This window comes from Arthrobacter sp. FW306-1B-G06A (assembly GCF_058781765.1).
This window is the reverse complement of the sequence record NZ_JBYSXB010000029.1, coordinates 1-55523: the sequence shown is the minus strand read 5'-3', so window position 1 is coordinate 55523 and position 55523 is coordinate 1. Positions and strand designations below refer to the sequence as shown.

Here is a 55523-nt window from a genome sequence, read left to right as displayed (position 1 = left end):
ACCTTCCATGAGGGCATTGGCCGCCAATCCTGCCCGGATGACCAGCTGGCTGGGGCAGTAGAGCAGCCGCCCGGCGTCGGGATCGTTCCGGTCTCCGGAAGGAACCCGTGTGATGCGGACCAGATCGGTGCTCCCGGTGGGGAAGGGGTCCCCGCCCTTGCGGGTGACCCGTCCGAGGGAAGCGAGCAGCTCGGCATTTTCGACGGCGGCCCGCGAGCCGCTGCGGGTACCGCTCGCCACGAGCTGCTGCCGCTGGTCTTCGGGGAACGCTTCGAGCGGTTCGTAGACGCGCAACGCTGAAGAGAAGGGCAGTCCTGCCTGGCTCCCGTATAGCTTTCCGCTCATCGCGGGCCCGCCTCCTCCGTCATTGTTGCTACTCAGTCCGTAAGCTCCACGATCACGGGAGCGTGGTCCGAGGCGCCCTTGCCCTTGCGTTCCTCGCGGTCGATCGACGCCCCGGTGACGCGGGCGGCCAGCGCGGGGGAGGCCATGACGAAGTCGATGCGCATGCCCTCCTTCTTGGGGAACCGCAGCTGTGTGTAGTCCCAGTAGGTGTAGACGCCGGGACCTGGTGTGTAGGCGCGGGCGACGTCGGTGAAACCGGCCGTTTCGAACGCCCGGAAGGCCTCGCGCTCGGGTTCGCTGACGTGGGTGAGTGCGTTCGCCCTGAAGTAATCGATGTCCCAGACATCCTCGTCAAGCGGCGCGATGTTCCAGTCGCCCATGAGCGCCACCTGGGTCTCGGGGTTCTCCGTGATCCAGCCGGCGGCGTGGCCCTTCAGGGTGTCCAGCCACTTGAGCTTGTACGGCATGTGTTCGTCGTCCAGGGAACGGCCGTTCGGAACGTACAGGCTCCACACCCGTACGCCGCCACACGTTGCGGCAATCGCACGGGCTTCCTGGACAGGATCCTTGCCGGCTTTTCCGAAGGCGGGCTGGTCAACAAAGGTGCGTTCGACGTCGTCGAGCCCTACGCGCGAGGCGATCGCAACGCCGTTCCATTGGCTCAGGCCGAAGTGGGCAACCTCGTAGCCCATGCGCTCGAAGAGCTCCCACGGGAAGTTGTCGTCCTTGCACTTGGTTTCCTGCATGGCGAGGACGTCGCAGTCACTGCGCTGCAGCCAGGCCTCGACGCGGTCGGCACGTGCGCGGAGCGAATTTACATTCCAGGTAGCTATCTTCACAGCCACTAACTTACCGAACTTGGGACCTTGCGCATCCCCTCGCAGCAGATTGCTGCCGCAAGCCTAATGGGCGAGCATTACCGAAGAGGAGGCGCGCCTGCGGAGCTTGATGCCGGAGGCGATCAACAAAACGCCGCTGACCGCGGAGTATGTCGCGAGGAGTGCCACTACGCCCAGGAATCCCGCGCCCGGATTGACCAGCACAAAGAGCCCAAACAAAGTTGTGACCAACGCCGTCAACATCCAAATCCACCAAGCCCTGACCGTCGTCCTGGTGTCCATGGCAAGGATGATCTGCGAAACCCCGAGGACCAAGGCCCATGCTCCTATGAGGACGCCTAGTGCCGCGGCGGTAATTCCCGGCCACGAAACGGCAACGATGCCGGTCGCGACCGAGATGAAGCCGCCGATCAGGCTCCAGCGGGAGTGGCGTGCGGGATCGTAGAAGTAGTGGGCCATATTGGTGAGCCCGTCGGTCATGGCGTACACGCCAAACACGTAGACGAGGGCAAACACCGTGGCGACCGGCAGGGAAGCGACCAGGAAGGCCAAGAGAAGGGCCAAAGCTCCCCGGAAGATCAGCGCCGTTCCTGAATGCTGAAACAACTTGCGTCCTGCGGTGTCGGACATAGGGTCAGTTTAGACCCGGCGCGGTAGCTGGGGAATGGGCCGGCACGCGTGAGGCCACCCCTTTCGTTATCGGCGGGTGTAGTGGGCGATGATCACGCCCTTGGTGGTGGTGACGGAGCCGGTGAGCTCGAACTCGGTCAGCGGGGCTGGACCTTCGAACAGCCGCGTCCCGGTACCCAGGGTGAGCGGGTGGATCAGCAGCGTGAAGTTGTCGATGAGGCCTTCGGCGTGCAGGGAGCGGACCAGCGACGCGCTGCCGATGATCGTCAGATCGTTGCCCGGCTCGGCCTTGAGCATGGCCACCGTCTCTGCGGCCTCGCCGGACAGCAGGATGGAGTTCTGCCAGGCGTCGGCGTTCTCCAGCGTCCTTGACACAACGTACTTCGATGCCGCGTTCATGTACACGGTGAACGGGTTGTCGTCGGCGCGGGTGCCCCAGGCGGTGATGAAATCGGTCCAGGTCCGGTGTCCGAACAGCATGTCCGCGGTTTTCGCCATGCCCTTGCCCATCTCACGGCCCATGACCTCGTCGTTGTACCTGCCGCCCCACCCACCGTGGGTGAAGCCACCGCGGGTGTCCTCGTCCGGACGGCCCAGGCCCTGGATGACTCCGTCGAGGGTGATGGACAACGTGGCATTTATCTGGCGCATGACATGCTCCCTTGCTCCTGCGGACCGCTCTCTGCGGCCCGGTCACCCCCTATACGAATGGCGACCGGCCAAATCGACACCGGCACCCGCATTTTTTCTTAACGCATCCCCTCGCGGCGGATGGCCACCGCAATCGCCGCGGCCCGCGTCTCGACGCCGAGCTTGGCGTAGATGTGCGCCAAATGCGTCTTGACCGTGGCCTCGGAGATGAATAGCCGTTTGCCGAGCTCGCGGTTGCTGAGGCCTTGAATGAGGAGGCTGAGCAGTTCGGCTTCGCGCGGGGTGAGGACCTCGTCCGGGTTTCGCAATTGCTGGAACAGCTTGCTGGCCACAGGCGCGCTCATGACGCTCTTGCCTTGGGCCGCGCCCCGGACCGCTGCGAAGATCTCCTCCGGCGCGGCGTCCTTGAGCACGTAGCCCATGGCACCTGCATCCACGGCCCTCACGATGTCGGCATCGGAATCATAGGTGGTGAACACCAATACCGCTTGCTGCTTGCTCGCTTGGAGCAATCGCTTGATCGCCTCGATTCCGTCCATGCCCTCGCCCATGGCGAGGTCCATCATGACGACGTCGGCCGGGTGTTGTTGCGTAATGACGAGGGCTTCCTCGCCCGATGCGGCTTCGGCGACGACGGTGATGTCCGGCTGGGTGCCGAGCAACGCCTTGAGTCCGCTGCGGACCACCAAATGGTCATCGACGAGCAGGACCGAAATGGGGTTCATGGGGCGTCTTTCTTGATGGGCGACTGGTGTGCTTGATCCGGTTCTGTAACCGGCAGCGGTAGTTGCGCGGCTACGACGGTTCCCTCTCCGGGGGAGCTCTCCACCGAAAATACCCCGCCGAGTTGTTCCACCCGTTGGCGCATGGCACGCAGGCCATAGCCGCCCTTTTCCGACGGCGGAGGTACCGCAACGGGATCAAAGCCGCGGCCGTCGTCGAACACGTCCAGGGTGACGGCCCCGGGCAGGAATCCAAGCGTCAAACTGGCCTGTTGAGAGTGGGCGTGGAGCTTGATGTTGGCCGCCGCGCTTTGCGTCACGCGCATCAGGGCGTGGCGAACTTCGGCCGGTACCGGGCGGGGATCCCCGGTGACGTGGACGATCACGGAGTCGAGGTATTGGCGGGCGGCCTGTTCGAGGGCCTGGGGCAGCGGTCCGCTCTCCAGGCCAGGGGCGGAAAGTTCGTGGACCAGGCTGCGGGTGTCGGCCAGGTTCTGCCGCAGGAGGGTCCCGGCCTTCTGCACTTCCGCTTTCGCGCCCTCTTCAGGCCACGAGCGCTGCGCGGCTTCGAGCAGGAGCAGGCTGCTGGCAAGGCCTTGAGTGACGGTGTCGTGGATTTCCCTCGAGACACGTTCGCGCTCCGCGGCGATCCCGGCCGCGCGTTCGCTCGCGGCCAGGCGTTCCTGCGCTTGGGACACGTCGGCGTGGAGTTGGCGTTGCAGCGCGGCGTCGTCCTCAATGCGGTCGTAGATCAACGTGAGCAGAACCGCTGCGGCGATGGGCCCGAGCAGCATGGCTACGTCGGTGTCGCCGCTGAGGCGGAACAGCCCGATGGCCGTGGCACTTGCCGTCAAACCCGCGGCCAGATAGGCGATCCAACCGCTGAAGGCCGCGCGGGACAGGAAAAACAAAGCGAAGGAGCACCAAGCGAAACTCGGTGCGGCAATGACCAGTACGGCCCAGGCGAGCACGAGCGCCACCATCCACAACAGCCACGGTTGGCGCCGCTTGGCCAGCACCGCCACCACTGCATAGAGAACGCAGACCGCGGCAGCCAGGGCAACAGTCCAGAGATTGTCGGCCGGGCTGTGCCGCAGGACGTAGCGCACGCCGGATGCCACCATGAGCACGGCGAAGCTGAGGTGGACCACTGCATCGATCGGGCCCCGGGTGGGGCGGAAGGCAGCGGGACGGGAGGCCATCCTGTTCGGAGATTCCGGCATTCTTCCCATGCTAGGCGCGTTCAGGTCGCTGGTCTCTCCGCCTTTTGGCTGATACCGGGACCGGAAGGGATGAGGCCGGGCACGACGAGCGCCGGATGTGGTGAGGGAGCCCTGCGGGAAGCATGGAACTGTACCCGTTGCCGACCTCCCGGAGGACCACCATGAAGAAGTCCAACAAGACCTTTGCCGCCGCTGCCGTTGGAGCCTTGCTCCTGACCGGAGGGGCAACCGCCGTCGCGAACGCCGTGACGCCCGCCGCGGCCAAAACCGCGACGGCCGCCGTTGACGTCAGTCCCTCCGCGGAAAACGTGGTCCCCCAGAACCGCATCACCGTCGGTGCATCCAGCCAGGCAGTCAACGCCGCTTTGGCGAAGTGCCAGGCCGACAAGCTTCCTTTCGTCACGGTTGCGCTCGTGGACCGCTTCGGGACAGTCCAAGCCTTGCTCCGCGGCGACAATGCGGCCGAACACACCATCGAGGCCGCCAAGCAGAAGGCCTACACCGCAGCCGCCTTCGGTGCGCCCACCAGCGAACTCGCCAAGCGAATCAACGGCAACGGACCGTCGATCGCCGACCTCCCGGGCACACTCTTCCTGCCCGGCGGAGTGCCGCTCAAGGTGAACGGCGTGTCCGTGGCGGGGATCGGCGTCGGCGGTGCGCCGGACGGCGCCCTGGACGAAGCCTGCGCGGCAGCTGGTGCGGCGGTGCTAGCGGCGAAGTAGGGCCGCGCCTGCACCTCCGGGTGCCCAACTGACTCGCAGTTGTTGTCGTTATGCGGGCTGAAAACGACAACAACTGCGAGTCAGTTGGGGTGGCCGCCCCGTGAAATACCGAGGCTAGACTGCTTCTAGGACGCTCACGTAGTTCGCGATGCCTACGCCGCCCATGTTCTGTACGGCGCCGCGGCGGGCGTTGGGCAGTTGCATCGCGCCCGCGGTTCCCGTGAGCTGCATGGCCGCGATGACGTGCTGCGATACCCCGGTGGCGCCCACGGGGTGGCCCTTGGCCTTGAGCCCGCCGGACACATTGATGGGCAGCTTGCCGTCCTTGTAGACCCAGCCTTCCTGCACCGCGCGGGAACCCTCGCCGCGCGGCGTCAGTCCCATGGCCTCGTACATGATCAGTTCGGCGATCGTGAAGCAATCGTGCACTTCGGCGAAGTCCAGCCCGTCGATCCCGACGCCGGCCATCCCCAGCGCGCGCTCCCAGGACACCCGCGTGGCCGCGAACTCCGTAGGGTCGCGGCGTTCTGCCGGGAAGAAGCCGTTTGCGTGCCCGAAGCCCGCCAGCCGCACGGGTTCAGTAGCAGCGCCCGACGCCGGGCCGAGGGAGAGCACGACGGCGGCGGCGCCGTCGGACACGGGGGAGCAGTCGGTGCGGCGGAGCGGTTCGGCCACCATGGGATTCTTCTCGGAAACCGTCCGGCAGAACTCCTCGCCGAAGTCCCGGTGCATCTGCGCGTAGGGGTTGTCCATGCCGTTGTGGTGGTTCTTGGCGGCGATGGAACCAAGAACGTCGCCGAGATCCGCTCCGCCCAGGCCCGCTCCGTAGCGCTTCTCGTAGTGCTTGGCTACCTCGGCGAACAGTCCCGTGAAGCCGGTGGTGGAGGCCTTGCCTGCCATCTCGTAGGACGCGCCAAGGAGTGCGGCTCCCACCACGTCGGCCCCGGCGTCGGTCATCTTTTCGGCACCGATCACCAGGACGTTGCGGGCCGTCCCGGCAAGCACGGATTTCACGCCCTGTTGGAATGCGGCGGAACCGGAGGCGCAGGCATTTTCGGTCCTGGTTGCGGGCACGTTGGCGAGGTCCTCGGACAGCTGCAGGGCCAAGGAGGACGTGAAGCCCAGGGGCTGCATGCCCGAGTTGAATTGGCCGAGGTAGATCTCATCGATGTCCCGCGGCTCAAGGCCCGAGTTCCGGATGGCCTCCGCGGACACCTGAACGATCAGGGACTCCAGCGTCTCGTCCGTGAGTTTGCCGAACTTGCTGTGTCCCCAGCCGGTGAGGAGGACGTCTTTGCCGAACTGGTGTTGCAGGCTCATGCTGTGGCTCCTTCGAGGGCGGCTTCTTCCAAGGAGACCGTGAACGCGGCCCCCGTCTTGCTTCGGATCTCTTCGACGGTGACCCCGGGCGCGAGGCGGGTCAGCGTCAGCTGCCGCCCGTCGTCGTCGTTCTTGAACAAATCGAACACCGCGAGGTCACTGACAATGCGGTCCACCACCTGGAGGCCCGTCAACGGCAGGGTGCATTCCCGGACGATCTTGGCGCTCCCGTCCTTGGCGTTGTGCTCGGTGAGGACCACGACGCGCGGTGTCCCGGCCACCAGGTCCATGGCGCCGCCCATGCCCTTGACCATCTTTCCCGGAATGGTCCAGTTGGCGAGGTCGCCGTTGCCCGAAACCTGCATGGCGCCGAGGATGGCAACCTTGACGTGTCCGCCGCGGATCATGCCGAACGACGTCGCGGAGTCGAAGATGCTGCCGCCGGGCAGGACTGTGACGGTCTGCTTACCGGCGTTGATGAGGTCAGCGTCTTCCTCGCCTTCGTAGGGGAAAGGCCCCATCCCGAGGAGGCCGTTCTCGCTCTGCAGCACGACCCGTACGCCGTCGGGCAGGTTGTTGGCTACGAGGGTGGGAATGCCGATGCCGAGGTTGACGTAATCGCCGTCGTTGAGTTCCTGGGCCGCAATGGCGGCCATCTCGTCGCGGGTCCATGCCATGGTGGTACTCCTTCGCTTGGTGGTGTTCAGACGGCCAGGGCTTCAGTGCGGGGCCGGACGGTACGCTGTTCAATGTCCTTGGCCCGGCCGCTCGCCTGGACCAGCCGCTGGACGTAGACGCCGGGTGTCACGACGTGGTTCGGGTCCAATTCGCCGGGCTGCACGATCACTTCGGCCTCCGCGATGGTCACGATTCCCGCCGTCGCCACCACCGGGTTGAAGTTCCGGGCCGTGTAGCGGTAGATCAGGTTGCCGTCCGTGTCCGCGGTATGGGCGTGGACCAGCGCGACGTCGGCGACGATCCCGCGCTCGCGGACGTACGTGACGCCGTCGAACTCTTCGAGCGGTTTGCCCTCGGCAACCAGGGTTCCGACGCCGGTCCGCGTGTAGAAAGCCGGGATGCCTGCCCCGCCGGCGCGGAGGCGTTCGGCGAGCGTGCCCTGCGGAGCGAACTCGACCTCAAGCTGGCCGGAAAGGTACTGCTCGGCGAAGAGCTTGTTCTCTCCCACGTACGAGGCGATGACCTTGCGGACCTGGCCGGCTTCGATGAGGACGCCGAGGCCCTTGCCGTCAATGCCCATGTTGTTGGAAACCACCGTCAGCTCCTTGACGCCCGAGTCGCGGACGGCGTCGATCAGGTCGGCGGGGATGCCGCTGAGGCCGAAGCCCCCGACGGCGATCGTCTGGCCGTCGCGGAGGACGTCCTGTAGTGCAACGGCGGCGCTGGGGTGGATTTTGGCCATGGCGTTGTCCTCGTCTTTGAGTTGGGTCGCTCAGCAGCTATCCACTTTGTGGACACTGGGCTGAGTTGGCGGTCTGAAAAGGAGCATAGGGCGGCTCTGCGCGGAGGGTCAACGGCGTTCCTTGGCCAGCAAGGCTGAACTTGCACAGTGTGGACGCTACTCTTTGAAGTGTCCACATTGTGGAGGAAATCTTTGGAGAGGGGTAGCGTTGCCAACTCAGCATCCGCAAACCAAGCCGGTCCAGGGCGCCCAAGTGGTAGGCCGGGTCGCTGCGCTCCTCCGGCTCGTGGGACGCAAGCCGGAGGGCATGTCCATCGCTGGCCTGGTCCGCGAGTCGGGCTTGACCCGCCCCACGGTGCACCGCTTGCTCGCGTCCCTCGCCGCTGAAGGCCTGCTGGACCACGATCAGCGGACCGGTAACTGGATCTTGGGGCCGGAGATCTTCCTCCTGGGCTCGGTGGCGGCGGCCCGGTTCCCGGTTGAGGACCTGGCGCGGCCCAGCCTCCGCCGCCTCGCCGAGGAGAGCGGCGAAAGCGCCTTCTATTCGATCCGTCGTGGCCACGAAACCGTGTGCGTGCTTCGCGAGGAAGGCAGCTTCCCGGTGCGGTCGTTCGTTTTGCACGAAGGCGTCAGGTTCCCGCTCGGCGTCGCGTCGGCGGGCACAGCGATCATGGCCTTCCTGGCGGACGAGGAGCAGGAAACGATCTTGTCCGGCTGGGAACGGCACGCCGGGGACTTCGCCGCTGGCCACACCGAGAGCGTGGTGCGCCGGAACCTTGAGCAGACCCGGATGGCCGGGTACTCGGTGAATCCCGGTTTGGTGCTGGAGGGCAGTTGGGGGATGGCCGCCGCCGTCTTCGACCAGCTGGGCCGGCCAATCGGCGCTTTGTCCCTCACAGGGATCGAACCGCGGTTCCGTCCTGAACGCCAGGAATTCCTCGGCAAGTTGCTCATGGAAGAAGCCCACCGCATGAGCTCCGCTTAACCCCTTTCAAATTAAGTTTTGAAACTCACCCATCCCTGTGGCCCGCACCTCCGAATAGCTGGCATAAGGACTTAGCCCGCAAGGGTGAAGTGCTTTCACGCCGGAATCAACCGGCACCGAATGTCAGTCCGTTTGAAGGAGAAATGTCATGCTTGCTACAAAGCGCACGTCTTTTGCGATCGCCGGCCTCGCCGCTTCCGCCCTGCTGGGCCTCACTGCATGTGGCGGCTCCGCTACCACGGCTTCACCCTCATCGGCGGCTCCGAGCCCGTCGTCCACCATGGCAGCGACCCCCTCAGCGTCGGCAAGTGCCGCGATGGACCCGAGCAAAGACCTGGTTGGCCCGGGCTGTGCAGCTTACGCCTCCCAGGTTCCCAGCGGTGCAGGTTCCGTTGCCGGCATGGCGCTCGACCCCGTAGCCGTGGCCGCTTCCAACAACCCGTTGCTCAAGACCCTCACGGCCGCTGTGTCCGGCAAGCTGAACCCCAAGGTCAACCTGGTGGACACGCTTAATGGCAGCCAGTTCACTGTCTTCGCTCCCGTGGACAGCGCTTTCGCCAAGATCCCCGCCGCCACCATCGACGGCCTCAAGACCGACGACGCTACACTGAGCAAGATCCTCACCTACCACGTCATCCCCGGCCAGCTGACCCCGGACCAGATCGTGGGAACCCACAAGACGGTTGAGGGCGACTCCGTGACCGTTACGGGAACCAAGGACGCACTCAAGGTTGACGGAGGTTCCGCCGTGATCTGCGGCGGCGTCCACACTGCCAACGCCACGGTGTACCTGGTTGACTCCGTCCTGATGCCTAAGTAAATCTCAACACAGATCATGCCCCTTAGGATTCGTCCTAGGGGGCATGGCCTTTGCGCGAAATCCGAGGGGAAATAGTGAAGCCGTCGATCGTGTGGTTCCGGGACGACCTCCGGGCCACGGACAACCCGGCGCTGCGGGCGGCAGCCGAGGACGGCGCCGCCGTCGCGCTCTATGTACTCGACGAGGAATCGCCGGGCATCAGGCCGCTTGGCGGAGCCTCCCGATGGTGGCTGCATCATTCCCTGCTTGCCCTTCGCGAAGACCTCGCCGCCCTGGGCGTGCCGCTCTTGCTGCGCCGCGGACGGGCGGCGGAGATCGTCCGGGAGACCGCGACGGCGATGGGTTCCGGATCGCTGTACTGGAACCGCCGTTACGGCGAGGCAGAGCGAACGCTCGACGCCGGCATCAAGGCCTGGGCGCGCGAGTCCGGAATGCACTCGGAGAGTTTCCAGGCATCGTTGCTGCATGAACCGTGGGCCGTCACCACGAAGCAAGGGGGGCCGTTCAAGGTCTTCACGCCCTTTTGGCGGGCTGTGTCCGGCTTGGATTTCCGTGAACCGCTGGAGGCTCCGGAACCCGGCCGCGGATTCTCCGGCCAGCTCCCCGAATCCGAGGAATTGGACTCTTGGGGATTGTTGCCGCGGAACCCCGACTGGTCTGCCGGACTGGCCGAAAGCTGGCAGCCGGGTTCGGCCCAGGCGCATGAGCTACTTGATGACTTCCTGGAGCACGGGCTGGCGGACTATTCGGTGAACCGGGATCGGCCGGACCTGCCGGGCAGCAGCCGGTTGTCGCCCTTCTTGCGGTGGGGACAGCTCAGCCCGTTCGAGGTGTGGCATGCCCAGCAGGGCCGGCGCCGGGAACCGGGCGACGGTGCGGCCGTTTTCGCCTCGGAACTCGGTTGGCGTGAATTCTGCTGGCACCAATACTTCCATCATCCGGACCTGGCAACGGCCAATTTGCGGCCCGGTTTCGACCACTACCCGTGGGCTTGGCCGGTTGGTCAGGGTGCAGGCCCGCTTGGGGAAGTCACGGAGGCCGCCGACCTCCTTCGCGCATGGCAGGAGGGCCGCACCGGGTTCCCCATGGTGGACGCCGGCCAGCGGCAATTGTGGCACACGGGATGGATGCATAACCGGGTCCGCATGGTTTCCGCCAGCCTCCTGGTGAAGAACCTGGGCATCCATTGGCAAGTGGGCGAGCAATGGTTCTGGGACACCTTGGTGGATGCCGATCCTGCGTCCAATCCTGCGAACTGGCAGTGGGTAGCCGGTTCCGGCGCGGACGCCTCGCCTTTCTTCAGGATCTTCAATCCGGAGACCCAGGCAGCGAAATTCGATCCCGATGGCAGATACGTTGGCCAGTGGATCCCTGAGCTGTCCACGGCGGACTATCCGGAGCCGGTGGTGGACCTTAAGGCCTCGCGGCGGGAGGCCCTGGATGCCTACGGCTCGCTTCCTCGTTGAGCCAGGCCACCTGGGCACGAGCTGACGTCCTCTAGAAATTAGTAGGAAGTCCGAGTATATTCGGGATCAAAGACGTCCGGGAGCGCAGTTGGACTTGCGCTTTCGAGGCCGATGGCGGGCATTCCCCCTATGCAAAGGAGCATTCCATGGTGCGCGAACTTTCCCACTACATTGACGGCCAGAGGGTCGATGGCACCTCCACGCGCTTTGGCGATGTCTACAATCCTTGTACCGGCGAGGTCCAGGCTCGGCTTCCCCTGGCAAGTGCTGATGAGGTCAGGAACGCCATTGCGAGCGCGGAGAAAGGCCAGCTCGAATGGGGCGCCATGAACCCGCAGCGCCGCGGCCGGATCCTGCTGAAGTTCGTGGACTTGGTCAACGAGCACATGGACGAACTCGCCACGCTCCTTTCGTCCGAGCACGGCAAGACCTTCCCCGACGCCAAGGGTGATATCCAGCGCGGCATCGAGGTGGTGGAGTTCGCCGCCGGGGCACCGCACCTGCTCAAGGGCGAATTTTCGGACAACGCCGGCACCGGCATCGACGTCCACTCGCTGCGCCAGCCGCTCGGCGTCGTCGCGGGCATCACGCCTTTCAACTTCCCGGCCATGATTCCGCTCTGGAAGTCCGGCCCCGCGCTGGCGGCCGGCAACGCCTTCATCCTCAAGCCTTCGGAGCGCGACCCTTCGGTGCCGCTGCGCCTGGCGGAACTTTTCACCGAGGCGGGGTTGCCGGACGGCGTCTTCAACGTCATCAACGGCGACAAGGAAGCCGTGGATACCCTCCTCGAGGATCCGCGGGTGAAGGCTATCGGCTTCGTTGGATCCACGCCGATTGCCCAGTACATTTACGCCACGGCAGCGGCCCACGGTAAGCGCGCCCAGTGTTTCGGCGGCGCCAAGAACCACATGGTGATCATGCCCGACGCCGATCTTGACATGGCAGCGGATGCCCTCATCGGTGCCGGCTTCGGTTCCGCCGGCGAGCGTTGTATGGCGATTTCGGTGGCCGTGCCGGTTGGCCAGGAGACGGCGGACCAGCTCGTCTCGAAGCTGCAGGACCGCATCAAGGGCCTGAAGGTGGGCCCCAGCCTGGCTGCGGATTCGGACTTCGGACCTGTCGTGGCCGCCTCGGCGAAACACCGTATCGAGGGGTACATCCAGGCCGGCGTCGACCAGGGTGCCACGCTCGTCACCGATGGGCGCGACCTGAAGGTGGACGGCTACGCCGGAGGTTTCTGGGTGGGCCCCACCCTCTTCGACAACGTCACGAAGGACATGTCCATCTACAAGGAGGAGATCTTCGGCCCGGTCCTGAGCGTCCTCCGCGCAGCTGACTACGAAGAAGCGCTGCGGCTCTGCTCCGAGCATGAGTTCGGCAACGGCGTCGCGATCTTCACCCGCGACGGCGACGCTGCCCGCGACTTCGCGAGCCGCGTCGAAGTGGGCATGGTGGGCATCAACGTTCCCATTCCCGTCCCGATTGCGTACTACACGTTCGGCGGATGGAAGGCCTCGGGCTTCGGCGACCTCAACCAGCACGGCGCGGACGCGTTCCGCTTCTACACCAAGACCAAGACGGTCACCACCCGTTGGCCCTCCGGCATCCGCCAGGGCGCCAGCTTCGTGATGCCGGCCGGCAGCTGATGGCCGAGGTCCTGTTCGAGAAGCGCGGCCACCTCGGCGTCATCACCCTGAACCGGCCACAGGCCGTCAACGCCCTCACCGCCGGCATGGTGCACGCCATGCTGGAGCAGCTCACCGCGTGGGCGGAGGACGACGCCGTCAAGACCGTTCTGGTGCACGGCGCCGGGGACCGCGGACTATGCGCGGGTGGGGACATCGTGGCGATCTACGACGACATCCTGCGCCGCGGAGACCGGACCGCGGATTTCTGGGCTGCGGAATACCGCTTGAACTCACTCATTGCCCGGTACCCGAAGCCCTACGTGGCCTTCATGGATGGACTGGTCCTCGGCGGCGGGGTCGGGATATCGGCCCATGGCTCAGCCCGTGTGGTCACAGAGAGGACCCGCACGGGCATGCCGGAAACCACCATTGGTTTTGTGCCCGACGTCGGCGGGACCCTTCTGCTCTCCCGCTCGCCGGGGGAGTCCGGTACCCACGCCGCCCTCACGGGTGCCCATTTAAGCGGAGCTGACGCCTTGTTCCTGGGGCTCGCGGACCACTTCGTCCCGTCCGAAAGCCTGCCCGCGCTCGCGGAAGCGCTGGAAAGCTCGACGGCGGAGGCCGCCGTCGGGCGCTTCGCGCAGGAACCGCCGGCCTCGGCGTTGTCCGGCCAGCGCAAGTGGATCGACGACGCCTACGCTTCGGATGACGCCGAGGAAATCGTCGCGAGGCTGCGCAACGCCAGCGGGGAAGCCGCTTCAGCCGCCGAGACGATCGGGGCAAAGTCGCCTACAGCCGTGAAGGTCACCCTGGAATCGCTGCGGCGGGTCAAGGGGCTCTCCCTCGACGAGGCCTTGGAGCAGGAATACCGCGTTGGCGTGCGGTGCCTGGCCGGGCCTGATTTTCGCGAGGGGATCCGTGCCCAGGTGGTGGACAAGGACCGCAACCCGCAGTGGAAGCCGGCTTCCCTGGCGGAGGTGTCGCCGGCCGCCGTCGAGGGCTTCTTCGCGCCGCTCGGCGATCGTGAACTCAAACTTCATTCAAAGGAGTCCGACCATGTCTGACGCAGTTTCCGGCACCATCGCTTTCCTCGGCCTTGGCCACATGGGCGGCCCGATGGCCGTGAACCTTGTCAAAGCAGGGCATCACGTCGTCGCGTACGATCCCGTGCCGGCAGCACTCGAGGCGGCGCGTGAACACGGTATTGCCACGGTGGATTCCGCCCCGGAAGCGGTCGCGGGGGCCTCCGTTGTCCTGACCATGTTGCCCAGCGGCAAGCACGTCCTGGACGCCTACCGGGGAGTGGACGGAGCACCGGGCCTGCTCTCGGTAGCTGCGCCGGACACGCTGTTCCTCGACTGCTCCACGATCAACGTAGACGAGGCACGCGAGGCAGCAGCCATTGCGCTGGAGGCTGGCCACCGCTCCGTGGACGCGCCGGTTTCCGGAGGCGTGGTGGGTGCCGAAGCCGGGACCCTGACCTTCATGGTGGGGGCACTGCCCGAGGACTTCGAAACGGTGAAGCCGATCCTGGAGCTCATGGGCCGGAGGATCGTGCACTGCGGCGACCACGGAGCCGGGCAGGCCGCCAAAGTCTGCAACAACATGATCCTGGGCGTTTCCATGATTGCCGTCAGCGAGGCGTTCGTGCTGGGCGAGAAGCTGGGCCTCACTCACCAGGCGTTGTTCGACGTCGCCTCCAACGCCTCGGGGCAGTGCTGGGCACTGACCACTAACTGCCCGGTTCCCGGACCGGTTCCCACGAGCCCGGCCAACCGCGACTACCAGCCCGGATTCGCCGGAGCGCTCATGGCCAAGGACCTGCGGCTCGCGGTCAACGCGCTTGAGAGCACCGGAGTGGACGGGCAAATGGGACACCTCGCCTCGAGGATTTACGACGCTTTCGCCGCCGAAGGCGGAGCCGGGCGCGACTTCTCCGGCATCATCACGGACATCCGGGACAAGTCCGCCAAGTAGCCTTGGCGGGTAGGTCATTTCCGGGGGCCCACAACGTGGGCAACCGACACAACTGAGCAACCGACAAAAGGGGCACGGCTTGGCGCAGCAGTACGAAAACATCCTGGTGGAACTCCGTGGACGGGTAGGCCTGGTGACCCTGAACCGGCCGAAGGCGCTCAACGCGTTGAACCAGGCCACCATGAATGAGATCGTGGCCGCCGTGTCGGACATGGATGCGGATCCCGGGGTGGGCGCCGTGGTGATCACCGGTTCCGAGAAGGCCTTCGCGGCCGGCGCCGACATCAAGGAGATGGCCTCCAAGGGGTACATGGAAATGTACGCCGCCGACTGGTTCCGCGCCTGGGAAAACCTCACGCGCCTGCGCATTCCCGTGATTGCCGCGGTGTCCGGTTTCGCCCTCGGCGGGGGCTGCGAACTTGCCATGATGTGCGATTTCATCATTGCCGGGGACAACGCCAAGTTCGGCCAGCCGGAAATCAACCTCGGCGTCATTCCGGGCATGGGCGGCTCGCAACGGTTGACCCATGCCGTGGGCAAGGCCAAAGCGATGGACATGATCCTCACCGGGCGGTTCATGGACGCCAATGAAGCCGAGCGGGCGGGACTCGTTTCCCGCGTCGTGCCCGCCGCATCCGTGGTGGAGGAGGCCCTGGAGGCCGCCAAAGTGATCGCGTCCAAGTCCAAACCGGTTGCCATGGTGGCCAAGGAAGCCGTCAACGCAGCCTTCGAAACCGGCCTCTCCCAGGGTGTCCTGTTCGAGCGCAGGATCTTCCACTCATTGTTTGCCACCGAGGACCAAAAAGAAGGCATGGCGGCGTTCACCGAGAAGCGCCAGCCGGAGTTCAAGCACCGCTAGGCCCGAGCTCGACCGGGTATTCGAGCGCGTGGCCGTATTGGGACCACCCGCCCGTGAAGAGCCGCCCTTGTCCGAGGCCGGCGTGCTCCAGGGCTAAAAGATTGTGGCAGGCCGTCACCCCGGACCCGCAATAGCTGATCACGTTCTCGGCCGATGTGATGCCCGCCGTGGCGAAGATGCGCAGCAACTCGGCCTTGCTGCGCAGTTTCCCGGCGGGGTCCAGGTTCTCCCTGCACGGGACGTTCCGCGCGCCGGGCACATGCCCGGGCCTTGGATCGATGGGGTCCTGCCTGCCCTCGAATCGGTCGCGGTTGCGTGCGTCCACGGCGAGGTTTGATTCGATCGAGAGCTCGTGGATCTCCGCCAGGCGGTTCCTGGGCCACGGTTGTGCGGTGAAATCACCTCCGGGCCTCGAAGGATGTTCGGTTTCCAAGGGCCCTTCATAGCTCGCCAACCCGCCATCCAGAATGGCGGAGCTGTGGCCTGTGGCGCGCAGCATCCAAACCAAGCGTGCGGCGATGACTCCGCCGGCGTCGTCGTAAGCCACCACGATGTCGTCGTCGCTGATTCCCACTTCCCGCATCCCAAGGGCAAAATCTTCCGGCGGGGGGAGCGGGTTTCTTCCCTTGAGAGGCGATCCCTCAGCCGAGAGCCATCGATCCAGGTCGACAAAAACGGCACTGGGGATGTGCCCGCCGTCGTACGCCGCCCGGCCCGAGCGCCCGTCGAGGTACCAGCGCACATCGGCCAGTACCACGCGGCGACCGTTTTGAGATAACCATTCGACGTCGACAAAGGGTTCCACGGCTGAGCTCATGGCCACAATGCTACGTGCGAGTCTCATTATTTGATATGTGTATCTCGCAATGTGGTCAAGAGGTGGTGGGCCTACGCCGGTGGGGTTCAGTCCGTGAAGTCGCCCGCCGCCTTGCGGAAGTCTCCCAGTACGCGGATCAGGTGCTCGACGTCTTCGTCCCCGAAACCGGACTGGCCGAACACCTCGTTGTTGAGCGCCGTCGTCGCGCGCTTCGCGAGGGTGCGGCCCTCCGCGGTGAGTTCGATCAGCGTGGTGCGCCCGTCAGTGGGGTGCGGGGAGCGGACCACGAGGGCTGCCTTTTCCAGACGGTCGACGGCGTTGGTCACCGAGGTCGGATGCACCTGGAGCAATGCGCTGGCCTTGTTCATGGGCAACGCGCCGCTGCGGGCGAAACTCAGTAGCGCCAGGAGTTCGTAGCGCGCGAAGGTCAGGCCATACGGTTTCAAGACCCCCTCGATCCGCGCCAACAGGATCTGCTGCGTGCGCATGATCGCGGTGATGGCCGCCATGGGCGCGGCGACGTCGCCCCAGCCGTGGCGTTCCCAGTTTCGCTGGGCGTCGGCGATGGGGTCGCGGGGGAGTGGGCTGCCCACGGTACCTCCTGACATTGCTTGGCTGCCTATTCTTTCAGACTCGGGAACTCGTCCTCGGTGTACTCCACACCCAGGCCGGCCGGCAGCGGACCATCGCCATGGCGGGCCACCTCCGTGCCCCGAAGTTCGACGCGCCTGATCTTGCCGGAAATCGTCTTGGGCAGTTCGCCGAATTCGAGCCGCCGGATGCGCTTGAATGGCGCCAAATGCTGCCGGCAGTATCTGAGGATGTCCTCCGCCACAGCCGGGCCGGGCTCGTAGCCGGCGGCGAGCACCACGAACGCTTTGGGCACCGAAAGCTTCACCGGATCCGGAGAGGGCACGACGGCGGCCTCCGCCACCGCGGGGTGTTCGATCAGGACGCTTTCGAGTTCGAAAGGGGACAAGCGGTAGTCCGATGACTTGAAGACATCGTCCCCGCGGCCCACGTAGGTAATGACGCCGTTCCCGTCCCGGCTGGCCATGTCGCCCGTGTGGTAATAACCGTCGCGGAAAGCCTCGGCCGTCTTTTCCGGGTCGCCGAAGTAGGACTTCATGAGCCCCACGGGGCGGGGGTCCAGGCGCAAGCACAGCTCGCCGTCGTCGGCCTCTTCGCCAGTGGCAGGGTCAACGAGCACGACGTCGTAGCCCGGCAGCGGCCGTCCCATGGAGCCTGTCTTGACCGGCTGCCCCGGAGTGTTCGCGACCTGGACTGTTGACTCTGTCTGGCCGAAGCCGTCGCGGATGGTTTGGCCCCAGGCCCTCTCCACCTGCCCGATCACCTCGGCGTTGAGCGGTTCGCCCGCTGAAACCACCTTGGTGGGCGGGGTTTTGAGCAGGGTCAGGTCGGCCTGGATGAGCATGCGCCATACTGTGGGCGGGGCGCAGAAACTCGTGACTCCTTCGCGGCCCATCTGTTCCATGAGGGCCTTGGCATCGAAGCGGTCGTAGTTGTAGACGAAGACGCAGGCCTCGGCGATCCAGGGCGTGAAAACGTTGGACCACGCGTGCTTGGCCCAACCGGGGGACGCCACGTTGAGGTGGACGTCTCCAGGCTCCAGGCCGATCCAATACATCGTCGAGAGGTGCCCGACCGGATACGAGGTGTGGGTGTGCTCCACCAGCTTCGCCCGCGACGTAGTGCCCGAGGTGAAGTAGAGGAGCATGGTTTCGTCGGCGACGGTGGGGGCGTCCGGGACGAACGTCGTCTCTGCGGAACCCGATTCGACATACTGAAGGGCACCGGGGGTCTGGCCGTCGCCCACTTCAATCAGGGTGTAATCGCCCGGGACCTCGGCAAACTTGGCGATATTGGCGCTTCCGACTGCGGCCCAGCGGGCGCCGCCGCGTTCCACGCGATCCGCGATGTCGCGTGGGCCCATGAGCGTGGTGGTGGGGATCAGGACCACACCGAGTTTGATCCCGGCGAGCACGAGTTCCCACAGTTCCACCTGGTTGCCGAGCATGATGATCATGCGGTCTCCCCGACGGACGCCCTTGGTTCGGAGCCAGTTGGCGAGCTGCGAGGACCGTGCGGAGAGCTCGGCGAAGCTGCGGCGGGTGGAGCTACCGTCCTGCTCGACGATGACGAGCGCAGGGTTGTTGGCCGTGCCGGGATTGGCTGCGATCTGGTCGAACCAGTCGAGCGCGAAGTTGAACTCACTGAAGCGGGGCCACTGGAATTCGCTGTGTGCGCGGGAGTAGTCGGTGCGCAGCTCAAGGAGCCGGTCGCGGGCTGCACGGAAGTCGTCGGTGACTGTCATTGTCTGCCTTTCGCCCTGCGTGGAATGGGTAAACGCGGACCGGGAAGGGGCTGCCCGTGTGATCCGCCTCACCTGCAATATACTAGGACATCCAAGGGTTTGGAAGAGGCAGCCGTGCGGTGCTGCGTCCCGTCACGCAGGGCAGGCTTTTGTGGAATGACGACGGCGGCGCCCCCCGCTACGGCGCGGCAGATCGCCGTCGTGCGCTGCAAAAAGTCGCTCGGCGTGACGGCGGCGCGCCGGTTCAGGCGATTGCTATTTCCACCACGTGTCGAAAATCGTGACCGGAACGGTGCGCTTGTGCCGCGTGCGCAGGTACTTCTGTTCGATGGTCTCCGCGACCTCGTCGGAGACGTCCCGGCCTTCGAGGTAGTCGTCGATCTGGTCGTACTTGATGCCGAGCTCGTCCTCGTCGGTGCGGCCGGGTGTGCCGTCCAGGAGGTCGGCCGTGGGGACCTTGTCCCAAATGCGGGACGGGGCGCCCAGCGCGGCGAGGAGTGCACGGTTCTGCCGTTTGTTGAGGCCGAAGAGCGGCAGGATGTCCGCGCCGCCGTCGCCGAACTTGGTGAAGAACCCCGTGACGGATTCGGCTCCATGGTCCGTGCCGATCACCAGGTAGTTGTGCTCGCCGGCGAGGGCGTACTGGGCGGTCATGCGGGCCCGGGCCTTCGTGTTTCCCTTGTGGAAATCCGAGATGCGCGCGCCCGTGGTCTTTTCGAACTCATCCTCGAAACCGTCCACTGCGCGCGAGATGTTGAATGTCCATTCGGTCTTGGCCTGGATGAAGTCGAGCGCGGCCTGGGCGTCGTCCTCATCGTGCTGGGTGCCGTAAGGGAGTCGGACGGCCACGAAGTTCGCCTCGACGCCCTCGGCCTCAAGCTCTTGGACGGCCAGCTGGGCAAGCCTGCCGGCAAGGGAAGAGTCGAGTCCGCCGGAAATGCCCAGGACAAAGCCCTTGGTGTGTGTGGCCTTGAGGTATTCCTTCAGGAACGTGACGCGTTTGCGGACCTCCTCGGCAGGGTCGATCCGGGGCTGGACGCCCATTTCCGCAATGATCGTGGCCTGGAGTGTGCGCATGTCCCCAACACTAGTAACCAGTACTTGAAACACTCAACTGTGTCACCTCAAGTGTCACGCCAATCGAGGAACGCTCGCTCAGATATGGGCGCCAATCGACGAACGCTCGCTCAGATGATGTGAGCGAGGGTCGCGCCAAAACGCACTATAAGTGAGCGAGCGTCCTGGGAGGGGCTGCGCCGTCGTGTGTCCGGGCTGTTTGTCACCACCCCCGAGCTACTTCGACGATCGCTCGCTCAGATATGGGCGCTAATCGAGGAACGCTCGCTCATGATGTGAGCGAGGGTCGCGCCAAAACGCACTATAAGTGAGCGAGCGTCGGTGGGGATTACGACGGCGCGGTGCCCGTCGACGCCCGGACCGTGAGGTGCGTGGGCATGACCGCCAGGCGCCGGCTGGTGCCGCCGTATTGGGGATTGAGCCTGGACAACAGCATGGAGACGGCCACTCGCCCGGCCTGTTCAATGGGCGACGCCATGGTGGTCAGGGGAGGGTTGCAGAAATCGGCTCCGAAGATGTCGTCGCAGCCCACAATGCTCATGTCATCGGGCACCCGAATACCGCGTTCGCGCAGGCGCTGCAGCATTCCGATGGCCAGCAGGTCGTTGAAGACAATGCACGCAGTGGCCCCAGTGTGCACTGCGGCGTCCGCTGCGGCCGCTCCGGAGGTGGTCTTGGGCGCGAACGGCCCCACGCTGAACGTGGTCAGCTTCCGCTCGGTGGTTTCGTCCTGGAATGCCTGCCACCGCTTGGCATTGGACCAGGACGTGGCCGGGCCTCCAACGAAGCAAATACGTGTGTGCCCCAGCGAGACCAGATGTTCCAGCGCCTGGATGATGGCTGACGGCGTATCGATCACCACGGTGGGTGCGATAGCCGGAGCCCGGTTGATGGTGACCAAAGGCTGCTGTGCCGCCGCCTCGGCCAGCTGCGCATCCGTCAGGCGGGACGCGGCAAGAATGAATCCGTCTGCCGAGCGGCGCATTTTCTGCAGGGCATCTGCTTCCATCTCCGCTGATTCCTCGGTGTCTACGAGCAATTGCGTGTAGCCGGCGGCCTTCAACTGGTGCTGCGTCCCACGGATGATGTCGAAGTAGAACGGATTGGTGATGTCCGGAACCAGGACGGCAACTGTCTGGGTGCGTCCGGAGCTGAGCCCGCGGGCCTGGGAGCTTGGAATGTAATTCAGTTGCGCGGCCGCTTCTTCGATCCGCTCGCGCGTTACCCGGTTCACTCGGCCGGGATTGCTCAGGGCCCTCGAGACTGTTGATGTTGCCACTCCCGCAAGCTCCGCCACATCGCGGATAGTGGGCTGCCTGCCTGGTGACTGGAGCTGGAGTTCTGCCATCGCCTAGGTGTTCCTCATCTGCCGCAGCCGCTCTTCAACGAGTGACTTGTCCCACAATTGCAGCACCGATGACAATTTTTGGCAATCGCTTGTCATCGCTGTTGCGCTTCCCTAGACTCGGAGAAATCACCCGATGTGACGCGCACCACGCCAATGAGGCCATCGGGTCTCCAGGGAGGAAAACAATGAAGTTTGCATCGTCCGCCAAATTTGCCGCTGTTGTCGTAACAGCCGCCCTAGCTCTGACCGCCTGTGGAGGCGGAAGCACCAGCTCCGGGGGGAGCGTCGGGCCCGTCGACGGGAAGGGCAAGAAGCTGAGCGTCCTGACAGGCGTCAACAACCAGTACTCTGCCCAGCAAAAGCAGTGGTTCACCGACATTGCGGCCAAGTTCAAGGCCCAGACCGGTGCCGATGTCGAATTCGAAACGTTCGCGTCGGCCAACGACGAACTGACCCGCATCCAGACCTCCGTCGTCTCCGGACAGGGACCCGACGTCTACAGCCTTGGCACCACCTTCACGCCCACCGCGTACGCAACCAAGGCCTTCGTGACGTTGTCCGACGACGACTGGAAGAAGGTAGGCGGGAAGGACAAGTTCAACCAGGCCGCCCTCGGAATTTCCGGCCCGGACGCCCAGCACCAAGCGGGCATTCCCTTTGTCAGCCGGCCGTTCGTGATGGCCTACAACAAGGACATCCTGAAAGCAGCCGGAATCGACAAGCCCGCCACTAGCTGGGACGAGCTCGCAACCCAGGCCAAGAAGATGACCGACGCGTCCACCGGCACCTTCGGCCTGGCCACCGGGTACAAGGACAACTTCGACCCCTGGAAGTTCATCTGGGCCATGTCCGTCCAGGCAGGAAACCCGCTCGTGGACGGCAAGACGCTCAAGCTTGACGACCCGGCCGTCAAGAAGGCCTATGAAACCTACTTCGGTTGGCTTACTAAGGACAAGATCGTCGATCCGGCTTCCATCGGGTGGAGCAACAGCAACGCCGTTGCCGCCTTTGCCTCAGGCAAGGCCGGATACCTCATGATGACGACGTCGAGTTCCCTCCCGACGCTCGACAAGTCGGCTGTCGCGGGCAAGTACGCCTACACGGCCATGCCGACGACGGCCCCGGGCCAGTCCTCTCCGCAGGGCGACGGTGCGAATGCGGCCAGCATCCTGTCCGGTGACAACGTGGTTGTTGCCGACTACTCGAAGCAGAAGGACCTTGCCTTCGCTTACATCAACCTGATCACGTCCAAGGACGAGCAGTTGAACTACCAGAAGATCTTCGGAGACCTGCCGGCCAACGCCGAAGCCCTGAAGGCCCTGAGCAACCCCGCGCTCCAACCGGTTGCCGATACCGCGGCGAAGTCCAAGGCCACGCCGTTCACCGGAGCCTGGGGCGACATCCAGCTCGCTCTCCTCAACGTCGTGGTCCAGTCGATCCCTGATCTCTCCAAGGGTTCCGTGGACGACTCGAGCCTCCAGACGCGCCTCAAGGACGCACAAACCAAGGGCCAGGCCTCACTCGACCGGGCATCGAAGTAAGTAGGAACTGACATGTCCACCGATTCATTGACTGCGGGCAAGTCCACGCGCCGCAAGTCGTCCCGCGCTGCCAAGCCGGACCCGCAGTCACCGAATGACACTTCCCGGCGTCGCAAGGGGCTGAGCGAACGCAACCGCCCCTTGTGGATGCTGATTCCAGGCGGCCTGCTGATGACAATCATCATCGTGGTGCCGCTCCTGCTCGGAATCTTCATGTCGGGGCTGGATCTGGACCAGTATTCGCTGCGCAAGTGGGTCAGCGCTCCGTTCATCGGAGTCCAGAACTTCGTCGAAGCGCTGACCGCATCGCCTTTGCTGCACGCCATCTGGCTCAGCGTCAGCTACTCCTTGCTCGCCATGGTGGTCACTATCCCGCTCGGCATCGCCGGGGCAGTCGCCACCCAGAACGCGTTCAAGGGCCGGGCAGTGATCCGTTCCATCTTCCTGATCCCCTACGTCCTCCCTTCCTTCGTGGTGGCGACGGTGTGGCGGACCATGTTCCAGCCGGGCAGCGTCATCGACTCCATGCTGCATTCGGTGGGCATCGACCCCGGACTGTGGCTCAACGGTCCCCAGTCGTATTGGACGCTCATCCTCGTCCAGATCTGGGCGTCTTGGCCGTTTGTCTACCTGCTGGCTTTGTCAGGGCTCCAGTCCGTGGACCATGAGGTCCACGAGGCCTCGGCCCTTGACGGCGCCCTGTGGTGGAACAAGCTCCGCTACGTGGTGTTCCCTTACCTGAAGGGTCCGCTCTCCTTGGCATTCCTGATCGGCATGCTGCACCACATCAACAACTTCACCTTGCCGTTCGTCCTGTTCGGGGTACCTGCTCCGTCCGATGTGGAACTGCTCCCGATCCTCACCTACGTCACCAGCTTCCAGAGCTTCCGGTTCGGGCTCAGCGCGGCCATGGCGTTCATCTCGCTGATCCTGATCGCGATTCCCTTGTTCGTCTATCTGCGTGCCGTCAAACTCGACGACGCCGAAACACCCGGAGGCAAAAAGTGAGCACCGCAACTACCGCCGTCGGACGCAAATCGAAGGAGGACTTCCGTCCGGGCTCCAAGCGCCAGCATGAAGTCACCCGGCTCATGCCAGGGCCGATGCTCGCCATCATCCTGACTCTGTTGTGTGCCCTGGTGCTGATTCCGGTGGCGTACATCTTCCTCGCGTCCGTGAACTCGGACATCGGCGTGGCCAGGGGCGAGTTCTTCCCGTCCAGTTTCTCCTTTGAGAACTACTCGACCATCTGGACGAGCGTTGGACTGGCCACCGGCTTGGCCAACAGCGTGCTTGTGGCCGGTTCCACCGCCGTTGTCTCCGCGCTCATGTCGATCGCCACCGCCTACGTCCTGGTCCGCTACCAGTTCCGCGGCCGCTTGACGATCCTTCGCGGGCTGCTGGGACTCCAGTCGGTTCCCGGCACCCTCATGGTCCTTCCGGTCTTCGTCCTGTTCTCTTCGTCCGCCACCTATCTGGGCATCCAGGTCATCGGCACGCAGTGGGGCTTGTTCATCACCTATTTGACGTTCGCGATGCCGTTCTCCACCTGGGTGATGGTCACCTATCTGCGCGGCCTGCCGCGCGAACTCGAAGAAGCGGCAAGGATCGACGGTGCCAGCAACCTGGGCGTGCTGGTGCGGATCATCCTCCCGCTGAGCTGGCCCGGCGTCGTCGTTTCCGGCATTTTCGCCTTCCTGCTCGGCTGGAACGACGTCCTGTTCGCCTCAGTCATGACGCGGCCCGAAAGCCAGACGGCCGCCGTCGCGCTCCAGGTCTTCGGTGCCTCGCAGGAAGGCGGCGCGATTCCCTTCTACGGCCAGATGATGGCAGCTTCCCTTGTGTGTGCTGCCCCGGTGGTCATCCTGTACCTGATTTTCCAGCGTTACCTAGTGGGCGGCCTGACCGCCGGAGGAGTCAAGTAACTATGAGCACGCCAGCTGTTGAATGGGAGCTCTCGGGCTTCGGCGACGAGATCGACGACGACCCCAAGATCCAGATTGCCGTGATGCAGGCATTGGGAGCCAAGCACATTGAGGTCCGCAGCGCCTGGGGCACCAACATCGTGGATCTGGATGACGCACAGCTTCGTGAATTGAAGTCCTTGCTGGATGCCGCGGACATGAAGGTTTCCGCGATCGCCTCGCCGATCGGGAAAGTGGACGTTTCCCTCCCCGTCGAGCACGAGGTGGAAAGGCTCCGCCGGGCAGTCAACGCGGCACAGGTCCTGGAATCCCGCTACATCCGGATCTTCTCCTTCTACTACGGCGAGGACGTGGCGGTGGAGAGCATCCGGGAGGCGGTCATCGAACGCATGCGTGCCCTTGCGGACGTGGCGGAAGAGTCCGGCGTCGTTCTTCTGCACGAGAACGAGAAGGACATCTACGGAGACATCCCCGAACGGGTCCTGGACATCATCGAAACCGTGGCCTCTCCCGCGCTCAAGGTGGCTTGGGACGCGGCGAATTTCGTCCAGGTAGGCGTCAAGCCTTTCGAGGACGGCTACGCCAAGCTCCGCCCACACCTTGAGTACCTGCAGGTGAAGGATGCCTTGTTCTCGAACGCCCACGTGGTCCCGGCGGGCGAGGGCGACGGCGATGTGCTCCGCACTGTCGAGGCCTTGAAGGCCGACGGCTACACGGGTTTCGCGAGCCTCGAGCCGCACTTGGCCGGCGCCCACGGACTGGGCGGTTTCTCCGGCCCGACGGCGTTCGGGATCGCAGCGAGGGCATTCGCGAAAGTCCTCAATGAAGCAGGAGTGGAGACGAAGTGAGCGAGGCCTCAAACGCTTCCGGCGCGGAGATCCGGGCCGCAATCGTAGGGTGCGGCGTGATCGGCCGCACCCACTCGGCCGCGGTCCGCGAATTCCCGGAGATCGTCATCACGGCCCTTGTGGATGTGGTTTCCGAGGCTTCCGAGGCGCTCGCCACCAAGATCGAAGCCCAGGGCGACCCGAGGCCGGCAGTCTTCCTGACGCTCGCCGAGGCGCTCGCCGCTGTACCCGTGGACCTGGTCATCGTCTCGACGCCCAGCGGGCTGCATATCCAGCAAGCGCTGGAAGCGCTCGACGCCGGCAAGCACGTGGTGATCGAAAAGCCCCTTGACGTTGACTTGGTCAAGGCGGACGAGATCCTGGCCGCGGCCAAGGCCGCCGAGGCCAAGGGCTTGGTGGCCACGGTGATCAGCCAGCACCGCTTCGATCCGGCCAGCCGGGTGGTGGACGAGGCCCGCCGAGCCGGACGCTTCGGTACGCTGACCTCGGCCGTCGCCTCGGTCAGCTGGTGGCGGAGCCAGGGCTACTACGATTCGGGCGCGTGGCGCGGAACCTGGGCCATGGACGGCGGAGGCGCCATCATGAACCAGGGCGTGCACACCGTGGACCTGCTCTTGTGGTTCCTCGGCCGGCCCCTTGAGATCAGCGCCAAGACCGCCCTTCTCGCCCACGAAGGTGTTGAAGTGGAGGACACCGCCGTAGCTACCGTCACCTTCGAGTCCGGGGCCCTTGCCGTGCTGCACGCGACGACGGCGGCGTACCCTGGCTTGACGGTCCGCCTCCAGGTGATGGGCAGCAAGGGTTCCGCAGTGATCGACAACGACGACCTCGCGTACTTCCACGCATCAGACGCCGCCGATCCTTCGGAGAGCAGTGCGATGGGCATCCTCGGCGGCGGGAACCAGGCCGCCGTCGAGCTCGCCAAATACCCTGACGACACCGTCGAAGCACTGGATCCCACGGTGTACCCGGCTGGACATGTCCGGCAGTACCGCGACATCGTCGCGGCGATCCGGGAAGGACGCCCCGCGGGCGTTACCGTCCGGGACGCCGTGACCGCCTTGGCCACGGTGCGCGCTCTGTATGTCTCGGCAACCCTGGGCCAGCCGGTGCTGATCGACGATGTCATAGCGGGCAAGTACAACAACGTGGAGGTCCGTACTGGCGGGGCTGCTTCCCACCCGGACGCCCGCGAGGAGGTATCGGCATGAAGTTCTCCGTCTTCACCGCATCCACGCCCGAGTGGTCGCCGCAGGAAGCCGCCACCAAGCTCGCCGCCCAAGGGTGGGACGGCATCGAATGGCGGGTCACGGACCAGGCAGAGGCAGCAGAACCGGGCTTCTGGGCAGGGAACCGTGCCACCTGGCCCATGACGGGCCTGGAAGATTCGGTCCCGGAGATTGCCCGGCTCACCGCCGATTCAGGGTTGGAATTCTCCGGCCTCGGCGGCTACGCCCGCTGCGACAACCACGACGACGTCGATCGGGTCCTCGCGGCGACAGCGGCCTTGGGTGCCAGGCAGGTCCGGGTGAACGTGCTGCCGCTGGGCAACTCGAACATGGGCGGCCCGGAACCCACAGGCCTGCCCTACCCGGAACTCTTTGCCGCCACCCGGGAACACTACGAGTGGGTTGCTTCCCGTGCAGCACACCACGGCGTCAAAGCCCTCGTGGAACTTCATCATGGAACCGTGACGGCGTCGGCCTCCTCGGCCCGTCGATTGTTGGAAGGCCTGGATCCGCGGCATGTCGGCGTTATCCACGACCTCGGCAATCTGCTGATCGAGGGCTGGGAATCACCTTTGCCTGCCCTCCAGCTCCTCGGCCCCTATTTGGCACATGTCCATGTGAAGAACGCCCGCTGGGTCCGAACCGACTCGAAAGACGATTCGGGTGCGGCCGTGTGGGTCAACGAATGGGCCCCTCTTGCCGAGGGCCAGGCGAGTGTCCTCGCCTACTTCCGGGCGCTCGCTGACGTCGGCTACGACTCCTGGGTCACGCTGGAGGACTTTTCCACCGAGCTTCCCTTGGAGGAACGGACGGCGTCCAACTTGGCTTATGTCCGCAAGGCAGCCGCCTTGGCGGGGTTCGCCGTTGTCGATCCCGCTTCTGCATCCTGACCGGGCGTCCACGCCTAAACACAGCAGCCGCTTGCCTTTAGGAGGCAAGCGGCTGCTGTGTTGTTTGGAGGTTGCTCAGATGGTGCGCGGTGCCTTGGCCAGGTTGTCCTTCAGTTCCGCAGCGTTCTGCCGCACCACGTAGGCCGGGCGGTCACGCTCCACGCGCCAGCTCTCATCGAGCGGGCCGATGTTGACGGTGTCGAAGCCGAACTCGTCGTAGAGCTTCGCCACGAGTTCCGCCGCCTCGGGGTAGTCGCTGGCGGTGGCCAATGCGCGGCGGTTCTCGGCGCCTGACGGGGAGCCGTCAGTGCCGATCTCCTTCGCCATGATGTGGTTGAAGCCCTTGGCGACCTTGGACGTGGGCAGGTGCTTCTGCAGCAGGCCCGACGTGGTGGCCTCGCCCTTGTCGAGCTCCGGGATGCGGCCGTCCCGCTCCCAATAGTAGTTGTTCGTGTCGATCACAATCTTGCCCGCGAGCGGTTCCACGGGAATGTCCTGGTAGCTCCTGAGGGGAACGGTCACGACGGCGAAATCGCCCGCCGCTGCTGCCTCGGCCGGTGTTGCGGCCCGGGCATGTTCGCCAAGCTCCGCCACCAGTTCCGCCAGGGTTTCCGGTCCCCGCGAGTTGCTGATCACTACGTCATAGCCAAGCTCGACTGCTTTGCGGGCGACTTGGCTGCCAATGTGTCCTGCACCGATGATTCCGATTGTTGTCATATGTGCGGGAACACCGCCTCCCGCGCAGATATTTCACAGGTTACGGCGGGTGACGTGCCGGCGCCGTGGACAGTGCATGACGCTCGCCATTCCCTTGCGTCGAACGGCTTTACGTAGAATGGGCACCATGACTCCCGCTGTTGACACTGCCGCTGCCCGTGCCCGCCTCCTTGAATTGATCAAAGAACTGGCGGTTGTCCGCGGCAAGGTGATCCTTTCCAGTGGTGCCGAGGCGGACTACTACATCGACTTGCGGCGCATCACCCTCCACCACGAGGCTTCGAAGCTTGTTGGCCAGGTGATGCTCTCCATGATCGACGACGCCGGAATCGCCGTTGAGTGCGCCGGTGGCCTGACGATGGGTGCGGACCCGGTCGGGACCGCCGTGATGCACGCCGCGGCCGACGCCGGCCGCGCGGTTGACGCCTTCGTGGTGCGCAAGGCCCAGAAGTCCTACGGCATGGGCCGCCAGGTTGAGGGTCCCTCAGTGGAAGGCCGGAACGTCGTGGTTCTCGAGGACACCTCCACCACCGGCGGCTCGGCACTGACCGCCGTCGAGGGCGTCCGCAAGGCCGGTGGCAACGTGGTGGCCGTGGCCGTCATCGTGGACCGCAACACTGGCGCCAAGGAAAAGATCGAGGCCGAAACCGGCGTGCCGTACCTCTTCGCCTTCGGCAAGGACGAGCTGGGACTCGACTAACTCTGCCAAGGCCGGGCGGGTTTGAAGGGACCGTGTGCCCGTCCGCCGAAGCGCCTAAGCTGGCTGCGTGAACTATCGGGCGGGGAAATTCCCTCGGAGGCAGCAGCGCTGGCAGGACCCGGGCTCCCTTGCCCGGGTGCTCCGCCAAGCCGCCGAGCTGAAGAGCTTTTCCCGCCGTTCCTTCCTGATTGGAGCCGGTGCTTCCACGGCCCTCGCAGCGGACATGCTGTTCACCCGCCAGGTCCAGGCGGAACGCCGCACCACCAAGATCCTCCCGGTCGGGGACGATTTCGCGGAGTCGTACTACCCCAACTCGAGTTGGATCCTCTTTCCCGGCTATAAGACGAGCTGGGAAGAGGCCCAATGGATCCTCAACTCGATCCGCGGTTCGCTCCGGCAGCGCGGCCAGATGGCCGCCGTCGGATACTCCAACCTGGGGATGGAAGTCACTGAGGTGGTGGACGCTGTGCTCGCCTATATCAATGAGCGCAAGCTGAACACCCTGTATTTCTACGGCCACAGTTTCGGCGGGATGTTGGCCACTGAGGTGGCCGCACGCCTGCGTGAACGCAACGTCAGCGTCAAGCTGATCCTGTTGGATTCCTCGCCGTTCAGTAAGTACGACATCCTCGACCAAAGCTGGTTCGACGGCGTCGTGTTCTTGTACGAGAGCGGCTTCCAGGTTCCGTCAGTCCTCCGCGGCGGCTATGAGCTGGGCGAGCGCGTGGTGAACAAGCACGAACGCACATGGGGGCAGATCTGGGACCAGACCTTGGAGCAGCTCTCGCCGATCGCGCCGTCGAGCGTGCTGATCCAGAGCGAATCGGACTACATCTACCACTTTGACGGCACACGGTTTGTCGACGGGCTGGGAGACACCCGCATGGCCTTCATCGGAAACCCGAACGATGACACCGTGAACTACGAAACCGCCCGGGCCGCGTGGGCCAAGGTATTCCCCCTCAACATCGCGTCCACGGGCCGCAGGACCGACGGCGCCCGCCCCGCCCATGCGAGCCCGCAGTGGAATCCCTTTATCTACAATCCGATCATTGAGGACCTGGAGAACGAACTGTTTCCGCTGCCCCGGGCCGGCTCGCGGGTGGTGTTCTACTGACGGTGCCTCCCTACCTGCGCCGCAGTCCGTCCAGCTCGGAACCGCTGAGGCCGGCGACGCGCAAGTAATCCGCCGCGTCGCCGAACTCGTGCCCGAAACGGTCCAGGAAGTATTCCATCGCGGCTTCGGGGGATTGCAGCAGCATGAGCGAGGGACTGAATGCCTCCTCCGGAACCTCGGGGACAGCCAGCCGCCAAGCTGCTGACATTGTTTCCAGCATTGTGGGGAGGGCCGCGGTGCTTGCGGCGTAGTCCGCCACGACGGCCGCGCGGTCAGCGCCCGTCGCGAGGAGCGCCAGAGCGGATACGACGCCGGTGCGATCCTTGCCGAGCGAGCAGTGGATGAGCGTCCGCTTGCCTTGGGCCGCGGGACGCAGCGATTCGGCCACCCAATCCGGGCGGGCGCGAACCCAGCCAAGGTACAGCTCGCCAAGGTCTTCGGCCGTGTGGATCGATTGGAGCCCAGCAGAAGCGGTACGCGGATCGAGGGGGTTCTCCACGAGCTCCACCGCGCCGTTGGCAAGTTGCCAGGGCACGATGGCGCGCTCGTACGCGCTCCGGAGATCCACGACGGCCTGGATGCCATGACGTTCCAGGAACGCGGCCGTCGCCGCGGTGTCCATGCCAAATGGCTGGCTGCCCCTCAGGATACGGCCACCGGCCAGGGACCGGAGGTTCAGCACAGCCATGGCACCGGCCCTTCTTCTTAGATCTGGTTTTTGAGGTCCGCTACCGAGTTCAGGACCTGGTTCGGCCGGAACGGGAAGGCCGCGATGTCCTCCCGCTGGGTGATGCCGCTGAGCACCAGGACCGTGTGCAGCCCGGCTTCCATGCCCGCGATGATGTCGGTGTCCATGCGGTCACCGATCATTGCCGTGGTCTCGGAGTGCGCGTCGATCTGGTTCATCGCGGAACGGAACATCATGGGGTTTGGCTTGCCCACAATGTAGGGCTCGCGGCCGGTCGCCTTGGAGATAAGCGCGGCGATGGCGCCGGTGGCGGGCATCGGCCCGTCCTTGGAGGGACCGGTGGCATCCGGGTTGGTGGCGATGAAACGCGCCCCCGCGAGGATCAGCCGGATGGCCATGGTGATCGCTTCGAAGGAGTAGGTGCGGGTTTCGCCGAGCACCACGAAGTCCGGGTTCTGGTCGGTGAGGATGAAGCCGGCCTCGTGCAGCGCCGTCGTGAGCCCTGCCTCACCGATGGTGTAGGCGCGGTTCCCGGACTCGGAGCCCTGCACCTGGTCCTTGAGGAACTGGGCCGTGGCCAGGGCCGATGTCCAGATGTTCTCTTCCGGGATTTCCAGGCCTGAGGAGCTCAACCGGGCTGCCAAGTCCCGCGGCGTGAAGATGGAGTTGTTCGTGAGGACGAGGAATCGCTTGGAGGTGTCCACCCAGCGCTGGATCAGTTCAGCCGCTCCGGGAACCGCTTGGTTTTCGTGGACAAGGACACCGTCCATGTCCGTGAGCCAGCATTCGATTTCGTGTCCGTTGCGGTAAAGGGCTGAGCTCTTGGGGGCCTCGGTTGCGTTCTCCATGCTTTTCCTCCGCGTAGTGGCTGCTTCTCGTCCCAAGTCTTTCATCTTTCGGTCTCCGAGACACCCGGGTGTCCTGCGTTACGGGGCCGGGTATCGGCGCCGCATGCGGCACTGGCCGGGCTAGGGTTGAGGAGTGACTGACCGGCCCCAGAACCCTGCCCCCACCGACTCCGCTGCTGTCCCGCCCATCCTCTCCTCTACCGAAGGGGAGTCCGAAGCGAAACCGGAGGTCGGCGTCGGGCCCTGGGAGGGCGACTGGCCGGAAGGCGAGCAGTGGGACCCGGACCTCCTGGCGGACGGCGACCGCCGCAATGTCGTGGACAAATACCGGTACTGGAAGCACGAAGCGATTGTCGCGGACCTGGACGCCCACCGGCACGATTTCCACATTGCCATTGAGAACTGGCAGCACGACCTCAACATCGGCACCGTAGTGCGTACGGCCAATGCGTTCCTCGCCAAGGAGGTCCACATCATCGGACGACGCCGGTGGAACCGTCGCGGCGCCATGGTCACCGACCGCTACCAGCACGTCCGCCACCACCCCACCGTGGAGGATTTCGTGGAGTGGGCGCAGGGGGAGGGGCTGGCCATCATCGGCATCGACATCTTCCCCGATTCCGTGCCGCTGGAAACCTACGAACTTCCGCGCAACTGCGTCCTCGTGTTCGGGCAGGAGGGCCCCGGCCTGACTCCCGAGGTGCACGACGCCGCCGTCGCCACTTTGTCGATTGAGCAGTATGGTTCCACGCGGTCCATGAACGCGGCGTCGGCCGCGGCCATCGCGATGCACGCCTGGATCCGCCGGCACAACTTCGGCCAGCGCGTGTCTTGAGTCAGCCCGTCCTGAGAGGACCCGGCGGCAAAAGGTCCGCAAGTGTTACCCGTCTCCGTGACCGGAAACACGGTGTCGGATTCTTCAGTCGCTAGGATGGTGCCTAGCCGTATAGGTCTACTCCAGGGTCAACAAAACCCACAGACGAAAATCAGCATAGGAGTCAGCATGCCCATCGCAACCCCAGAGATTTACTCCGAGATGATCGACCGCGCGAAGGCCGGTGGATACGCGTTCCCGGCAGTGAACGTGACCTCGTCGCAGACCCTGAACGCCGCCATCCGCGGCTTTGCCGAGGCCGAATCGGACGGCATCATCCAGGTCTCCACCGGTGGTGCTGCCTACTGGTCCGGCGCCTCCGTCAAGGACATGGTTGCCGGCTCCTTGGGTTTCGCGGCTTTCGCCCGCGAAGTCGCCAAGAACTACAACGTGAACATCGCCCTCCACACGGACCACTGCCCGCAGGACAAGCTGGCTGATTTCGTCCTGCCGCTGCTGGCCGCTTCCGAGGAAGCCGTCAAGGCCGGCAAGGACCCGATCTTCAACTCGCACATGTGGGACGGTTCGCACGAGACCCTGTCCGAGAACCTGCGGATCGGCCGCGAACTCCTGGAACGCGCAGCTGCGGCCAAGATCATCCTCGAGGTTGAAATCGGCACGGTCGGCGGCGAGGAAGACGGCGTCGAGAACGAGATCAACGAGAAGCTCTACACCACCACCGAAGACGCCCTCGCCACCATCGAGGCACTCGGCGCCGGCGAGAACGGCCGCTACCTGACCGCCCTGACCTTCGGCAACGTGCACGGCGTGTACAAGCCGGGCAACGTCAAGCTCCGCCCCGAACTGCTCAAGCAGATCCAGGCCGAGGTCGGTGCCAAGATCGGCAAGACCAACCCGTTCGACCTCGTCTTCCACGGCGGCTCCGGCTCCACCGAGCAGGAAATCGCTGACGCTGTTTCCTACGGCGTCATCAAGATGAACATCGACACCGACACCCAGTACGCGTTCACCCGCCCGGTTGCCGGACACATGTTCTCGAACTACGACGGCGTCCTAAAGGTCGACGGCGAAATGGGCAACAAGAAGACCTATGACCCCCGCGTCTGGGGAGCCTCCGCCGAAGCCGGCATGGCTGCCCGCATCGTGGAAGCCGCAAAGCAGCTCGGTTCGGTAGGCAAGACCTTCTAATGTCCGACGAATTCCGCAAGAACCTGATGGGCCCGGAGCCGACGCTTCTCCCTGCCGAGACCGAGGTATACCAGCACCTTGCCTTGGGGCAGGAGGCCCTGGACCTCGTGGCCAAGTACCCCACGTCTTCGTTGCTGTGGGCGATCCTGGCCGAAGAAGCCTGGGCTGACGGCCGGACCATCGATTCCTATGCGTATTCCCGCGTGGGTTACCACCGCGGACTGGATTCGCTGCGGCGCAACGGTTGGCGCGGCGTCGGGCCCATCCCGTGGGAGCACGAGCCCAACAGGGGATTCCTGCGCGCCCTGTACTCCCTCGGCCGGGCATCTGCCGCCATCGGCGAGGCTGAGGAACCGGAGCGGATCGAGAAATTCCTGAACGACTCCGATCCCGCCGCGAAGGCAGCGATCGAAGGCTAGGACAAGTGAATTAAACGCCGACGGCGGCCTCCCACTCAGGTGGGCGGCCGCCGTCGCGCTTTCCCCACCCAACTAACTCGCAGTTAATGTCGTTATGAGGCGTCATAACGACAACAAATGCGAGTCAGTTGGGTCGGGCGGGTCCTAGGAGACCGGGGTGAGGCCGGTCCGGGCCATGGCCTCGGCGTAGGCGCCATGAATGAGGTCCAGGTACTCCTGCTGGCGCGTGGGGGAGCCGGCGAAGGAACGCCCACCGAGCGAGCGGACCTTGAATGTCTTGAAGCCGCGGCGGTGGATGCTCTGCGGAGCAGCCTTCATCAGCTGGTCTGCCAATCGATGGGCTTCATTGCCGTGGGCTACCAGCACGGACGTGCGCGGCACGATCGCCAGCAGGCGCAGGAGCGGTTTGAGGCCTTCGGTGATGTTGGCAGGAGTCAGCTTGCCCGGTTCGCCGTCGGGCTCGATCCACGGGTAGACGTTCCACGGCATCATGAGTTCGGGACGAAGGCCCAACTGCCACTGCATGCCCACCATGCGGGTGGTGGCATCCGCGTCACCCGGGACGATGAAGCCCGAGCCCTCCGTGGTGCGGGTGTTGGAGAAAAGGCTGATGATGCGGCACTCGTCAACGCTGTGGACGGGGTCCACGTAGAGGACTTCGCTGCCCGGCTTCTGTTCTTTGAGGGAATCGCAAAGCCCCGTGACCTCGGCGATGTGGGGTTCGAAACGTCGGTTCCAGAGCTGCTCTTCGCGTGTTTCAGTCGCCAGGTCTTGCATATGGGCTTGGGTCTCCTACGTGTAGCGAGGCGCACTTATCCGGCCGGGAGCGGTTTGCCGCGACCGGTCAGATTGGGTGCAGTGTTGGGGGCTGGTTAACTCTACCGGAACGGCGGTGAGCTGTGGGGTGAATCGGGACTTCTGTGGTGGGACTCTCGACGGCGGGAGCCGGCTTCCGGGCATGGACCGGGCCGTGCGCTAGGCCGTACGTTAACGGAAACGGCACCATCCCGATGCATTCGGGACGGTGCCGTTTCGGAAGTACCTTGCTACTGCTTGTTCTCGTTCTGGTCGTCGCTTTCCTTGGTCCGGGAGACCACGGTGCCGTTCGATTCGTTGAGGATAAGCTTCACGTCCCGCGCGTTGTCAAAGTTGAACATCGCGTTGATGGAGCCGGCCTTGGCGTCCGCCGAGGAGTCGCCGATCTGGCCGGTGTGCCAGTTGTCCTCGATGAAGCGAAGGATGGATGACTGGTCCGTCTGGGTGTGGTCCACGAAGTTCTTCTTCGCGAAGGGCGAGATCACCACGAGCGGCTGGCGGGGGCCGGGGCCGCAACGGTCCGCATAGCCTCCGGCCATCGGGACACCCTTGTTGTACGCGTTGAGGCACCATGCGGCGTCGTCAGTGGTGTTGGAGGAGTTCTTCACGCCAGCCGCGACGTGGTCGTACCAGCCATCGGAGTCATCGTAGGCGAGGACGATTGCGGTGTTTTCCCAGTTCTTCGAGTTCTGGATGGCGTTCACCTGCTGCGTGATGAACTTCTGCTCGTCCAGGGGATCGGAGTAGCCGGCGTGGCCGTCCTGGTAGTTACCCGCCTTCAGGAAGGAGACTGCAGGCATGTTGTCCGAGTTGACCACCTTCGCGAAGTCCGTGGTGTCGTACTGGTGGTTGGCCTGGCCGTTGTGTCCGATTTCGTCCACGCTGGCCGGAGCAAGGTGGTGGGGGTTGGACGTTGACTTGTAGTACTGGAACGGCTGGTGGTGCGGGTTGTAGTCAGTCACCGTGGCACCCGCGATGTTGGTGTGGGTGGTCATGCAGGCTGCCGGCGTGGTGTCCGTGGCCGGCGTCGTCGGGGCGAAGCCGCCCTGGAACCAGCCCCAGCTGACGCCCTTGTCGTTGAGCAGGTCGCCGATGTTCTTGCCCTGCATGCCGGCGAGGTTGTTCTTGCTTGCGTGGCTCTTGTTGGAGCAGTCGTCGTAGACCGGATCCGGGTCTTCCGTCATGGTGCCGACGCCGTTCGCGTCAGGGAACTTGACCGTGTAGTCGCTGCTTGCCGGCTTGACGGGCTGTCCGGCGGCGGTGAATTCGGTGACGCCGTGGGTCTGGCCGGACACGAGGTTGAGCGCGCCGGGGCTGGACGGGCCGAAAACGGTGCTGAAGTGTGAGTCGCTCATGGCGAAGTTCTGGGCGTAGTTCCAGATCCCGGTGACGGTGTTGCCGTCGTAGTAGTCCATGGTGAGCCCGGGACGCCCGAACTGGCCACCCGAACAGGTGTCCATACTCGTGTTCTCGACGAACTTGTTCATCAGGCCACCGTTGTAGGCCTTCTGCTCCGCGGTGTATTCGTGGTCCTGGTCGCACGTGATTGCCTGGCCCGGAGTCAGCCGCTGGGGCTGGACCGAGTTGGGATTGTTAGGTGCCAAGAGCTTGTCGTTGGCGAGGGTGGCGATGTTTTTCGGAGTGTTCTTGGCCGCCGTGAACGCGGGAGCCGCTGCGCTGCTGCCTTGCTGGGTTTCGCCTGCCGTGTTGGCTGCCTGCGGATACGTCGCGAAGTAGTGGTCGAAGGAGACGTTCTCGCCGAAAATTACGACGACGTGCTTGATAGGCGTCGCGGTGTCCTTGTGGTCGTTATTGGCCGAGGCCGGCGTCAGGCCGAACCCGATCATGCCGGCAGCGATCGTGGATGCTGCGAGTGCGCTCACTCCTGCCGTTGACAAGAGCCGCTTGTTGCGAAAATTCATTGATTTCCCTTCAGATTCACGGAAGTGCCCGCTGGGGGTGAGGATTCACAAAGAATGTAGCCGCTCGCCTGGGGCCCGAGGGCCGTTTTGGAGGCTCGAAGCGGACTGTTTGGGAAGAGTTCACATTCTGCTCACGGGGAACTTCGAGGGCGCCCTCCCTGTTTTCATGTCGCCTTCCGACCGTGTGACAACAGGTCCAAGAGCCGCATCGGCTAAACTTGGCTGGTAAGAGCCCCGGAACTCTTGCTGATCCCGCCGATGAACTTTTGCGAAAGTCTGCGGGCAGGACCGAAAGATTCGGGGCGTTCTCATGTACGGCGCTGAGCCTTGGTGATCCCGCCAGGACCGGCCCGAAAGAATGGGGGAGGATCCCATGCCAGCTATCGTGATCGTCGGAGCCCAATGGGGCGACGAAGGCAAAGGCAAAGCAACCGACCTGCTCGGTGGCCGCGTTGACTACGTGGTCAAGCCCAACGGCGGCAACAACGCCGGGCACACCGTTGTGGTGGGCGGTGAGAAGTATGAGCTCAAGCTCCTTCCTGCCGGCATTCTGAGCCCCAACGCGATTCCGATCATCGGCAACGGCTGCGTGGTGAACCTTGAAGCGCTGTTCCAGGAGATCGATGGCCTGGAAGCCCGCGGCGCAGACACCTCCCGATTGCGTGTCTCCGCGAATGCCCACCTCGTGGCGCCGTACCACCAGGTGTTGGACAAGGTCACGGAGCGCTTCCTCGGCAGCCGCGCCATCGGCACCACAGGCCGGGGCATTGGCCCGGCCTACATGGACAAGGTGGCCCGCCTGGGTATCCGCGTGCAGGATGTCTTCGACGAATCGATCCTCCGCCAGAAGGTGGAAGGCTCGCTGCGCCAAAAGAACGAGCTCCTGGTCAAGGTCTACAACCGCCGCAATGTGGTGGTGGACGAGATCGTGGATTACTTCCTGTCCTACGCCGAGCGTCTGCGGCCGCTGGTCATTGACAGCACGCTGGTCCTCAACAACGCACTGGATGAGGGCAAGGTGGTCCTCATGGAGGGCGGCCAGGCCACGTTCCTGGACGTCGACCACGGCACCTACCCGTTCGTGACGTCGTCCAACCCGACCGCCGGCGGCGCGTCCGTTGGCTCGGGCATCGGACCCACCCGGATCTCGCGGTCCATCGGCATCATCAAGGCCTACACCACGCGCGTCGGCGCCGGCCCGTTCCCCACGGAGCTCTTCGACGAGATGGGCATGTACCTGCAGAAAACAGGCGGCGAGTTCGGCGTCAACACCGGCCGCCCGCGCCGCTGCGGCTGGTACGACGCCGTCCTGGCCCGCCACGCATCCCGCGTCAACGGCTTCACGGACTACTTCGTCACCAAGCTGGACGTCCTGACCGGCATCGAGCAGATCCCGGTCTGCGTGGCCTACGACGTCGACGGCGTCCGCCACGACGAAATGCCCATGACCCAGACCGAGTTCCACCACGCAGTGCCGATCTTCGAGTACTTCGACGGCTGGACCGAGGACATCACCGGCGCCAAGACGCTCGAAGACCTCCCCGAGAACGCCCGCCGGTACGTGCTGGCCCTCGAGAAGCTCTCCGGCACGCGCTTCTCCGCGATCGGCGTCGGCCCGGACCGGGACCAGACGATCGTGGTGCACGACCTCATCGAGGACTAGTCACCACAGCTAAATCACGACGTCGGCGGGTCGCCCTTTCAGGGGTGGCCCGCCGCGTGCGTTCCGCGCCAAAAGGCACACAAAACGCCGTCGGAAAAAACTTTTGGAATCCGCGTAACCCTTTGGGGTGCCCCGACGATTACCTCTTTGAAAGGCCGAGCTGAAATTTGTCCCCCATCATGTTTCAGCTCGGCCCTTTTCATGTCTGAAGGGGTTTCGTGGATGTGCAAAAAGTTCGGGAGAGGCAAGCCCCCGGAACCGAAGGCTGGTCCTTGGGCATAGCGGGAGCAGCGGTTAAGCTAGGTGAGGTTGCCCGGCCCTGCCGCGTTTGGGCGGCACCGAGGATCTCGCATGGATCCGGACATTCGCTCCCCAACGAAAGCCACGCTTCAGTGACCGACGCCTTGACCGATGCAGCATTGCTGGCCCTTCGCGGCCGCGAAGCTGAACTGTTCAGCGCCGTCTACCAGGCCTTTGCGGGCCAGGTGCTCGGCTACCTGACGGCGAAAGGTGTCTCGGATCCCGAAGCTGTCACACAAGACGTTTTTCTTGCCGTCCTGCCTCGCGTCGAGACGATCACGGGCGGCGTCAGCGGTCTGCGGACGTTCGTGTTCTCGGTGGCCCATGCGCGGATGGTGGATGACCACCGCCGTCAAAGCAGGGCACCTGAGCATCACGAGTTTGAACCTGAACGTGACACGCGCCAGTCGAATTCGGCAGAAGCCGAAGCGATGAACCGCGTGGCGCCCGGGGAAGTCATGGCGCTGCTGGACCTCCTTGGGGAAGATCAGCGGGAAGTCCTGACCCTTCGTATTGTTGCCGGTCTGACCGTTGACCAAGCAGCCGAAATCATGGGGAAAAGCCAAGGCGCAGTCAAACAACTGCAGCGCCGGGCGTTGAATTCACTCCGCGAGCACTCGGTAGTAAAGGAATACGTGGCACCATGATGCGTTGGGATTGCAAGGACATTGACCGCGACGCGGTCATCCTCGAGCTCATGCTTGAGGCTGGCCTCACGGACGCCCCTGAAGTCACGGATTCGTTGAAGGCACTGGAATCGTTTGCCTCCATGCCGGCGCCTGTCCTCGGGCCCGCGCTCGCGGCGATGTTGGCTGGCTCGGCTGTGGGCGAGACTCTTCCCCTCGACGAGCTCGGCAAGCGGCGTCAGTTGCGCAAGCATCGCCCCGCCGTTATTGGTGCTGCGGTCCTGACCGCCATGGGCCTGGGTGTTGGTGGCGTTGCGGCCGCGAGCGGCGGATTCAGCAAGGGAACGCCGGAATTCATGCAGACGCTGATCTCCGGCTGGGCGCCCGCTTGGACCACAGCTCCGCCGTCGCTGGTACCTCCGGCCCCCGCCCAGGACTCCCCGAAGGTTACGACGCACCCGGCGCCCGTTGACCTGCCGCCGGCGCCCCCGGTGGCGGGCCCCTCGGCCGATCCCGTGGTCACTGCTCCAGCTGGTACTGGCGAGGCTGCGCACGCGCCGGAAGCACCGGCGGCCGGTCGGGCTCCGGCAAGCCAGCTAACGCAGGAGCAAGCCCCGAAGGCAGCCCACACCGAGCCTAAGAACGATTCGCAGGGAATCCTTCCGCAGCCCAAAACCGCCATCCCATCAGCCCCCACGGCGAAGGACCTCCAAAACGGAGTGCAGCAAGCAGTCGGGAACACCCAGGACGACGTGTCCCTGAAGCCTGCCGGGCCTTCGTTGCGCTGGCTCCTTGGACTGCTGTCCCGCTAGTAGGCTGAAGCTATGACACATGTCAACGATCCGGCAGTCATTGACCGGCTGATGCGAACAAAGGGCCGCTGGGCCATCGTGGGACTCAGCACGAATGAGTGGCGCTCCGCGTTCGAAGTCGCCCTCTACGTTCGCGACACCATGGGCATGGAGATCATCCCGATCAACCAAAAGGGCGAAGACGTCCACGGCGAAACCGGGTACAAATTCCTTGCGGACGTGCCCCTCGAGAAACAGCCCATCGACGTCGTCGATTGCTTTGTGAACTCCTCGCGCGTCGGCGCGGTGGTGGACGAAGCGATTGCCGTGGGAGCGAAAGCTGTGTGGCTCCAGCTCGGAGTCATTGACGAGGATGCAGCGGAGCGGGCCAAAGCTGCGGGCCTGGACGTCGTCATGAACGCTTGCCCGGCCCAGATGGGCTGGCGGAGCGGCATCTAGCCGTCGTTTTCTGTTAACCGGCCGCTGGTATGTTTTGGAGGCAATCACCCTTTCGAGACCAGGGAATCCCCATGTGTGACCACCATCCCTCCACCGCCAGCCGGCGCACCGCGCTCGGTTTCCTCGGGGCTTCCCTCGTGGCCGGGCTGGGGGCATGCGCGGTCCCGGGAAACCAGTCCGCGGAAAGCCCGACGGCGGCGCCCCGCACGGTGGGCCTCTCGCCGTCGTCGTCCGCAAGCGCCGCGATGAGTCCCACGCCAAGCCCTGCGGGTCCCGGGCGGCTCCGGAACCCCTTCACCCCCGACTTCACGCTGCCGCCAATCCAAGGCGGACTGGCTCCCGTGATCACCAAAATCCCCACCAAACATCCCGTGGTGTTCCTCACGATCGACGACGGACTGGTCAAGTCCCCGGAAAGCGTCCGGCTCCTCGCGGAGAACGGCTACCCGGCCACGCTCTTCCTGACGAGCAACACGGTCCGCGACAACCCCGCGTTCTTCAAGGCATTCATGGCGCAGGGGAGCCTGGTTGAAAACCACACGGTCAGCCACAACGTCAACATGACCACTCAATGGGGTTACCAGCGGCAGCTTGACGACATCGCAGGAATGCAGGATTTCGCCCTCCAGCAGTACGGCCGCAAGCCCACCCTGTTCAGGCCTCCGGGCGGTGCCTATTCGACCGCCATGCGGCAAGCCGTGGCCGCCGCCGGCTTGAAGGCGATCGTTACGTGGGAGGCCAAGGCCAATGCCGGGCGGATGGACTACCAGTACGGCAATTCCCTCCGGCCGGGCGACATCGTCCTGATGCACTTCCGCCCCGAATTCGCGGCGGACTTCGAGGCCTTCCGCTCGGCGCAAGTGGCTGCTGGCCTGGAAGTGGTGCTCCTCGAGGACTTCCTGGACGTTGCGTGAGGCGATCGGTCCGCTAGTCTCGCTACATGGACGCTGCGACACTCCGCCAAATCTGCCTTGGCTTCCCCGGGAGCTATGAAGACTTCCCGTTCGGCCCGGAAACCTCGGTTTTCAAGGTCCGGGCCGCCGTATCCGGCGGATCCAAGCAGGAAGGCAAGATGTTCGCCGCATCCGCCATGGACGACCAGAACCTGGCAGTAAGCCTCAAATGCGATCCCGCCTTGGCCGTGCAACTCCGCTCGGCCCATCCGGAAATCACCGGTGCCTGGCACATGAACAAGACGCACTGGAACGGCGTGCGCCTGGATGGCGCCCTCCCTGACTCCATGGTCCGGGACATGGTGGAGGATTCCTATGACCTGGTGGTTTCCTCGTTGAGCCGCAAGCAGCAGGAGCAACTGGGCTGGGCCCGGCTCGCCAAGGACTGACACGCGGACCCCGCCTGCCGCTTCGGCTAGATTGTGAGTGGACCGCACCTTCCATCGCCTCGAAGCAATCAGGAGGAGCCAGATGCTGGAACAAAAGACCCTCGATGAGCTGTGGAATTTTGACGACCCCGCGTTGTCGGAAGCCCGATTCCGCGAAGCCATGGCCGATCCCGCCTACGATCCCTTTGAACGGGCCGAGCTCGCCACCCAATTGGGCCGGGCAATCGGCCTGCAGGGCCGCTTCGAGGAGGCGGACGCCCTCCTGGACGGGATCGACGCCGAAGAGGAGCCCACCATTGCGGTGCGGATCCTCCTGGAGCGCGGCCGCCTGCTCAACTCCGCCGGCCACCCTGCCATGGCCGTTCCGCTCTTTGAGCAGGCCGCCGAGATGGGCGACCTCCTGGGCGAAGATTTCCTCGCTGTGGACGCACTCCATATGCTGGCTATCGCGGACTCCGGACACCAGGAATCGTGGACGCGCAGCGCGCTTGAGTACGCGTCCGCCGTCGAGGATGCACGCACCAAACGGTGGATGGTTTCCCTGCACAACAACCTCGGTTGGGCGATGTACGACGACGGTCGCCGCACCGAGGCGATGGTGGAGTTCCAGCTCGCTGAGCAATGGGCTGAGTGGGTAGGAACCGAGCAACAGCAGCAATGGGCACGCGAGGCTATCGCCCAGTGCGCAAAATCCTTGAATTTACGGGGCTAAAACACCCAAACGACCCCGACGGAGGGCAGGATCGTCAGATCACATTTTGACAAAAGTTGATTGAAACTGCCCTCAAATATTGCTTTTCAATCACTCGTGGTGAAGTATGTCACACGAAGGGCGCGTCGCAGCGGCGGTGCCCTGACCGATCGACTGCCGGCCGAGGCGCCGTCAGCGTGAGGTACTACGAGTCTCTGGAGGGTTTTAGGATGAACGTTCAGCAGCAGTCTTTTGCACGCCGCGGTTTCCTCCGCGGCGCGCTTGCCGCGGCCGTGCTTGTGCCGTTGGCCGGCTCGATGGCGTCCTGCGCGGGGGGTGGCGGCGGAGGAACAACTGGTCCAACGGGAACCGTTTCGGACACCAATCCCTTCGGCATGGCAGACAAGTCCACCGTTGACGCCGTGATCTTCAAGGGCGGGTACGGAATCGACTACGTCGACTTCGCGGGCAAGGGCTTCGAAAGCGCACATTCAGGTTCCACTGCCAAGATTTCCCCGTCCACGGACATCGCACAGGAACTGCAGCCACGATTCGTCGGAGGCAACCCGCCGGACCTGATCGACAACTCGGGCGCCAAGGCAATCGGCTTCAGCACCATCCTGGCCCAGCTTGAAGACCTCACCAGCGTGGTCAACGCCAAGAACCTTGAGGGCAAGGTCATTAAGGACACCCTCTACGGCGGAGTGCTCGCCCCGGGTACCTTCGAGGGCAAGCTGGCGGCCTTGAACTACGTCCTCACCGTCTACGCGATGTGGTACTCCGATGCCCTGCTCAAGGACAACGGCTGGTCCGTTCCCAAGACCTGGGATGAGATGTACGCGCTCGGGGAGCAGGCCAAGGCCAAGGGCAAATACCTGTTCGTCTGGGGCAAGGAAGCCGCCACGTACTACCAGGAAATGGCGATCGCCTCCGCTATCAAGGAGGGTGGCCACGACGTTCGCCTCGGCCTTGAAAACCTGAAGGCAGACTGCTGGTCCCACCCTGCGCTCCAGAGCGTCTTCACCGCCCTGGAAAAGATCGTCAAGGCAGGCCACTTCAAACCAGGTGGCTCGGGCACCCAGTTCACGGCTGCACAGGCGCAGTGGAGCAACGCCCAGGAAGCAGTGTTCTACCCGTCCGGTTCATGGATCGAAAACGAGATGAAGGACCAGACCAAGGCCGGCTTCAAGATGACCGGTGCGCCCGTCCCCTCGGTGACCACCAGCTCCAAACTGCCGTACGCGGCACTGCACAGCGCAGCGGGCGAGCCCTTCGTGGTTCCTTCACAGGGCAAGAACGTTCCCGGCGGCAAGGAATTGCTCCGCGTCATGCTCTCCAAGGACGCTGCGACCAACTTCGCCAAGACCAAGCTGGCCCCCACCATTGTCAAGGACACCGTTCCCTCTGATGGCTTCGGATCTACGGCACTCGTCTCCCAGACGAAGCTGCTCAGCGACGCGGGCGACAACATCTACACCTGGAACTTCATTGACCTTTACGGCACCAACAAGGACCAGCTGGTTGTGTGGAACACGTTCCTCGATGGAAAGTCCGATGTCGCCACACTGACGTCGGACCTGCAGAAGATCACCGACAAGGTCCGTAACGACAGCTCGGTCAAGAAGATTGAAGTGAAGTGACTTCAGTGAAAGCAAAAACCCTCCGGGTCGACGGCGGCGCGTCCGCCGTCGTCGTTCCGGATACCGCACCACCCGTCTACAAGAGGCGGCGCAAGCCCCTGACGTTCGACAAGGTCAGTTTCTTCGTGGTCTTCCTGGGCCTGCCCCTGGCGATCTACCTCCTCTTTGTGATTTGGCCTTTCATCCAGGCGTTCGGCTACTCCCTGACTGACTGGAGCGGTTTCTCGCCCGACCAGAACTTCATCGGACTCGAGAATTACCGGAAGCTCTTCACGGATGACATCTTCATGAAGGCCATGGGGAACAACATCCTGCTGGTCATCTGCCTGCCCATCATCACCATCATCCTCAGCCTGGTGCTGGCAACCTTGGTGACAGTGGGCGGCAGCAGCAAGGGCCAGATCAAGGGCCTGCGCAACTCCAGCTTCTACCGGGTTGTCTCTTTCTTCCCCTACACGATTCCGGCGATCGCCATCGGCATCATGTGGGGCCAGATCTACGATCCTTCCGGGGGTCTGTTGAACGGCATCCTCACTTCCCTCGGCATGGACCAATTCAAGTCCTACGCGTGGCTTGGAGATAAGAACACCGCCATGATCGCCACGATGTTCGTGATCGTGTGGGGCTTCATCGGCTTCTACATGGTGCTCTTCGTGGCGGGTATCAAAGGTATCCCCGCCGAACTGTTCGAGGCGGCCCGGATTGACGGCGCGGGGCGCTTCCGCACTGCCGTGTCCATCACCATCCCGCTGATCCGGGACAACATCCAGACGGCGTACATTTACATGGGCATTTTGGCGCTGGATGCCTTCGTCTACATGGCCGCCCTGAACTCCGGCGGTGGTCCGGACAACTCCACCCTGGTGATGTCGCAGCAGCTCTTCTTCACCGCCTTCACGAAGGGCCAGTTCGGACTGGCCAGCGCCATGGGCGTTGTGCTGGCCGTAGCCACCCTGATCTTCTCCGGCCTCGTGTTCCTGGTCAACAGGCTCACTGGTGGCGACAAGGATGTGTCCCTCTGATGACTACCAAAATAGCCAGCCAGGAAATGAAGTCGCTGCACTTCAACCCGCGCAAACCGGCCACGACACCAGGGGACAAGGTGGTGGGCGCCGTTTCGCACACTGCCCTGACCATCTGGTCGCTGATCGTGATCCTGCCTTTGTTGTGGACTTTCATGTCCTCCTTCAAGACCTCCAGCGAGATCTTCGCTTCGCCGTTCGCCCTGCCCTCCCAGTGGCGCTTCGACAACTACGTCAAGGCCTGGACCGAGGCCGGCATCGGAAGCTACTTCCTCAACTCCGTGATTGTGGTGGGCTGCGCCCTGGTCATCGTCATGGTCCTCGGAGCCATGTGCGCCTACGTCCTGGCGCGCTATGTCTTCTTCGGTAGCAAGGCGATCTACTACCTCATGCTGGCCGGGCTCACGTTCCCGATCTTCCTCGCCATGGTGCCTTTGTTCTTCGTCATGAAGAGACTCGGCCTCCTCAACACCCTCCCGGGTTTGACCTTGGTGTACGTCGGCTTCGCGCTGCCGTTCACGGTCTTCTTCCTGTTTTCCTTCTTCAAGTCGCTCCCTCACGAAATCACGGAAGCGGCTGCCTTGGATGGAGCAGGCGAGTGGCGGACGTTCTTCCAGGTCATGCTGCCGATGGCCAAGCCGGGACTCGCTTCCGTGGCCATCTTCAACTTCCTGGGTTTGTGGAACCAGTTCCTGATTCCGGTGGCCATCAACGCGGCCGGGCCACGCGTGCTGTCCCAAGGACTGGCCGCTTTCGCCGGCCAAATGGGTTATGCGGTGGACTTCGGCGCCTTGTTCGCAGCAGTCACCGTCACGGTGGTTCCGGTCCTGATCGTCTACGTCATCTTCCAGCGCCAGCTGCAGGGTTCGGTGTCGCAAGGCACGTCCAAATAGCACAACCTGGCTAAAAAAGCGCCCGACGGCGGTTCCCACCTTTGGTGGGGGCCGCCGTCGGGCGTTTCTGGCCACCACGCGAAGGTGAGGCCCGCCGTCAGAGCCGCTGGTAACGGGAGCGGAACAAGGAGTAGACGCCGTAGGCCATCAGTCCGAGGCTGACGAACCCGAGCACCCATCCGCCAAAGGGCTGTTTCAGGAAGGCCTTGAGTGCGGAGTCGAGGCCGCCTTGTTGGGAGGGGTCGTGCTCCGCCGTGGCAATCAGGATGAGCAAGCCGACTGCGCCAAGCGCCACCCCTTTTGCGCAATAGCCCACTACTCCAAGCACCGTGAACGCATCTCCCAAGGCTCCCGACGGTTTTCCCCTCAGGTTCTTTTCGTACCTGCGTGTGATCCCCAGGAAGACGTAGGTGCCGGCAGCCGCCAGCAACGCCACCCCGATGATCACCAAGAGGACAGTTCCCGGAGTGCTGGACATGAGGTCTGCACTGGTCGAACGGGATTTCTCGCTGCTGCTGCTCGGACGGCTGAGCGCGAAGCTTCCGAAGGTCACCGCGGCAACAGCGAAGACGATCGCCTGCCCGGCTGCCTTGAGCCGATTCATCCAGGGCTTCGAGCTGCCACCCCCGCTCCACCCCATCACGGCGTCGCTCGCCATGTAGAGCGCGAGGACACCGCAGGCCACGAGTCCCGCCCATAACAGGACGACGCCGCCAGGCGTGGCAGCCAACTGGCCGACCGCACCGCTTTGGTCGGCTTGGCCGGATGCGCCCAGCGCGATCCCCAAGGCGATGATCCCGATCAGGAGGTGTATCAGCCCTAAGGCGACGAACCCGGCCCGTGCCACTACCCTGACGGTGCGTGAATCCTTGGCATCGTCTACGGCGTCTCCCACCGAATCGGCACCCCGGGATACTGCGTTGCCGGCCTTGTTCGTATGATCGTCCGCGCCCATGGAGCTCCTTTAGTCTGCCCTTATCTTGCCACCGTGGGCTCCGAAGCGGGAGGGCGCGCGGACTACTGGATACGATGGGCGCATGTGGATCGCGTGGATTGAGTTCGACATCCTCCTCGGCGAGGTGCACAGCCTGAAGGAGAAACGTTCCCTCGTGCGTCCGCTGATCGCCGAGTTGAAACGGCGTTTCGAAGTCTCTGCCGCCGAGACCGGGCATTTGGACCAGCATCGCCGTGTACTCATCGGCGCGGGGGCAGTGGCGGCAGACCGGGCGCATCTCGTCGAGGTGTTCGACGCCGTCGAACGCTTCGTTGCAGCACGCCCGGAACTGGAGCTCCTGAGCGCCCGACGCCGGGACCTCCACAGCGAAGACTGAAAACACAACGCGGGGTCACTTACGGCCCATCCCGAGGGGATTCTTGGGCCGTAAGTGACCCCGCGTTGGGGTTGCCAGGCGCTAGCCGAAGTACTTCGGTAGCGTGGCCTCGTGGGCTTCGTTGAGAGCGTCCAAGGAGAGCTCGTCCACGCCGTTGATCTCCAGCTTGCCGCCGGCAGCGTCGACGACGCCGATCCGGAGGTGGGCGAAGCCGCGGGCCGTGCACATGTCCTTGAAGCGGATTTCCTCGGAGCGCGGAACGGACACGATAGCCCGGCCCTGGGACTCGGAGAACAACGCGGTGAACAGGTCCACGCCGTCGCGCTCCACGAGTTCGTCCAGCGCAATCCGGGCGCCGACGCCGTAGCGGAGTGCGGACTCCACCAGCGCAGCGGCAAGGCCGCCCTCGGAGAGGTCGTGCGCGGCGTCGATCATGCCGTCGCGCGAGGCGTTGATGAGGATCTCGCCGAGCTGGCGCTCGATGGACAGGTCAACCTTCGGCGGCAAGCCGCCGAGGTGTCCGCGCAGGTTGGACCATTCGGAACCGTCCAGTTCCGCGGCCGTGGTGCCCAGGAGGTAGATGGCCTGGCCATCTTCCTTCCAGCCCGACGGCGTGCGGCGCGCGACGTCGTCGAGCTTGCCCAGCACGGCAACCACGGGGGAGGGGTGGATCGGCACGGTACCGGTCTGGTTGTACAGCGAGACGTTGCCGCCGGTGACCGGGACGCCCAGTTCCATGCACGCGTCCGACAGGCCACGAATGGACTCGGCCAGCTGCCACATGACGTCCGGGTCCTCGGGAGAACCGAAGTTCAGGCAGTCGCTGACGGCCATCGGGACGGCGCCGGAGGTGGCGACGTTCCGGTAGGCCTCGGCCAGTGCCAGCTGTGCGCCGTGGTACGGATCGAGGTAGGTGTAGCGGCCGTTGGCATCGGTGGCCAGGGCCACGCCCAAGCCGGTTTCCTCGTCCACGCGGACCACGCCGGCGTCGTCCGGGAACGCCATGGCGGTGTTGCCGCCGACGTACCGGTCGTACTGCTTGGTGATCCAGGCCTTGCTGCACATGTTCGGCGAAGCAATGAGCTCGGTGATGGCGGCAGCCAGTTCCCCGGAAGTGGACGGGCGGCCGGCGTCCTGCACGGAGCCCGTGAAGGTATCGGCCTGGACGGAATCCTGCCATGAGGGGCGGGCAAACGGGCGGTCGTAGACCGGACCGTCGTGGGCGACGGTGCGCGGGTCGACGTCGACAATGACTTCGCCTTCCCACGTGATGATGAGGCGGCCGGTGTCGGTCACTTCGCCGAGCCAGGAGTACTCCACGGCCCACTTGTCCATGACCGCTTCAAACGCGGTGATGTTCTCCGGCGTGACAACGGCCATCATGCGTTCCTGCGACTCGGACATCAGGATTTCGCCCGGGGTCAGGGTGGGGTCGCGGAGCAGCACGGAAGTCAGCTCAACCTGCATGCCGCCGTCGCCGTTGGAAGCGAGCTCGGACGTGGCGCAGGAGATACCTGCCGCGCCGAGGTCCTGGATACCCTCAACGAGAGAACCCTTGAACAGCTCCAGGCAGCACTCGATGAGCACCTTTTCGGCGAACGGGTCGCCTACCTGGACGGCGGGGCGCTTGGAAGGCTTGGTGTCGTCGAAGGACTCCGAGGCCAGCACCGAGGCGCCACCAATGCCGTCGCCGCCGGTGCGCGCACCGAACAGGACAACCTTGTTGCCCTTGCCGGACGCGTTGGCCAGGCGGATGTCTTCGTGGCGCATGACGCCGACTGCCAGCGCGTTGACCAGCGGGTTGCCCTGGTACACGGAGTCGAACACCATTTCACCGCCGATGTTCGGCAGGCCCAGCGAGTTGCCGTAGCCACCGATACCGGCAACGGCACCATGCATGACCCGTGCGGTGTCCGGGTGGTCGATGGCGCCGAATCGCAGCGGGTCCATCACGGCCACCGGGCGGGCGCCCATCGAGATGATGTCGCGGACAATGCCGCCGATGCCGGTCGCGGCACCCTGGTAGGGCTCCACGAAGGACGGCGAGTTGTGGGACTCGATCTTGAACGTCACGGCCCAGCCGTCGCCCAGGTTGGTGACGCCGGCGTTTTCACCGATGCCCACGAGCATGTCCTTCTTCATCTCCTCGGTCACCTTTTCGCCGAACTGGCGCAGGTGGTTCTTCGAGGACTTGTAGGAGCAGTGCTCGCTCCACATGACGGAGTACATGGCGAGTTCGGCGCCCGTGGGGCGGCGGCCCAGGACCTTGACGACCTCGTCGAACTCGTTCTGCTTCAATCCGAGCTCGGCCCAGGGAAGCTCGGTGTCCGGGGTCTTCGCGGCGTTCTCGACGGTGTCGATGTTGAACTTCTTGCCGACGGTTTCAGCTGAGGTGGTCACTGTGCGCCTCCCACGATCTTGTTCAGGACGGAAGTGAAGAAGCCCAAGCCATCCGTGCCGGCGTTGGACTCCGGACCGAATCCGGGCTCCACCGCGTGCTCGGGGTGAGGCATGAGGCCCACTACGTTGCCGCCGGCGTTGCTGATACCGGCGATGTCGCGGCGTGAACCGTTCGGGTTCCAGCCGACGTAGCGGAACACGACGCGGCCTTCGGCCTCAAGGGCGTCCAGGGTCTTTTCGTCGGCGATGTACTGGCCATCCTGGTTCTTCAGCGGAACCGTGATTTCCTCGCCAGCCTCGTAATCCGAGGTCCACAAGGTCTTGTTGTTCTCGACGCGCAGCACCTGGTCGCGGCACAAGAACTTCAAGTGGTCGTTCTTGATCATGGAGCCCGGGAGCAGGTGCGACTCGGTCAGGATCTGGAAACCGTTGCAAATACCCAGCACGGGCAGCTTGGCGTCGCTGTTGGCGGCATCGATGATGCGGGACATCAGCGGAGCGAAGCGCGAAATCGCGCCGGCGCGCAGGTAGTCGCCATAGGAGAAACCGCCCGGGATGACCACGGCGTCCACGTCGGCCAGCTGTGTGTCCGCATGCCAAAGTGCGACGGCGGTGCCGCCTGCGAGGCGGACCGCACGGGCGGCGTCGCGGTCGTCAAGGGTACCGGGGAAGGTGACGACGCCGATTTTGGCCCCGGCCAAATGGGGTTCGACGGCCACGGGGGCTCCGCCGATCAAAGGAAGTTCAGTCATGTCAGGCCTCGACGACCTCGACGTTGACGACGTCTTCGATCACCGGGTTGGACAGCAGGGTCTCGGCGGCCTCACGGGCTTGGGCGAGGATGGCATCGGTCACCTCGCCGTCAACGGTCAGTTCGAAGCGCTTGCCTTGGCGGACAGCGCTAAAGCTGGTGAAGCCGAGGCGGGGCAGTGCGCCCACGATGGCCTTCCCCTGAGGGTCCAGAATCTCGGGCTTGGGCATGACGTCGACGACGATCCGGGGCATCCGGTAACTCCTGTGCGTGAGCGTTGGTTAAACCTTGGTTAAAGGCTGCCGCGGAGTGGTGCCGTCTCACGCCGGAACTGCCTTTAAACAGCGTTCAGCAACAGTGTTTACCGGCAGGGTCTTACGGAATAAGGGGGGCGCTCCGCGAGCTTGCATGCCCATTCTACCGGCCAAATCGCTACATACCCTATTTGCGGGGGATCGGTGAAGAGGTGGCTACCAAGCAAAAGGTACGCGCCAATTCGCGGCGGCGCCCCGCCGTCGTCGGGGGTTTTGGATGAACGACGGCGGCTCTGGCCACCGAACGACGGCGGCTCTGGCCGGGGGTGGTTTGCGTCACTAGGATTGCGGCATGGCCGAGAACGCTAAGTCGATGGTTTTGCCCGTGGTCCTTGCCGCTGTATTTGCCGGCCTGGGGAGGATGGTTTTCCAAAGGATCATGGCGGACCGGGCGGCCCGGGAAAACCGCATTTCCGTCCCGCCGGATGCTTCGACGAGGGCCAAAATCAGCGACGCGTTGCGAGGGATCCATTCCTAGCGCGGCCTGCCCGCCGGCGCCACGTTGAGCGCAATAGGGTACGCGCAAATGCGCTAATCCTCCGGGTTAAAGGCGCGTATTCGGGAGTAGCTTGGAATTACTGTCCAGGAAATTCCCCGTCCACCAGGAGGAGCAATGACCGAACACGTCGCCGAAGTGTCCGCCTGCAGCGTTGGCAGCTGTGGATTCAACCATCATGGCTGCACTGCCTTCGGGATCACCATTGGCGGAACCGCGGACCACGCATCCTGCGCCACCTTCATTGACACCACGCTCATGGGAGGACTCCCCAAAGTCCTGGCGCATGTCGGTGCATGCCAGCGCTCGGAATGCACCCACAACAACAACCTCATGTGCGAGGCCCACGATGTCCGGATCGGCCCCGGTGCCGAAGCGGCTGATTGCCTGACGTACCAGCACGCCTGAGGCGCCTTTCAGTCCGTCTTCGCCTGAATATTTGAATATCCGCACAGCGGGCACGTCCCCTTCCGACGGGGGCGTGCCCGCTGCTGCGTGCGGATGTATTCTGATGCCGAATGACATGACAAAAAACGTGAAATGTGTCCTATGTCATATTCGACTATCGCTCTGTACTCTATGAATCGGCTGGGCTTTACCTGATTACAAGAACTGTCAATCGGCGCCCATCCTTTGTTGATTGATCTTGACATGACCGCCACGATCGCCCGGAAAGGTGCAATCACTCGTGAATTCACAAGGAAAGAGCTTCATTGGAAGCGGGGGGCTTCGAAAAGCTGCGGCGCTAGCCGTCGGATTACCGGTTCTGCTCTCCTCGGTGGCGTTGACACCCGCACAAGCAGCGCCCGCTTCCGGTTCAACGGTCCTCGGATCAACGGCCGCGGGAGTTGCCCGCAATGTCGACCCCAAGTCTTACCAGGATGGCCGTTACGTTGTGGTGCTGGCAGAGAAGCCGGCGGCCACTTACGACGGCGGAACCCCCGGCTATGTGCCCACCAAGCCGCAGGCGGGCAAGAAACTGGATGTCGGCAAGGCCGAAGTGAAGCAGTACCAGGCCCACTTGCAGCAGAAGCAGCAGGACGTGGCCAAGCAGCAGAGCGTAACCATCAACCGCGACTACACCACAGCCATCAACGGCTTTAGCGCCACGCTTTCCGCGAACCAGGCGGTCAATCTCGCGAAGAATCCCGATGTTCTCCTCGTGGCCCCGGACACGCAGTCTGCTCCTGACTACTCCACCACCGATTTCCTCAACCTCAGCGGACCGAATGGTGCTTGGAATACCCAGTTCGGCGGCCAGGACCAGGCCGGCAAAGGCACCGTGGTGGGTGTCATCGACACCGGCTACACGCCCACAAGCAAGTTCTTCGCCGGCGATCCCGTCCAGCCGCTGGTCGGGGACCCCCAGGTGGGCGTCCCGTACCGCACGGGTGACGGCAAGATCGCCATGCTGAAGGCCAACGGAGACACCTTCGTCGGCGAGTGCCAGAAAGGCACCGACACCGGAGCGGCCTTTGACGGAACTGCCTGCAATTCCAAAGTCCTCGCCGCCCACTACTTCGCAGATGCCTTCCTCCAGACGGTTCCGCCAGCCCAACGGGCACCCCAGGAACAAATCTCGCCCATCGACGTCGTGAGCCACGGTACGCACACGGCCAGCACCGCCGCCGGCAACCCTGGCGTGGAAACGTTCGTGGATGGCCGGAGCTTCGGCAAGACGAGCGGCGTGGCACCAGCTGCCAAGCTCTCCATCTACAAGGTGTGCTGGGAAGACACCGACCCCAATACGGGCGGTTGCTACAGTTCCGCGGCCATCGCCGCCATTGACCAGGCCATCGCCGACGGCGTGGACGTCCTGAATTACTCCATTTCCGGCGCCACGGACACCACCACCGACCCTGTCTCGCTCGCGTTCCTGTCTGCTGCGTCGGCCGGCATCTTTGTGGCGGCATCCGCGGGTAACTCGGGACCTCAGGCCAGCACCGTCAACCACGGCGCACCCTGGATGACCACGGTTGCGGCTACCTCCTTCTCGCAGGAACTCCAGGGAACGGTCGAATTCTCCGACGGCACCAAGTTCCGCGGAGCCAGCATCATGAACCACCAGGTGAGCGGGGCCGGCGTCGTGCTTTCCGCAAACGCCGCGTCAGGCGCCGGTAACGCGGCACTTTGCGCGCCTGGGTCCCTGGACCCGGCGAAAATCGCCGGCAAGGTAGTGGTGTGTGACCGTGGGGTGGTTGACCGCGTCGCGAAGAGCGCCGAGGTGCTCCGCGGTGGCGGCGTGGGCATGATCCTGGTGAACCTCACCAGTTCCTCCTTGGACACGGACAAGCACGCGGTACCTACCGTCCACGTGAATCCTCCCGCCTCGCAGGCCATCAAGGACAAGGTCGCGGCAAACCCGGCACTTACTGTTTCCCTGGTTGACCACGACACCACCGGTCTTCCGCTCGAGGCCCAGCCGCAGATCGCCGGATTCTCCTCCCGCGGCCCGCTCCTCGCCACCGATTCGGATCTCCTCAAGCCGGACGTCTCGGCTCCCGGCGTTGCGGTGCTCGCGGGTGTTTCGCCGATCGGCAGCAAAGGTGATGAGTACGGATTCATGTCCGGTACCTCCATGGCGTCCCCGCACATTGCAGGTTTCGGAGCCTTGATCCTGGCGAAGAATCCCGATTGGTCCCCTGCGACGGTCAAGTCGGCCATGATGACGACGGCGAGTGACGTCAAGCTGGCCGATGGAAGCAAGAACCAGGACGTCTTCGCCACCGGTGCGGGAGAAATGAACCCTGCCAGCGTGCTGGAACCGGGCCTGGTCTACGATGCCGGAACCGAGGACTACCTGAAGTTCATCCAGGGTACCGGCGTCGATCTCGGCAAGCCGGGGCTGGGCTCGACACTGCCCCGCGACATGAACCTCCCCTCGTTCGCCCTGGGTAACCTCGCGGGCAAGATCGAGGTCACCCGCACCGTCACCGCCCTGACTCCGGGACAATACCGGGCCACAGTCAATGTCCCCGGCGTTGACGTCAAGGTCACTCCGTCCGTGCTGAACTTCAACGAAGTCGGCCAGAAGAAGACCTTCAAGGTGACCTTCGAAAACAAGACGGCCGCACTGGGTACTTTCGCGATGGGATCCCTGAAGTGGGAAGGTGCCAACAAGTCGGTGGTCTCTCCAATTGCGGTCCGTCCGCAGTCGGTGCTTGCCTCCAAGAGCGTCGCCTTCACGTCCCAGGAGGCAAGCGGATCGGCGGACATCAACATAGTTTCAGGTTCCGACTCACCCACTGCTGTGACCATTGACGGTCTCTCCAAGGCTGATTCCTCGGCCGCGGAACTTGTTCCCGGTCCCGTGGCTGTTGCGAACAACGCCTCGAACTTCGTCAAGACCGCCACGGTTCCCCCCGGAACGGCGTTCGCGAAGTTCTCGGTGATTTCCTCCGATCCCACGGCGGATTTCGATCTGTATGTCCTGTCGCCGTCGGGCCAGTTGTTCACGGCAGCGACACCGAGTGCCAGCGAGTCGCTCTCGCTCGACAACCCCCAGCCTGGAACCTACACCATCATCGCGAACCTGTATGCAAGCCCTAACAACCGGCCCACCAAGGCCAGCGTTGACGCCGCGATCCTGGGCGCGAACCAAGGCAACGCCTCGGTCAAGCCCAACGCCACGGTTACGCCCAACCCGATCAAGATGAAGAACGGCAAATCCGGGAAGCTCAGTTTCGCGTGGAACAACCTGACTCCGGGTTCCTACATCGGCCGACTCACTTTTGACGGCACCAGCGCGCCGACGTTTGTGTCCGTCCTGGTCTCGGCAAGCGGCATCGTGTCCGTGGTGCCGAACGATGACCAGGAAGGCGAACATGGCAAGGGCAAACTGCAGAACGCGGGGGAGGACCAGTCAAACAACGCGCCGTAGCGCGGCATTAATGGTCTGACAGATATGCGAGGCAGGGGGGCGGGGCGGGGCGGGGCG

At 64.2% G+C, this 55523-nt stretch carries 56 protein-coding genes (1 of these 56 running past the window's edge); 33 read left to right on the top strand and 23 right to left on the bottom strand.

Annotation, left to right across the window (positions count from 1 at the left end):
• The 6 genes from AC3WJM_RS15545 to AC3WJM_RS15520 form a co-directional block, all read right to left on the bottom strand.
• A protein-coding gene (locus AC3WJM_RS15545; RefSeq protein WP_284754665.1) for a DUF8083 family protein crosses the window boundary here: on the bottom strand, positions 1-345 show its beginning. It extends 525 nt beyond the left edge of the window; only the first 345 of its 870 coding nucleotides appear in the window; its start codon is at positions 343-345; the stop codon falls past the left edge of the window.
• A 32-nt stretch (positions 346-377) separates the two neighbouring features.
• Positions 378-1184: an exodeoxyribonuclease III gene (locus tag AC3WJM_RS15540; RefSeq protein ID WP_059388485.1), complete on the bottom strand. Its 807-nt coding sequence runs from the start codon at positions 1182-1184 to the stop codon at positions 378-380.
• Positions 1185-1247: 63 nt separating this feature from the next.
• Complete coding sequence (locus AC3WJM_RS15535; RefSeq protein ID WP_059388482.1) at positions 1248-1814, bottom strand: HdeD family acid-resistance protein; 567 nt, start codon at positions 1812-1814, stop codon at positions 1248-1250.
• Positions 1815-1880: 66 nt separating this feature from the next.
• Positions 1881-2465, bottom strand: a complete 585-nt coding sequence (locus tag AC3WJM_RS15530) for a dihydrofolate reductase family protein (protein ID WP_492272304.1) — start codon at positions 2463-2465, stop codon at positions 1881-1883.
• A gap of 98 nt (positions 2466-2563) precedes the next feature.
• Complete coding sequence (locus tag AC3WJM_RS15525; RefSeq protein WP_492272303.1) at positions 2564-3190, bottom strand: response regulator; 627 nt, start codon at positions 3188-3190, stop codon at positions 2564-2566.
• Positions 3187-4410: a sensor histidine kinase gene (locus AC3WJM_RS15520; RefSeq protein WP_492272302.1), complete on the bottom strand. Its 1224-nt coding sequence runs from the start codon at positions 4408-4410 to the stop codon at positions 3187-3189. The genes AC3WJM_RS15525 and AC3WJM_RS15520 overlap by 4 nt, the downstream gene beginning before the upstream one ends.
• A gap of 161 nt (positions 4411-4571) precedes the next feature.
• On the opposite strand from AC3WJM_RS15520, the gene AC3WJM_RS15515 reads away from it, so the two are divergent.
• Entirely contained in the window at positions 4572-5132 is a 561-nt protein-coding gene (locus AC3WJM_RS15515) for a GlcG/HbpS family heme-binding protein (protein ID WP_492272301.1), read from the top strand.
• Positions 5133-5246: 114 nt separating this feature from the next.
• On the opposite strand, the gene AC3WJM_RS15510 is transcribed toward AC3WJM_RS15515, so the two are convergent.
• The 3 genes from AC3WJM_RS15510 to AC3WJM_RS15500 are packed head-to-tail and all read right to left on the bottom strand — an operon-like array spanning position 5247 to position 7872.
• The gene (locus tag AC3WJM_RS15510; protein WP_492272300.1) at positions 5247-6452 is read right to left on the bottom strand and encodes an acetyl-CoA acetyltransferase; all 1206 of its coding nucleotides are present in this window, start codon (positions 6450-6452) and stop codon (positions 5247-5249) included.
• Entirely contained in the window at positions 6449-7129 is a 681-nt protein-coding gene (locus AC3WJM_RS15505; RefSeq protein ID WP_492272299.1) for a CoA transferase subunit B, read from the bottom strand. Before AC3WJM_RS15505 ends, AC3WJM_RS15510 begins: the two co-directional genes overlap by 4 nt.
• A 26-nt stretch (positions 7130-7155) precedes the next feature.
• Complete coding sequence (locus tag AC3WJM_RS15500) at positions 7156-7872, bottom strand: CoA transferase subunit A (protein ID WP_492272298.1); 717 nt, start codon at positions 7870-7872, stop codon at positions 7156-7158.
• 208 nt (positions 7873-8080) lie between these two features.
• Here AC3WJM_RS15500 and AC3WJM_RS15495 point away from each other — a divergent pair, with 208 nt between their 5' ends.
• From AC3WJM_RS15495 to AC3WJM_RS15465, 7 genes are all read left to right on the top strand, one after another.
• Positions 8081-8857, top strand: coding sequence for an IclR family transcriptional regulator (locus AC3WJM_RS15495; RefSeq protein WP_284991239.1), 777 nt, complete (start codon positions 8081-8083; stop codon positions 8855-8857).
• 148 nt (positions 8858-9005) lie between these two features.
• Complete coding sequence (locus AC3WJM_RS15490) at positions 9006-9677, top strand: fasciclin domain-containing protein (protein ID WP_059388488.1); 672 nt, start codon at positions 9006-9008, stop codon at positions 9675-9677.
• A gap of 74 nt (positions 9678-9751) precedes the next feature.
• Positions 9752-11143: a cryptochrome/photolyase family protein gene (locus tag AC3WJM_RS15485; protein ID WP_492272297.1), complete on the top strand. Its 1392-nt coding sequence runs from the start codon at positions 9752-9754 to the stop codon at positions 11141-11143.
• Positions 11144-11289: 146 nt separating this feature from the next.
• Positions 11290-12789 carry a CoA-acylating methylmalonate-semialdehyde dehydrogenase gene (locus tag AC3WJM_RS15480; protein ID WP_284991241.1) on the top strand — a complete coding sequence of 500 codons (1500 nt, stop codon included), beginning with the start codon at positions 11290-11292 and terminating at the stop codon, positions 12787-12789.
• On the top strand, positions 12789-13835 hold the full coding sequence (locus AC3WJM_RS15475; RefSeq protein ID WP_492272296.1) for an enoyl-CoA hydratase/isomerase family protein: 1047 nt from the start codon (positions 12789-12791) through the stop codon (positions 13833-13835). The genes AC3WJM_RS15480 and AC3WJM_RS15475 overlap by 1 nt, the downstream gene beginning before the upstream one ends.
• Positions 13828-14748, top strand: coding sequence for a 3-hydroxyisobutyrate dehydrogenase (gene mmsB / locus AC3WJM_RS15470; protein WP_284764097.1), 921 nt, complete (start codon positions 13828-13830; stop codon positions 14746-14748). Before AC3WJM_RS15475 ends, mmsB begins: the two co-directional genes overlap by 8 nt.
• 79 nt (positions 14749-14827) lie before the next feature.
• A complete protein-coding gene (locus AC3WJM_RS15465; RefSeq protein ID WP_307052885.1) occupies positions 14828-15607 on the top strand; it encodes an enoyl-CoA hydratase in 780 nt (259 codons plus the stop codon).
• On the opposite strand, the gene AC3WJM_RS15460 is transcribed toward AC3WJM_RS15465, so the two are convergent.
• The 5 genes from AC3WJM_RS15460 to AC3WJM_RS15440 all read right to left on the bottom strand — a co-directional run bounded on the left by AC3WJM_RS15460 (position 15594) and on the right by AC3WJM_RS15440 (position 21184).
• Positions 15594-16424, bottom strand: a complete 831-nt coding sequence (locus AC3WJM_RS15460) for a sulfurtransferase (RefSeq protein WP_492272295.1) — start codon at positions 16422-16424, stop codon at positions 15594-15596. The two genes, AC3WJM_RS15465 and AC3WJM_RS15460, sit on opposite strands and share 14 nt — an antisense overlap.
• An 86-nt stretch (positions 16425-16510) precedes the next feature.
• Complete coding sequence (locus AC3WJM_RS15455; protein ID WP_492272294.1) at positions 16511-17017, bottom strand: MarR family winged helix-turn-helix transcriptional regulator; 507 nt, start codon at positions 17015-17017, stop codon at positions 16511-16513.
• A 26-nt stretch (positions 17018-17043) separates the two neighbouring features.
• Positions 17044-18759: an AMP-binding protein gene (locus AC3WJM_RS15450; protein WP_492272293.1), complete on the bottom strand. Its 1716-nt coding sequence runs from the start codon at positions 18757-18759 to the stop codon at positions 17044-17046.
• Positions 18760-19014: 255 nt separating this feature from the next.
• Complete coding sequence (gene nadE, locus AC3WJM_RS15445; RefSeq protein WP_284991247.1) at positions 19015-19836, bottom strand: NAD(+) synthase; 822 nt, start codon at positions 19834-19836, stop codon at positions 19015-19017.
• A 328-nt stretch (positions 19837-20164) separates the two neighbouring features.
• Positions 20165-21184 carry a LacI family DNA-binding transcriptional regulator gene (locus AC3WJM_RS15440; RefSeq protein ID WP_284988616.1) on the bottom strand — a complete coding sequence of 340 codons (1020 nt, stop codon included), beginning with the start codon at positions 21182-21184 and terminating at the stop codon, positions 20165-20167.
• Positions 21185-21369: 185 nt separating this feature from the next.
• Here AC3WJM_RS15440 and AC3WJM_RS15435 point away from each other — a divergent pair, with 185 nt between their 5' ends.
• From AC3WJM_RS15435 to AC3WJM_RS15410, 6 genes are all read left to right on the top strand, one after another.
• A complete protein-coding gene (locus AC3WJM_RS15435; protein ID WP_059388497.1) occupies positions 21370-22725 on the top strand; it encodes an ABC transporter substrate-binding protein in 1356 nt (451 codons plus the stop codon).
• Positions 22726-22737: 12 nt separating this feature from the next.
• Entirely contained in the window at positions 22738-23733 is a 996-nt protein-coding gene (locus tag AC3WJM_RS15430; RefSeq protein WP_332602486.1) for a carbohydrate ABC transporter permease, read from the top strand.
• An 83-nt stretch (positions 23734-23816) separates the two neighbouring features.
• On the top strand, positions 23817-24650 hold the full coding sequence (locus AC3WJM_RS15425; protein ID WP_307052942.1) for a carbohydrate ABC transporter permease: 834 nt from the start codon (positions 23817-23819) through the stop codon (positions 24648-24650).
• 2 nt (positions 24651-24652) lie between these two features.
• On the top strand, positions 24653-25498 hold the full coding sequence (locus tag AC3WJM_RS15420) for a sugar phosphate isomerase/epimerase family protein (protein ID WP_284988621.1): 846 nt from the start codon (positions 24653-24655) through the stop codon (positions 25496-25498).
• Positions 25495-26709 carry a Gfo/Idh/MocA family protein gene (locus AC3WJM_RS15415; protein ID WP_284988622.1) on the top strand — a complete coding sequence of 405 codons (1215 nt, stop codon included), beginning with the start codon at positions 25495-25497 and terminating at the stop codon, positions 26707-26709. The genes AC3WJM_RS15420 and AC3WJM_RS15415 overlap by 4 nt, the downstream gene beginning before the upstream one ends.
• Positions 26706-27617: a sugar phosphate isomerase/epimerase family protein gene (locus AC3WJM_RS15410; RefSeq protein WP_284988623.1), complete on the top strand. Its 912-nt coding sequence runs from the start codon at positions 26706-26708 to the stop codon at positions 27615-27617. Before AC3WJM_RS15415 ends, AC3WJM_RS15410 begins: the two co-directional genes overlap by 4 nt.
• A gap of 75 nt (positions 27618-27692) precedes the next feature.
• Here AC3WJM_RS15410 and AC3WJM_RS15405 read toward each other — a convergent pair whose 3' ends face one another.
• On the bottom strand, positions 27693-28334 hold the full coding sequence (locus AC3WJM_RS15405) for an NADPH-dependent F420 reductase (protein WP_284988624.1): 642 nt from the start codon (positions 28332-28334) through the stop codon (positions 27693-27695).
• A gap of 127 nt (positions 28335-28461) precedes the next feature.
• Here AC3WJM_RS15405 and pyrE point away from each other — a divergent pair, with 127 nt between their 5' ends.
• Together pyrE and AC3WJM_RS15395 are read left to right on the top strand one after the other, a co-directional pair.
• The gene (gene pyrE, locus AC3WJM_RS15400) at positions 28462-29034 is read left to right on the top strand and encodes an orotate phosphoribosyltransferase (RefSeq protein WP_268023778.1); all 573 of its coding nucleotides are present in this window, start codon (positions 28462-28464) and stop codon (positions 29032-29034) included.
• Between the two features lie 67 nt (positions 29035-29101).
• Entirely contained in the window at positions 29102-30151 is a 1050-nt protein-coding gene (locus AC3WJM_RS15395; RefSeq protein ID WP_284988625.1) for a thioesterase domain-containing protein, read from the top strand.
• A gap of 10 nt (positions 30152-30161) precedes the next feature.
• Here the strand turns inward: AC3WJM_RS15395 and AC3WJM_RS15390 are convergent, their stop codons facing one another.
• Positions 30162-30839: a tyrosine-protein phosphatase gene (locus AC3WJM_RS15390; RefSeq protein WP_059388501.1), complete on the bottom strand. Its 678-nt coding sequence runs from the start codon at positions 30837-30839 to the stop codon at positions 30162-30164.
• A 17-nt stretch (positions 30840-30856) separates the two neighbouring features.
• Positions 30857-31687, bottom strand: a complete 831-nt coding sequence (locus AC3WJM_RS15385; protein ID WP_113990628.1) for an HAD-IIA family hydrolase — start codon at positions 31685-31687, stop codon at positions 30857-30859.
• Positions 31688-31874: 187 nt separating this feature from the next.
• Here AC3WJM_RS15385 and AC3WJM_RS15380 point away from each other — a divergent pair, with 187 nt between their 5' ends.
• From AC3WJM_RS15380 to AC3WJM_RS15370, 3 genes are all read left to right on the top strand, one after another.
• Positions 31875-32522: a TrmH family RNA methyltransferase gene (locus AC3WJM_RS15380; protein ID WP_332602644.1), complete on the top strand. Its 648-nt coding sequence runs from the start codon at positions 31875-31877 to the stop codon at positions 32520-32522.
• A 96-nt stretch (positions 32523-32618) separates the two neighbouring features.
• On the top strand, positions 32619-33710 hold the full coding sequence (gene fbaA, locus AC3WJM_RS15375; protein ID WP_268819367.1) for a class II fructose-bisphosphate aldolase: 1092 nt from the start codon (positions 32619-32621) through the stop codon (positions 33708-33710).
• On the top strand, positions 33710-34129 hold the full coding sequence (locus tag AC3WJM_RS15370) for a DUF3151 domain-containing protein (protein WP_059388503.1): 420 nt from the start codon (positions 33710-33712) through the stop codon (positions 34127-34129). Before fbaA ends, AC3WJM_RS15370 begins: the two co-directional genes overlap by 1 nt.
• 144 nt (positions 34130-34273) lie before the next feature.
• On the opposite strand, the gene AC3WJM_RS15365 is transcribed toward AC3WJM_RS15370, so the two are convergent.
• Both AC3WJM_RS15365 and AC3WJM_RS15360 read right to left on the bottom strand, forming a co-directional pair.
• Positions 34274-34906: a uracil-DNA glycosylase family protein gene (locus AC3WJM_RS15365; protein ID WP_059388504.1), complete on the bottom strand. Its 633-nt coding sequence runs from the start codon at positions 34904-34906 to the stop codon at positions 34274-34276.
• 269 nt (positions 34907-35175) lie between these two features.
• Positions 35176-36867 (bottom strand): phospholipase C, encoded by a 1692-nt coding sequence (locus AC3WJM_RS15360; protein ID WP_492272292.1) that lies wholly within the window; start codon positions 36865-36867, stop codon positions 35176-35178.
• A 373-nt stretch (positions 36868-37240) separates the two neighbouring features.
• On the opposite strand from AC3WJM_RS15360, the gene AC3WJM_RS15355 reads away from it, so the two are divergent.
• From AC3WJM_RS15355 to AC3WJM_RS15310, 10 genes are all read left to right on the top strand, one after another.
• Positions 37241-38530 carry an adenylosuccinate synthase gene (locus AC3WJM_RS15355; RefSeq protein ID WP_284988628.1) on the top strand — a complete coding sequence of 430 codons (1290 nt, stop codon included), beginning with the start codon at positions 37241-37243 and terminating at the stop codon, positions 38528-38530.
• 392 nt (positions 38531-38922) lie between these two features.
• Positions 38923-39477, top strand: a complete 555-nt coding sequence (locus AC3WJM_RS15350) for an RNA polymerase sigma factor (protein ID WP_059388507.1) — start codon at positions 38923-38925, stop codon at positions 39475-39477.
• Entirely contained in the window at positions 39474-40268 is a 795-nt protein-coding gene (locus tag AC3WJM_RS15345) for a hypothetical protein (RefSeq protein WP_492272291.1), read from the top strand. Before AC3WJM_RS15350 ends, AC3WJM_RS15345 begins: the two co-directional genes overlap by 4 nt.
• Positions 40269-40280: 12 nt before the next feature.
• Positions 40281-40706, top strand: a complete 426-nt coding sequence (locus AC3WJM_RS15340; protein ID WP_059388508.1) for a CoA-binding protein — start codon at positions 40281-40283, stop codon at positions 40704-40706.
• A 71-nt stretch (positions 40707-40777) separates the two neighbouring features.
• On the top strand, positions 40778-41620 hold the full coding sequence (locus AC3WJM_RS15335) for a polysaccharide deacetylase family protein (protein ID WP_284988632.1): 843 nt from the start codon (positions 40778-40780) through the stop codon (positions 41618-41620).
• Positions 41621-41646: 26 nt separating this feature from the next.
• Positions 41647-42048 carry an MmcQ/YjbR family DNA-binding protein gene (locus AC3WJM_RS15330; RefSeq protein ID WP_284988633.1) on the top strand — a complete coding sequence of 134 codons (402 nt, stop codon included), beginning with the start codon at positions 41647-41649 and terminating at the stop codon, positions 42046-42048.
• A gap of 82 nt (positions 42049-42130) precedes the next feature.
• On the top strand, positions 42131-42760 hold the full coding sequence (locus tag AC3WJM_RS15325; protein WP_492272290.1) for a hypothetical protein: 630 nt from the start codon (positions 42131-42133) through the stop codon (positions 42758-42760).
• Between the two features lie 209 nt (positions 42761-42969).
• A complete protein-coding gene (gene ngcE, locus AC3WJM_RS15320; RefSeq protein ID WP_284988635.1) occupies positions 42970-44379 on the top strand; it encodes an N-acetylglucosamine/diacetylchitobiose ABC transporter substrate-binding protein in 1410 nt (469 codons plus the stop codon).
• Complete coding sequence (locus AC3WJM_RS15315; protein ID WP_172465567.1) at positions 44376-45401, top strand: carbohydrate ABC transporter permease; 1026 nt, start codon at positions 44376-44378, stop codon at positions 45399-45401. Before ngcE ends, AC3WJM_RS15315 begins: the two co-directional genes overlap by 4 nt.
• Positions 45401-46294, top strand: a complete 894-nt coding sequence (locus AC3WJM_RS15310; protein ID WP_059388511.1) for a carbohydrate ABC transporter permease — start codon at positions 45401-45403, stop codon at positions 46292-46294. Before AC3WJM_RS15315 ends, AC3WJM_RS15310 begins: the two co-directional genes overlap by 1 nt.
• Positions 46295-46391: 97 nt before the next feature.
• On the opposite strand, the gene AC3WJM_RS15305 is transcribed toward AC3WJM_RS15310, so the two are convergent.
• Positions 46392-47249 (bottom strand): DUF1206 domain-containing protein, encoded by an 858-nt coding sequence (locus AC3WJM_RS15305; protein ID WP_332602479.1) that lies wholly within the window; start codon positions 47247-47249, stop codon positions 46392-46394.
• 82 nt (positions 47250-47331) lie between these two features.
• Between AC3WJM_RS15305 and AC3WJM_RS15300 the strand changes: the two genes are divergently transcribed.
• Positions 47332-47625, top strand: coding sequence for a DUF503 domain-containing protein (locus tag AC3WJM_RS15300; protein WP_284988637.1), 294 nt, complete (start codon positions 47332-47334; stop codon positions 47623-47625).
• 81 nt (positions 47626-47706) lie between these two features.
• Here the strand turns inward: AC3WJM_RS15300 and purL are convergent, their stop codons facing one another.
• From purL to purS, 3 genes are read right to left on the bottom strand one after another with little or no spacing between them, the layout of a single operon-like run.
• Complete coding sequence (purL, locus tag AC3WJM_RS15295; protein ID WP_284988638.1) at positions 47707-50025, bottom strand: phosphoribosylformylglycinamidine synthase subunit PurL; 2319 nt, start codon at positions 50023-50025, stop codon at positions 47707-47709.
• A complete protein-coding gene (gene purQ / locus AC3WJM_RS15290; protein WP_492272289.1) occupies positions 50022-50777 on the bottom strand; it encodes a phosphoribosylformylglycinamidine synthase subunit PurQ in 756 nt (251 codons plus the stop codon). The genes purL and purQ overlap by 4 nt, the downstream gene beginning before the upstream one ends.
• Before the next feature lies 1 nt (position 50778).
• Complete coding sequence (purS, locus tag AC3WJM_RS15285; protein WP_028265707.1) at positions 50779-51030, bottom strand: phosphoribosylformylglycinamidine synthase subunit PurS; 252 nt, start codon at positions 51028-51030, stop codon at positions 50779-50781.
• Positions 51031-51382: 352 nt separating this feature from the next.
• Here purS and AC3WJM_RS15280 point away from each other — a divergent pair, with 352 nt between their 5' ends.
• The 3 genes from AC3WJM_RS15280 (at position 51383) to AC3WJM_RS15270 (ending at position 55466) form a co-directional block, all read left to right on the top strand.
• Positions 51383-51568 carry a hypothetical protein gene (locus AC3WJM_RS15280; RefSeq protein ID WP_059388516.1) on the top strand — a complete coding sequence of 62 codons (186 nt, stop codon included), beginning with the start codon at positions 51383-51385 and terminating at the stop codon, positions 51566-51568.
• A gap of 135 nt (positions 51569-51703) precedes the next feature.
• On the top strand, positions 51704-51994 hold the full coding sequence (locus AC3WJM_RS15275) for a DUF1540 domain-containing protein (RefSeq protein WP_059388517.1): 291 nt from the start codon (positions 51704-51706) through the stop codon (positions 51992-51994).
• A 280-nt stretch (positions 51995-52274) separates the two neighbouring features.
• On the top strand, positions 52275-55466 hold the full coding sequence (locus AC3WJM_RS15270) for a S8 family serine peptidase (protein ID WP_492272288.1): 3192 nt from the start codon (positions 52275-52277) through the stop codon (positions 55464-55466).
• The last annotated feature ends 57 nt before the right edge of the window (positions 55467-55523 follow it).

Coding starts and splice junctions, on each gene's coding strand:
- AC3WJM_RS15510 (WP_492272300.1), bottom strand. CDS start 6,452: ATGAGCCTGCAACACCAGTTCGGCAAAGACGTCCTCCTCACCGGCTGG.
- AC3WJM_RS15300 (WP_284988637.1), top strand. CDS start 47,332: ATGTGGATCGCGTGGATTGAGTTCGACATCCTCCTCGGCGAGGTGCAC.
- AC3WJM_RS15480 (WP_284991241.1), top strand. CDS start 11,290: ATGGTGCGCGAACTTTCCCACTACATTGACGGCCAGAGGGTCGATGGC.
- AC3WJM_RS15530 (WP_492272304.1), bottom strand. CDS start 2,465: ATGCGCCAGATAAATGCCACGTTGTCCATCACCCTCGACGGAGTCATC.
- AC3WJM_RS15490 (WP_059388488.1), top strand. CDS start 9,006: ATGCTTGCTACAAAGCGCACGTCTTTTGCGATCGCCGGCCTCGCCGCT.
- AC3WJM_RS15410 (WP_284988623.1), top strand. CDS start 26,706: ATGAAGTTCTCCGTCTTCACCGCATCCACGCCCGAGTGGTCGCCGCAG.
- AC3WJM_RS15370 (WP_059388503.1), top strand. CDS start 33,710: ATGTCCGACGAATTCCGCAAGAACCTGATGGGCCCGGAGCCGACGCTT.
- AC3WJM_RS15405 (WP_284988624.1), bottom strand. CDS start 28,334: ATGACAACAATCGGAATCATCGGTGCAGGACACATTGGCAGCCAAGTC.
- purQ (WP_492272289.1), bottom strand. CDS start 50,777: ATGACTGAACTTCCTTTGATCGGCGGAGCCCCCGTGGCCGTCGAACCC.
- AC3WJM_RS15430 (WP_332602486.1), top strand. CDS start 22,738: ATGTCCACCGATTCATTGACTGCGGGCAAGTCCACGCGCCGCAAGTCG.
- AC3WJM_RS15525 (WP_492272303.1), bottom strand. CDS start 3,190: ATGAACCCCATTTCGGTCCTGCTCGTCGATGACCATTTGGTGGTCCGC.
- AC3WJM_RS15280 (WP_059388516.1), top strand. CDS start 51,383: ATGGCCGAGAACGCTAAGTCGATGGTTTTGCCCGTGGTCCTTGCCGCT.
- nadE (WP_284991247.1), bottom strand. CDS start 19,836: ATGCGCACACTCCAGGCCACGATCATTGCGGAAATGGGCGTCCAGCCC.
- pyrE (WP_268023778.1), top strand. CDS start 28,462: ATGACTCCCGCTGTTGACACTGCCGCTGCCCGTGCCCGCCTCCTTGAA.
- AC3WJM_RS15360 (WP_492272292.1), bottom strand. CDS start 36,867: ATGAATTTTCGCAACAAGCGGCTCTTGTCAACGGCAGGAGTGAGCGCA.
- AC3WJM_RS15310 (WP_059388511.1), top strand. CDS start 45,401: ATGACTACCAAAATAGCCAGCCAGGAAATGAAGTCGCTGCACTTCAAC.
- AC3WJM_RS15340 (WP_059388508.1), top strand. CDS start 40,281: ATGACACATGTCAACGATCCGGCAGTCATTGACCGGCTGATGCGAACA.
- AC3WJM_RS15475 (WP_492272296.1), top strand. CDS start 12,789: ATGGCCGAGGTCCTGTTCGAGAAGCGCGGCCACCTCGGCGTCATCACC.
- AC3WJM_RS15425 (WP_307052942.1), top strand. CDS start 23,817: ATGCCAGGGCCGATGCTCGCCATCATCCTGACTCTGTTGTGTGCCCTG.
- purS (WP_028265707.1), bottom strand. CDS start 51,030: ATGCCCCGGATCGTCGTCGACGTCATGCCCAAGCCCGAGATTCTGGAC.
- AC3WJM_RS15365 (WP_059388504.1), bottom strand. CDS start 34,906: ATGCAAGACCTGGCGACTGAAACACGCGAAGAGCAGCTCTGGAACCGA.
- AC3WJM_RS15420 (WP_284988621.1), top strand. CDS start 24,653: ATGAGCACGCCAGCTGTTGAATGGGAGCTCTCGGGCTTCGGCGACGAG.
- AC3WJM_RS15520 (WP_492272302.1), bottom strand. CDS start 4,410: ATGCCGGAATCTCCGAACAGGATGGCCTCCCGTCCCGCTGCCTTCCGC.
- AC3WJM_RS15435 (WP_059388497.1), top strand. CDS start 21,370: ATGAAGTTTGCATCGTCCGCCAAATTTGCCGCTGTTGTCGTAACAGCC.
- mmsB (WP_284764097.1), top strand. CDS start 13,828: ATGTCTGACGCAGTTTCCGGCACCATCGCTTTCCTCGGCCTTGGCCAC.
- AC3WJM_RS15450 (WP_492272293.1), bottom strand. CDS start 18,759: ATGACAGTCACCGACGACTTCCGTGCAGCCCGCGACCGGCTCCTTGAG.
- AC3WJM_RS15385 (WP_113990628.1), bottom strand. CDS start 31,687: ATGGAGAACGCAACCGAGGCCCCCAAGAGCTCAGCCCTTTACCGCAAC.
- AC3WJM_RS15515 (WP_492272301.1), top strand. CDS start 4,572: ATGAAGAAGTCCAACAAGACCTTTGCCGCCGCTGCCGTTGGAGCCTTG.
- ngcE (WP_284988635.1), top strand. CDS start 42,970: ATGAACGTTCAGCAGCAGTCTTTTGCACGCCGCGGTTTCCTCCGCGGC.
- AC3WJM_RS15305 (WP_332602479.1), bottom strand. CDS start 47,249: ATGGGCGCGGACGATCATACGAACAAGGCCGGCAACGCAGTATCCCGG.
- AC3WJM_RS15535 (WP_059388482.1), bottom strand. CDS start 1,814: ATGTCCGACACCGCAGGACGCAAGTTGTTTCAGCATTCAGGAACGGCG.
- AC3WJM_RS15505 (WP_492272299.1), bottom strand. CDS start 7,129: ATGGCATGGACCCGCGACGAGATGGCCGCCATTGCGGCCCAGGAACTC.
- fbaA (WP_268819367.1), top strand. CDS start 32,619: ATGGTGCCTAGCCGTATAGGTCTACTCCAGGGTCAACAAAACCCACAG.
- AC3WJM_RS15275 (WP_059388517.1), top strand. CDS start 51,704: ATGACCGAACACGTCGCCGAAGTGTCCGCCTGCAGCGTTGGCAGCTGT.
- AC3WJM_RS15390 (WP_059388501.1), bottom strand. CDS start 30,839: ATGGCTGTGCTGAACCTCCGGTCCCTGGCCGGTGGCCGTATCCTGAGG.
- AC3WJM_RS15440 (WP_284988616.1), bottom strand. CDS start 21,184: ATGGCAGAACTCCAGCTCCAGTCACCAGGCAGGCAGCCCACTATCCGC.
- AC3WJM_RS15500 (WP_492272298.1), bottom strand. CDS start 7,872: ATGGCCAAAATCCACCCCAGCGCCGCCGTTGCACTACAGGACGTCCTC.
- AC3WJM_RS15335 (WP_284988632.1), top strand. CDS start 40,778: ATGTGTGACCACCATCCCTCCACCGCCAGCCGGCGCACCGCGCTCGGT.
- AC3WJM_RS15345 (WP_492272291.1), top strand. CDS start 39,474: ATGATGCGTTGGGATTGCAAGGACATTGACCGCGACGCGGTCATCCTC.
- AC3WJM_RS15325 (WP_492272290.1), top strand. CDS start 42,131: ATGCTGGAACAAAAGACCCTCGATGAGCTGTGGAATTTTGACGACCCC.
- AC3WJM_RS15355 (WP_284988628.1), top strand. CDS start 37,241: ATGCCAGCTATCGTGATCGTCGGAGCCCAATGGGGCGACGAAGGCAAA.
- AC3WJM_RS15330 (WP_284988633.1), top strand. CDS start 41,647: ATGGACGCTGCGACACTCCGCCAAATCTGCCTTGGCTTCCCCGGGAGC.
- AC3WJM_RS15460 (WP_492272295.1), bottom strand. CDS start 16,424: ATGAGCTCAGCCGTGGAACCCTTTGTCGACGTCGAATGGTTATCTCAA.